The sequence below is a fragment of the Vibrio intestinalis genome, assembly GCF_025195085.2.
Classification (GTDB): Bacteria; Pseudomonadota; Gammaproteobacteria; order Enterobacterales; family Vibrionaceae; genus Vibrio; species Vibrio intestinalis.
In genome coordinates, this window is sequence record NZ_JANAVY020000023.1 from 1 (window position 1) to 54,302 (window position 54,302).

At 45.0% G+C, this 54,302-nt stretch carries 55 protein-coding genes, 1 tRNA gene and 1 riboswitch; of the genes, 19 read left to right on the forward strand and 37 right to left on the reverse strand.

Features of this window, described 5'->3' with window-relative positions; genetic code table 11:
• Positions 1 to 510 precede the first annotated feature (510 nt).
• Positions 511 to 951 carry an RNA recognition motif domain-containing protein gene (locus tag MU515_RS18980; RefSeq protein ID WP_260261973.1) on the forward strand — a complete coding sequence of 147 codons (441 nt, stop codon included), beginning with the start codon at positions 511 to 513 and terminating at the stop codon, positions 949 to 951.
• On the opposite strand, the gene murI is transcribed toward MU515_RS18980, so the two are convergent.
• Genes murI through btuB form a run of 3 tightly spaced genes read right to left on the reverse strand, consistent with a single transcriptional unit; the run spans position 926 to position 4,293 of the window.
• Positions 926 to 1,717 carry a glutamate racemase gene (gene murI, locus MU515_RS18985; RefSeq protein ID WP_260261974.1) on the reverse strand — a complete coding sequence of 264 codons (792 nt, stop codon included), beginning with the start codon at positions 1,715 to 1,717 and terminating at the stop codon, positions 926 to 928. The genes MU515_RS18980 and murI overlap by 26 nt on opposite strands.
• Before the next feature lie 31 nt (positions 1,718 to 1,748).
• Positions 1,749 to 2,438, reverse strand: coding sequence for a Dph6-related ATP pyrophosphatase (locus tag MU515_RS18990; protein WP_285892504.1), 690 nt, complete (start codon positions 2,436 to 2,438; stop codon positions 1,749 to 1,751).
• A 40-nt stretch (positions 2,439 to 2,478) separates the two neighbouring features.
• The gene (gene btuB, locus MU515_RS18995) at positions 2,479 to 4,293 is read right to left on the reverse strand and encodes a TonB-dependent vitamin B12 receptor (RefSeq protein WP_260261975.1); all 1,815 of its coding nucleotides are present in this window, start codon (positions 4,291 to 4,293) and stop codon (positions 2,479 to 2,481) included.
• 51 nt (positions 4,294 to 4,344) lie between these two features.
• A riboswitch (cobalamin riboswitch) is annotated at positions 4,345 to 4,546 on the reverse strand.
• A gap of 275 nt (positions 4,547 to 4,821) precedes the next feature.
• Here btuB and trmA point away from each other — a divergent pair.
• Complete coding sequence (gene trmA / locus MU515_RS19000; protein WP_260261976.1) at positions 4,822 to 5,931, forward strand: tRNA (uridine(54)-C5)-methyltransferase TrmA; 1,110 nt, start codon at positions 4,822 to 4,824, stop codon at positions 5,929 to 5,931.
• Between the two features lie 72 nt (positions 5,932 to 6,003).
• Here trmA and MU515_RS19005 read toward each other — a convergent pair whose 3' ends face one another.
• Together MU515_RS19005 and fabR are read right to left on the reverse strand one after the other, a co-directional pair.
• Positions 6,004 to 6,393, reverse strand: a complete 390-nt coding sequence (locus MU515_RS19005; protein ID WP_260261977.1) for a YijD family membrane protein — start codon at positions 6,391 to 6,393, stop codon at positions 6,004 to 6,006.
• Positions 6,393 to 7,034: an HTH-type transcriptional repressor FabR gene (fabR, locus tag MU515_RS19010; protein ID WP_260261978.1), complete on the reverse strand. Its 642-nt coding sequence runs from the start codon at positions 7,032 to 7,034 to the stop codon at positions 6,393 to 6,395. The genes MU515_RS19005 and fabR overlap by 1 nt, the downstream gene beginning before the upstream one ends.
• A 252-nt stretch (positions 7,035 to 7,286) precedes the next feature.
• On the opposite strand from fabR, the gene sthA reads away from it, so the two are divergent.
• Positions 7,287 to 8,717, forward strand: a complete 1,431-nt coding sequence (gene sthA / locus MU515_RS19015; protein WP_260261979.1) for a Si-specific NAD(P)(+) transhydrogenase — start codon at positions 7,287 to 7,289, stop codon at positions 8,715 to 8,717.
• Positions 8,718 to 8,795: 78 nt separating this feature from the next.
• Here the strand turns inward: sthA and dinF are convergent, their stop codons facing one another.
• The 4 genes from dinF to MU515_RS19035 form a co-directional block, all read right to left on the reverse strand.
• The gene (gene dinF / locus MU515_RS19020; protein ID WP_260262027.1) at positions 8,796 to 10,115 is read right to left on the reverse strand and encodes an MATE family efflux transporter DinF; all 1,320 of its coding nucleotides are present in this window, start codon (positions 10,113 to 10,115) and stop codon (positions 8,796 to 8,798) included.
• A 75-nt stretch (positions 10,116 to 10,190) separates the two neighbouring features.
• Positions 10,191 to 11,018, reverse strand: a complete 828-nt coding sequence (locus MU515_RS19025) for a class I SAM-dependent methyltransferase (RefSeq protein ID WP_260261980.1) — start codon at positions 11,016 to 11,018, stop codon at positions 10,191 to 10,193.
• A gap of 112 nt (positions 11,019 to 11,130) precedes the next feature.
• Positions 11,131 to 11,751, reverse strand: coding sequence for a transcriptional repressor LexA (gene lexA / locus MU515_RS19030; RefSeq protein WP_260261981.1), 621 nt, complete (start codon positions 11,749 to 11,751; stop codon positions 11,131 to 11,133).
• Positions 11,752 to 11,845: 94 nt separating this feature from the next.
• Positions 11,846 to 12,208, reverse strand: a complete 363-nt coding sequence (locus MU515_RS19035) for a diacylglycerol kinase (RefSeq protein ID WP_260261982.1) — start codon at positions 12,206 to 12,208, stop codon at positions 11,846 to 11,848.
• 205 nt (positions 12,209 to 12,413) lie between these two features.
• Between MU515_RS19035 and plsB the strand changes: the two genes are divergently transcribed.
• Positions 12,414 to 14,855 (forward strand): glycerol-3-phosphate 1-O-acyltransferase PlsB, encoded by a 2,442-nt coding sequence (gene plsB, locus MU515_RS19040; RefSeq protein ID WP_260261983.1) that lies wholly within the window; start codon positions 12,414 to 12,416, stop codon positions 14,853 to 14,855.
• 82 nt (positions 14,856 to 14,937) lie between these two features.
• On the opposite strand, the gene ubiA is transcribed toward plsB, so the two are convergent.
• The gene (gene ubiA, locus MU515_RS19045) at positions 14,938 to 15,792 is read right to left on the reverse strand and encodes a 4-hydroxybenzoate octaprenyltransferase (RefSeq protein WP_260261984.1); all 855 of its coding nucleotides are present in this window, start codon (positions 15,790 to 15,792) and stop codon (positions 14,938 to 14,940) included.
• A complete protein-coding gene (locus MU515_RS19050; RefSeq protein ID WP_260261985.1) occupies positions 15,793 to 16,332 on the reverse strand; it encodes a chorismate lyase in 540 nt (179 codons plus the stop codon). It lies immediately after the preceding gene.
• A gap of 163 nt (positions 16,333 to 16,495) precedes the next feature.
• Here MU515_RS19050 and MU515_RS19055 point away from each other — a divergent pair, with 163 nt between their 5' ends.
• The gene (locus MU515_RS19055) at positions 16,496 to 16,903 is read left to right on the forward strand and encodes a flagellar basal body-associated protein FliL (protein WP_260261986.1); all 408 of its coding nucleotides are present in this window, start codon (positions 16,496 to 16,498) and stop codon (positions 16,901 to 16,903) included.
• A 58-nt stretch (positions 16,904 to 16,961) separates the two neighbouring features.
• On the opposite strand, the gene glpG is transcribed toward MU515_RS19055, so the two are convergent.
• The 6 genes from glpG to ftsY form a co-directional block, all read right to left on the reverse strand.
• Complete coding sequence (gene glpG, locus MU515_RS19060; RefSeq protein WP_260261987.1) at positions 16,962 to 17,786, reverse strand: rhomboid family intramembrane serine protease GlpG; 825 nt, start codon at positions 17,784 to 17,786, stop codon at positions 16,962 to 16,964.
• Positions 17,787 to 17,798: 12 nt separating this feature from the next.
• Positions 17,799 to 18,119 (reverse strand): thiosulfate sulfurtransferase GlpE, encoded by a 321-nt coding sequence (glpE, locus tag MU515_RS19065; RefSeq protein ID WP_260261988.1) that lies wholly within the window; start codon positions 18,117 to 18,119, stop codon positions 17,799 to 17,801.
• A gap of 431 nt (positions 18,120 to 18,550) precedes the next feature.
• Positions 18,551 to 19,408 (reverse strand): RNA polymerase sigma factor RpoH, encoded by an 858-nt coding sequence (rpoH, locus tag MU515_RS19070; RefSeq protein WP_260261989.1) that lies wholly within the window; start codon positions 19,406 to 19,408, stop codon positions 18,551 to 18,553.
• Between the two features lie 186 nt (positions 19,409 to 19,594).
• A complete protein-coding gene (gene ftsX / locus MU515_RS19075; RefSeq protein WP_260261990.1) occupies positions 19,595 to 20,563 on the reverse strand; it encodes a permease-like cell division protein FtsX in 969 nt (322 codons plus the stop codon).
• The gene (ftsE, locus tag MU515_RS19080; RefSeq protein ID WP_260261991.1) at positions 20,553 to 21,227 is read right to left on the reverse strand and encodes a cell division ATP-binding protein FtsE; all 675 of its coding nucleotides are present in this window, start codon (positions 21,225 to 21,227) and stop codon (positions 20,553 to 20,555) included. Before ftsE ends, ftsX begins: the two co-directional genes overlap by 11 nt.
• Positions 21,228 to 21,265: 38 nt before the next feature.
• Positions 21,266 to 22,489: a signal recognition particle-docking protein FtsY gene (ftsY, locus tag MU515_RS19085; protein ID WP_260261992.1), complete on the reverse strand. Its 1,224-nt coding sequence runs from the start codon at positions 22,487 to 22,489 to the stop codon at positions 21,266 to 21,268.
• Between the two features lie 211 nt (positions 22,490 to 22,700).
• Here ftsY and rsmD point away from each other — a divergent pair, with 211 nt between their 5' ends.
• Together rsmD and MU515_RS19095 are read left to right on the forward strand one after the other, a co-directional pair.
• Positions 22,701 to 23,300 carry a 16S rRNA (guanine(966)-N(2))-methyltransferase RsmD gene (gene rsmD / locus MU515_RS19090; protein WP_260261993.1) on the forward strand — a complete coding sequence of 200 codons (600 nt, stop codon included), beginning with the start codon at positions 22,701 to 22,703 and terminating at the stop codon, positions 23,298 to 23,300.
• A gap of 9 nt (positions 23,301 to 23,309) precedes the next feature.
• Positions 23,310 to 23,576: a DUF1145 domain-containing protein gene (locus MU515_RS19095; RefSeq protein WP_260261994.1), complete on the forward strand. Its 267-nt coding sequence runs from the start codon at positions 23,310 to 23,312 to the stop codon at positions 23,574 to 23,576.
• A gap of 29 nt (positions 23,577 to 23,605) precedes the next feature.
• Here MU515_RS19095 and MU515_RS19100 read toward each other — a convergent pair whose 3' ends face one another.
• The 4 genes from MU515_RS19100 to MU515_RS19115 form a co-directional block, all read right to left on the reverse strand.
• On the reverse strand, positions 23,606 to 24,190 hold the full coding sequence (locus MU515_RS19100; RefSeq protein WP_260261995.1) for a YhgN family NAAT transporter: 585 nt from the start codon (positions 24,188 to 24,190) through the stop codon (positions 23,606 to 23,608).
• 118 nt (positions 24,191 to 24,308) lie between these two features.
• Positions 24,309 to 24,545: a YecH family metal-binding protein gene (locus MU515_RS19105; protein WP_260261996.1), complete on the reverse strand. Its 237-nt coding sequence runs from the start codon at positions 24,543 to 24,545 to the stop codon at positions 24,309 to 24,311.
• Positions 24,546 to 24,612: 67 nt separating this feature from the next.
• Positions 24,613 to 25,230, reverse strand: coding sequence for a lysoplasmalogenase family protein (locus MU515_RS19110; protein ID WP_260261997.1), 618 nt, complete (start codon positions 25,228 to 25,230; stop codon positions 24,613 to 24,615).
• Between the two features lie 979 nt (positions 25,231 to 26,209).
• Entirely contained in the window at positions 26,210 to 26,575 is a 366-nt protein-coding gene (locus MU515_RS19115) for a DUF4145 domain-containing protein (RefSeq protein WP_260261998.1), read from the reverse strand.
• Positions 26,576 to 26,831: 256 nt separating this feature from the next.
• Between MU515_RS19115 and MU515_RS19120 the strand changes: the two genes are divergently transcribed.
• On the forward strand, positions 26,832 to 27,161 hold the full coding sequence (locus tag MU515_RS19120; RefSeq protein WP_260261999.1) for a DUF2500 domain-containing protein: 330 nt from the start codon (positions 26,832 to 26,834) through the stop codon (positions 27,159 to 27,161).
• Between the two features lie 7 nt (positions 27,162 to 27,168).
• On the opposite strand, the gene MU515_RS19125 is transcribed toward MU515_RS19120, so the two are convergent.
• The 7 genes from MU515_RS19125 to rhtB all read right to left on the reverse strand — a co-directional run bounded on the left by MU515_RS19125 (position 27,169) and on the right by rhtB (position 33,533).
• Positions 27,169 to 28,182 (reverse strand): acyltransferase, encoded by a 1,014-nt coding sequence (locus MU515_RS19125; RefSeq protein WP_260262000.1) that lies wholly within the window; start codon positions 28,180 to 28,182, stop codon positions 27,169 to 27,171.
• A 114-nt stretch (positions 28,183 to 28,296) separates the two neighbouring features.
• Positions 28,297 to 29,517, reverse strand: coding sequence for an organoarsenical effux MFS transporter ArsJ (arsJ, locus tag MU515_RS19130; RefSeq protein WP_260262001.1), 1,221 nt, complete (start codon positions 29,515 to 29,517; stop codon positions 28,297 to 28,299).
• 98 nt (positions 29,518 to 29,615) lie between these two features.
• Positions 29,616 to 30,107 (reverse strand): cyclin-dependent kinase inhibitor 3 family protein, encoded by a 492-nt coding sequence (locus MU515_RS19135; RefSeq protein ID WP_260262002.1) that lies wholly within the window; start codon positions 30,105 to 30,107, stop codon positions 29,616 to 29,618.
• A 9-nt stretch (positions 30,108 to 30,116) separates the two neighbouring features.
• The gene (locus tag MU515_RS19140) at positions 30,117 to 31,118 is read right to left on the reverse strand and encodes an ArsJ-associated glyceraldehyde-3-phosphate dehydrogenase (protein WP_260262003.1); all 1,002 of its coding nucleotides are present in this window, start codon (positions 31,116 to 31,118) and stop codon (positions 30,117 to 30,119) included.
• Between the two features lie 76 nt (positions 31,119 to 31,194).
• Complete coding sequence (locus MU515_RS19145; RefSeq protein WP_260262004.1) at positions 31,195 to 31,536, reverse strand: metalloregulator ArsR/SmtB family transcription factor; 342 nt, start codon at positions 31,534 to 31,536, stop codon at positions 31,195 to 31,197.
• Positions 31,537 to 31,659: 123 nt separating this feature from the next.
• On the reverse strand, positions 31,660 to 32,886 hold the full coding sequence (locus MU515_RS19150) for an EAL and HDOD domain-containing protein (protein WP_260262005.1): 1,227 nt from the start codon (positions 32,884 to 32,886) through the stop codon (positions 31,660 to 31,662).
• Positions 32,887 to 32,915: 29 nt separating this feature from the next.
• Positions 32,916 to 33,533, reverse strand: coding sequence for a homoserine/homoserine lactone efflux protein (rhtB, locus tag MU515_RS19155; protein WP_260262006.1), 618 nt, complete (start codon positions 33,531 to 33,533; stop codon positions 32,916 to 32,918).
• Between the two features lie 85 nt (positions 33,534 to 33,618).
• Between rhtB and MU515_RS19160 the strand changes: the two genes are divergently transcribed.
• Both MU515_RS19160 and MU515_RS19165 read left to right on the forward strand, forming a co-directional pair.
• On the forward strand, positions 33,619 to 34,608 hold the full coding sequence (locus MU515_RS19160; protein ID WP_260262007.1) for an alpha/beta fold hydrolase: 990 nt from the start codon (positions 33,619 to 33,621) through the stop codon (positions 34,606 to 34,608).
• A 130-nt stretch (positions 34,609 to 34,738) separates the two neighbouring features.
• On the forward strand, positions 34,739 to 35,569 hold the full coding sequence (locus MU515_RS19165; RefSeq protein WP_260262008.1) for a Cof-type HAD-IIB family hydrolase: 831 nt from the start codon (positions 34,739 to 34,741) through the stop codon (positions 35,567 to 35,569).
• Between the two features lie 54 nt (positions 35,570 to 35,623).
• Here the strand turns inward: MU515_RS19165 and MU515_RS19170 are convergent, their stop codons facing one another.
• Positions 35,624 to 36,091 (reverse strand): EVE domain-containing protein, encoded by a 468-nt coding sequence (locus MU515_RS19170; protein ID WP_260262009.1) that lies wholly within the window; start codon positions 36,089 to 36,091, stop codon positions 35,624 to 35,626.
• Positions 36,092 to 36,130: 39 nt separating this feature from the next.
• Between MU515_RS19170 and MU515_RS19175 the strand changes: the two genes are divergently transcribed.
• Together MU515_RS19175 and MU515_RS19180 are read left to right on the forward strand one after the other, a co-directional pair.
• Entirely contained in the window at positions 36,131 to 37,687 is a 1,557-nt protein-coding gene (locus MU515_RS19175; RefSeq protein ID WP_260262010.1) for a COG3650 family protein, read from the forward strand.
• Positions 37,687 to 38,283, forward strand: coding sequence for a tRNA-uridine aminocarboxypropyltransferase (locus MU515_RS19180; RefSeq protein ID WP_260262011.1), 597 nt, complete (start codon positions 37,687 to 37,689; stop codon positions 38,281 to 38,283). The genes MU515_RS19175 and MU515_RS19180 overlap by 1 nt, the downstream gene beginning before the upstream one ends.
• 3 nt (positions 38,284 to 38,286) lie before the next feature.
• On the opposite strand, the gene yigB is transcribed toward MU515_RS19180, so the two are convergent.
• From yigB to lptM, 6 genes are read right to left on the reverse strand one after another with little or no spacing between them, the layout of a single operon-like run.
• Positions 38,287 to 39,000: a 5-amino-6-(5-phospho-D-ribitylamino)uracil phosphatase YigB gene (yigB, locus tag MU515_RS19185; protein ID WP_260262012.1), complete on the reverse strand. Its 714-nt coding sequence runs from the start codon at positions 38,998 to 39,000 to the stop codon at positions 38,287 to 38,289.
• 27 nt (positions 39,001 to 39,027) lie between these two features.
• On the reverse strand, positions 39,028 to 39,957 hold the full coding sequence (gene xerC, locus MU515_RS19190; protein WP_260262013.1) for a tyrosine recombinase XerC: 930 nt from the start codon (positions 39,955 to 39,957) through the stop codon (positions 39,028 to 39,030).
• Positions 39,929 to 40,633: a DUF484 family protein gene (locus MU515_RS19195; RefSeq protein ID WP_260262014.1), complete on the reverse strand. Its 705-nt coding sequence runs from the start codon at positions 40,631 to 40,633 to the stop codon at positions 39,929 to 39,931. The genes xerC and MU515_RS19195 overlap by 29 nt, the downstream gene beginning before the upstream one ends.
• A gap of 14 nt (positions 40,634 to 40,647) precedes the next feature.
• Positions 40,648 to 41,478, reverse strand: coding sequence for a diaminopimelate epimerase (gene dapF, locus MU515_RS19200; protein ID WP_260262015.1), 831 nt, complete (start codon positions 41,476 to 41,478; stop codon positions 40,648 to 40,650).
• Between the two features lie 10 nt (positions 41,479 to 41,488).
• Positions 41,489 to 42,742, reverse strand: a complete 1,254-nt coding sequence (gene lysA, locus MU515_RS19205) for a diaminopimelate decarboxylase (RefSeq protein WP_260262016.1) — start codon at positions 42,740 to 42,742, stop codon at positions 41,489 to 41,491.
• A gap of 60 nt (positions 42,743 to 42,802) precedes the next feature.
• Positions 42,803 to 42,919, reverse strand: coding sequence for an LPS translocon maturation chaperone LptM (gene lptM, locus MU515_RS20090; RefSeq protein ID WP_432816162.1), 117 nt, complete (start codon positions 42,917 to 42,919; stop codon positions 42,803 to 42,805).
• Between the two features lie 75 nt (positions 42,920 to 42,994).
• On the opposite strand from lptM, the gene cyaY reads away from it, so the two are divergent.
• On the forward strand, positions 42,995 to 43,309 hold the full coding sequence (gene cyaY, locus MU515_RS19215; RefSeq protein ID WP_260262018.1) for an iron donor protein CyaY: 315 nt from the start codon (positions 42,995 to 42,997) through the stop codon (positions 43,307 to 43,309).
• A gap of 63 nt (positions 43,310 to 43,372) precedes the next feature.
• On the opposite strand, the gene MU515_RS19220 is transcribed toward cyaY, so the two are convergent.
• Positions 43,373 to 45,901: a class I adenylate cyclase gene (locus MU515_RS19220; protein ID WP_260262019.1), complete on the reverse strand. Its 2,529-nt coding sequence runs from the start codon at positions 45,899 to 45,901 to the stop codon at positions 43,373 to 43,375.
• Positions 45,902 to 46,247: 346 nt separating this feature from the next.
• On the opposite strand from MU515_RS19220, the gene hemC reads away from it, so the two are divergent.
• The 6 genes from hemC (at position 46,248) to MU515_RS19250 (ending at position 53,676) form a co-directional block, all read left to right on the forward strand.
• The gene (gene hemC / locus MU515_RS19225; RefSeq protein WP_260262020.1) at positions 46,248 to 47,186 is read left to right on the forward strand and encodes a hydroxymethylbilane synthase; all 939 of its coding nucleotides are present in this window, start codon (positions 46,248 to 46,250) and stop codon (positions 47,184 to 47,186) included.
• A gap of 6 nt (positions 47,187 to 47,192) precedes the next feature.
• On the forward strand, positions 47,193 to 47,948 hold the full coding sequence (locus tag MU515_RS19230; RefSeq protein WP_260262021.1) for a uroporphyrinogen-III synthase: 756 nt from the start codon (positions 47,193 to 47,195) through the stop codon (positions 47,946 to 47,948).
• On the forward strand, positions 47,938 to 49,146 hold the full coding sequence (locus MU515_RS19235; RefSeq protein ID WP_260262022.1) for a uroporphyrinogen-III C-methyltransferase: 1,209 nt from the start codon (positions 47,938 to 47,940) through the stop codon (positions 49,144 to 49,146). Before MU515_RS19230 ends, MU515_RS19235 begins: the two co-directional genes overlap by 11 nt.
• Positions 49,146 to 50,327 carry a heme biosynthesis protein HemY gene (locus MU515_RS19240; RefSeq protein WP_260262023.1) on the forward strand — a complete coding sequence of 394 codons (1,182 nt, stop codon included), beginning with the start codon at positions 49,146 to 49,148 and terminating at the stop codon, positions 50,325 to 50,327. The genes MU515_RS19235 and MU515_RS19240 overlap by 1 nt, the downstream gene beginning before the upstream one ends.
• A gap of 118 nt (positions 50,328 to 50,445) precedes the next feature.
• Entirely contained in the window at positions 50,446 to 50,784 is a 339-nt protein-coding gene (locus MU515_RS19245; protein ID WP_260262024.1) for a c-type cytochrome, read from the forward strand.
• A 222-nt stretch (positions 50,785 to 51,006) separates the two neighbouring features.
• Positions 51,007 to 53,676: a DUF2339 domain-containing protein gene (locus tag MU515_RS19250; protein WP_260262025.1), complete on the forward strand. Its 2,670-nt coding sequence runs from the start codon at positions 51,007 to 51,009 to the stop codon at positions 53,674 to 53,676.
• Between the two features lie 517 nt (positions 53,677 to 54,193).
• Here MU515_RS19250 and MU515_RS19255 read toward each other — a convergent pair.
• Positions 54,194 to 54,270: transfer RNA gene (locus MU515_RS19255), tRNA-Asp, on the reverse strand.
• Positions 54,271 to 54,302 lie beyond the last annotated feature (32 nt).

Here is a 54,302-nt window from a genome sequence, read left to right on the forward strand (position 1 = left end):
TTTGAATTGACTGTGCTGAGTCTTTCGACTCAATGGTCACTTCGTTTCATTGAAACCTAATTTGATAGCTAAGCTATCTAATTGGATTATCATCAACGAGTGCCCACACAGATTGATAGGTCTATATTTTTAAAGAGCTTTTTCTAACTTCCGTTGCGCTCAGCGCCTCGTCGTTAGGGGTGCGTATCTTACGCTTCCCGTTTTGAGAGTCAAGCATTTTTTCAAACTTTCTTTTCTCTCTCAACCGAATCGGTTTGTGACTTTCGTCTCACTCCGTGTCGATGGAGGCGCATTATAGGGAGCCTCAGATTTATGACAAGTGTTTTTTGCAAAATAATTTTTGTTTGGACAAAAAGAAAACAAATCGCCTTAAATAGAATAAAATTTCAACATTTGAGTCATGTCACATCAATGAATTGGAAAAACACCAACCATATACGTAAGATCCGTGTGTCTATTTTGTTAAATGTAGATACCTTTATTTCTCTGACTAAGAAGTAGTATTCCAATATGAGTTCAAATAAATCGACTTTAATGATTGTCGCATTAGCTGTACTGGGTGGAATTGCCTTTTCGCAGATTTCCATTTCACCCGCTGTAAGTTTTGTTATTGGTGTTGTTGTTACCGCTTTTGTTTTTAAATTTTCCGATACGACAACAGTCTCCACACCAATTAATGATCCAGCCACCAAAACATTATATGTGGGTAACTTGCCATATAAGGCGAATGAGTCTCACGTAAAAGAGTTGTTTGCTAAACATGGTGAGGTTTTCGCAGTACGCTTAATGAAAGACAAACGCACTGGTAAAAGAAGAGGCTTTGGTTTTGTGGTCATGGCAGCCGCTGACGCAGCAACTGCTATTGAGGGGTTAAATGAGCAAGATTATATGCAGCGAACACTAAAGGTTCGTATTGCTAATGATCCTAAATCTCAATCTGACAGGGATTGACCGAACTAAAACCAAGTAATTGCAATGTTTGATTCAAGGCTCCTTCTTCCCAAGGGGGAGCACTTGAAAAAATCTCCCTTCCTCCCTTCTCTTGTTCCGTCTCTTTAATCGCTAATAGCTCTTGCACTCTACGAGCAATTGCTTCACCAGAATCCACCAGCAAAACTTGATCACCGAGGACGGCCTGAATTTCTTCTCTTATAAGAGGGAAGTGAGTGCACCCTAATACTGCGACATCAACTTTATTTTGAATTGGCGCTAGCAATGAGGTCAGCTCTTCAATGTTAATCGCTTTACCGCGTAGCTTTTCTTCAGCCATATCGACTAGTCGAGTTGAACCCAACATTTCAACTGGTTTGCTTTGAGAAAAGTCACGGATCAGTTCGTGGGTATATTCGCGCTTGATGGTCGCAGGTGTTGCGATAAGGCCAACGGCTTTGTTGGCCAGATTAGACGCAGGCTTGATAGCAGGTACGACACCAACGACAGGGATGGACAACTCAGCACGAAGAGATGGCAGCACAATGGTGCTTGCGGTATTACAAGCTATAACGACTAAGTCGATTTGGTGCTTTGCAACCATATTAAGCACTAAACGATTTACGCGAGCTAATAGTGTTTGGTGGTCTAACTCACCATAAGGGTACGCGGCATTGTCAAAGATATAGAAGTAATCTAACTGTGGGAGTCTTGCTTCGATCTCTTGATAAACCGATAGTCCACCGACTCCTGAATCAAAGATTAATACTTTGGCTTGCTGCGACACTGAGTTATTCCACTAATTAAGATGGAGCAAATCATACCCTTCGATTTGTATTTGGCAATGCTTTCGCGGTGTATCTTTGGTGCGTGAAGCGTTCTCCAACATCTAGATGGGTCGCTTGCAACTCGATACGGCCATTAAAGCTACGAGTTTGCGTCACTAGAGTATGAAACTCACCATCTTCCCCGCATGGGTCGACGCTACTTGGTAAACTAGATAAGAATTCCGCACTGTACCATTTACCACAGTAGTCGGAGCTTATTTGCTTACCATCGGTTGTCACCACCAAGGTTTTAATACCTCGCTCTAGTATCTCTTTCGCGAGGCTATCACTTGGTTCACCAAGTAAAGGGAAGACGGCTTGCCAGCCTGCTGGTTCTATATAGCTTCTTCGGTACTGCTCAATGCCATTACAAAACATATCGCCAAATGCAACGGCATCAATCTTTAACTGACTGGCTTTCAATGCCTCGACAATACGCGATTGATATATGTGGTTTGCTGGAAACACTTCTGGCAGTTCAATAAGAATAAGAGGTAAACCAAGCAAGTCGGCCTGCATCTGTAATACTGGGATAGGCGTTGCTTGAAACGGCACTTCATCTTTTACATAAGTGGTGTATAAGCCAACCACATTATATGAAGAGTCTTCCATTAAGCGCTCAAGCACTAAAGTCGAGTCTTTACCGCTCGACCAACTGATAATGACGTTTTTCTTTTGCATGATGTTTTGTAGTAAAAAGCCGCCCGAAGGCGGCTTTAAATTAGAATTGATAGCTTACATTCAAGTAGTAAGAGCGTTCAGCGGCTGGATAGCCCCTTGCTGTTTGATATTCTTTATCAAGCAAGTTATCTACTCTCGCACTAATAGTTACTGACTCATTGGCGTAGTAACTTACTGCTGTATCGACCAAAGAGTAAGAATACAACTCTTCACTTCCGTCAGGCCTCTTTCCGACATATTGATAACCAATAGACCAATCAATCGCTTCAAAGCTTACCAGTGCGTTCCACTTATACATTTCTTCAGCTCGGCGACTTAGCTGATTGCCTTCTGAATCTTCTGCGTCTTTAAAGTCAGCGCTTAATTGGTGGTACACAATACCTGTACCAAACTCAGCAACAAGTTCTAAACCTTGAATGTGAGTCTCTCCCTGAAGATTTTCATACCCACTTGGTGACCAATCAATCAAATCATTAATTTTGTAATCATATCCAGTAATTGACCAATTAACTTGTTGAACTTCACCTTCAAAAGTCAGCTCCCATGAATCTGAGCTTTCCGCTTTAAGATCTTTTGTTCCGTAATAAGGGTCGTATTGCTGATACAAGTTTGGCGCTTTAAATGCAGTTCCAAATGAAGCTTTCAAACCAAATTGTGGAATGAACTGATAACCCGCGCCTAGGCTATAGGTAAACTCTTCACCAAATTCTTCGTTGTCATCAAAGCGCAGGCTACCTTCAAATAAAGCATCATCAAATTGAGCTGTCAGTACACCAAACGCGGCCACATTTGAACGGTCAAATGTCTCGTTGGCATTTTTATCTGTATAAGACTCATCTCGCCAATCTAGGCCACCAGCCAGAATAACACTTTCAGTGAAGAGCCAACTATTGGTCCATTGAACATTCTGCTGATCTAACTCTCCTATAGAACCAGAATCTTTGCCTTCTGATTGAACGTAATTCCACTCTTTCTGCTTCTGGGTTGTATAGAGCAGCTCAGATACAAGCTTTTGCGACTGATATTTACCACCCGCCGTCAATGCAAGGTTATCTTTCTGCGCCTCAGAATAACCATGAGTCCCACGACTCGAACTACTCGTGTCATACTGATAAACATTATCGTAAGCTCTGACATTGAGATAAGCAGACCAATGCTGGTCAAATTGATGAACATAACCTAATAAACCATTTACGGTTTCGAAGCCATGACGGTCGCCGTCATTCAAGCCCTCGATTGGTTTTACATTGTAGCCCTCATCAGACTCCCTACCTAATGCGAAATTTAACTGACCACTTTCACTAATTTTGATACCAGATGCTAGGCTTAACTCTTGATAGTCTAAGCTACCAAGACCCGCGCTCATTTTAGTACCTTCATCTTCTGCTCGTGCAATTGTGATGATGTTAATTACACCACCTATAGCCTCCGAACCATACAAAGATGCGCGCGCGCCTCGAACATACTCAACTCGCTGAACATAAGTTAAAGGGATCTGGTTAAAATCGACTGATCCTTTTGCAGCTCGAGCAAATCGGATTCCATCAACAAGTACCAGAACTTGGTCTGAATTGGTGCCACGAACATATAGGGAGGCGAGCTGACCGCGTCCGCCATTTTGAGTAACCTGAACACCTGTTAAACGACGAAGAACATCTGGCAACGTTTTCGCTTGCATTTGGTCAATGTCTTGGCGAGTAACAACCTCTATGTTTGATAGGCTCTTACCTTCTACTTGCTCAAAACGGTTTGCCGTCACGACGACGGTTTCATCGGCTGATGATTGCTGTGCTTGTGTGAAAGGGGCATAAGGAAGCAGCGACGCCACGGCCACCGCTAAAATTGATTTGTTCATTGTCGTATCCTAAGTCGCGTAAATTCCTATGAGCCATCAAATACAGACCACTGCTTTGGCTCATTGCTGGCAGGTATTCGGACTTAAGAGCGTATGGCTTACATACCTACTAACTCGACTTCCCACATAAACTAATGCAGTGTCTCTTGAGCGTTCGTTCTCTCTTACCGCTGCGCGTCAGTTCTGGATTCACACCAGATTCCCTATTGCGTTATTTTTGTGATCTAAATAACACCAGCGAGAGCGAATGCTACAAAGTTGTTAACTGACTGTCTAGCGAATAATCGTCTAAGCTATCGTTTTCTCGGTAAAAAACTGTGTCAGGCTGAAACGCTATGCTGGGTGACATTCAAGTTATTGATAGCTGCTGCGCCACAAAGCTCGGAAGCGAATCAATACCTTCATTTCATCTGTAATTCATATTGTGCGCAGAATCAGACACTATTTATCGTGCAAAACTGGACATACCGTTAGGATTGAATAAAATCTGCGCTCTTAAATTAAACGCACCATACAAAGGTTATTACTATGGCGACTCTTGATGTAAATCCACAACGCTACCAACAGCAACTGGCTGAAAAGGTTGAACGCCTTACTGGCATGTTCACTGAATACAATGTGCCAGAGTTGGAAGTGTTTGAATCTCCAGAGCAGCACTACCGTATGCGTGCAGAGTTTCGCGTATGGCACGAAGGTGACGACATGTACTACATCATGTTCAACCAAGAGACTCGTGAAAAGTACCGCGTAGACCAATTCCCAGCAGCAAGCCGTCTGATCAACGATTTGATGCCACTACTGATGGATGCAATGAAGCAAAACGACACATTGCGTCGCAAATTGTTCCAAGTTGATTTTCTATCAACGCTAAGTGGTGAAATCCTTGTTTCTCTGCTTTACCACCGTCAGTTAGATGAAGCATGGACAACAGAAGCAAAAGCACTTAAGCAGTGCCTAAACGATGAGGGCTTTAACCTCAACCTGATTGGCCGTGCTCGTAAAATGAAGATTGTGCTTGATCGTGACTACGTGGTTGAAAAGCTTGATGTCAACGGCAAGCCATACATCTACCAACAAGTAGAAAACAGCTTTACTCAACCAAACGGTAAGGTTGCGACTAAGATGCTTGAATGGGCTATCGACTGTACTCAAGACAGCACAGGTGACCTACTAGAGCTTTACTGTGGTAACGGTAACTTCTCACTAGCGCTGGCACAAAACTTCAACCGCGTACTGGCTACCGAACTGGCGAAGCCATCGGTTGAATCTGCGCAGTACAACATTGCCGCGAACAAAATCGATAATGTACAAATCCTACGACTGTCTGCTGAAGAGTTCACCCAAGCGATTGAAGGTAAGCGTGAGTTCCGACGCCTGAAAGATGCTGGCGTCGATTTGCAGAGCTACAACTGCAATACCATCTTTGTTGATCCACCACGCTCGGGTATGGATATCGACACCTGTAAGATGGTGCAAGGTTATGAGCGCATTGTTTACATCTCTTGTAACCCAGAGACACTAAAAGAAAACTTGGACGTATTGTGTGAAACACACAACGTGACTCGCTTTGCTTTGTTTGACCAATTCCCATATACCCATCATATGGAAGCAGGCGTCATGCTTGAGCGTAAAGCTTAAGCATCGTCAAATACGACTTTGTAGAAAACAAAAAAACGAGCCATTTGGCTCGTTTTTTTATTCTGATTAAGTTTAGCTTTCGTCTTGGACTTGTTCTGCCTTCGACATATAGCCAAGCTTTTTACCAATCCATAGCATCAGCAGCATGGAAACAAGGATCGCAAAGAAGTTGGAGCCTGAATCTGGATGCGCCGCTTTAATAAATGCTGAGTGACCAAATGCCCCAACAAAGAAGCAGGCTAAGCCTACCAAAGGAATATCTTCCGATACTGGGTTGTTAAGGTACTCTTGGTACAACGCCTGAACAGCGAGTACTAGAGCAATGATAGGGAAAATTGAGAAACCCACTTCACTCATCGTTAGCCACGACAGCAACGCATCACTACACATACCTGCAACTAGCGCGAGTACCAGTGTTTTTTTCTCAGAACCACGATTAACTGGATTATTTTCATTAGACATTAATCAATTCCGCCTCTTAGTCGGTTACGTTCACGTTCTTTGCGATACCAATAAGCCCCTTTGGCTATCATTCGCAATTGCATGATCAATCGTTCAGCGAGAATTTCTCGTTCACGTCGATCGAGATCTAAAACTTCAGCACCTGAGCTAAATACTAAGGTTACCGATGCTTCTGCTTGTGTGAAGGCTTCATCTCGGCTCATTCCGGTACTGATCAAGTACTCGGTCAGTTCTGCGGCAAAATGTTGGATCTCTCTCGCCACAGCAGTACGAAAAGCAAATGAGGTTCCTGAACGTTCGCGAAGCAATAAGCGAAAAACGTTCGGGCTACTTTCGATGAACTCCATAAAGGTTTCTACCGAGGTGCGTATCACGCTTCCCTCTTTGACAATCCGTTGACGAGCCTGACGCATTAGTTGACGCAGTAACAAGCCACCTTCATCCACCATGGTTAATCCTAGCTCATCCATATCTTTAAAGTGTCGATAAAATGAGGTTGGAGCAATTCCCGCTTCTCGAGCGACTTCTCGTAGGCTCAAGTTAGAAAAGCTACGGTCTGCACTTAATTGACTGAATGCAGCGTCAATCAAAGAACGGCGCGTTTTTTCTTTTTGCTGTGCGCGAATTCCCATGGTTTTCATATTCTAATTTCTACTTCTCTTGATTGGTTCAACTGACTTACCAAACCCTAATATACACTCAACAGCCAATAGCTTTCATCCACCAGCGGCAATAAAACGCGCATCAACGGCTTTTTCAATCATTTCAGCTTGAATTAGAGAGCTGAAACCTGACGATAGCGTATTTTTACCCATCTTCACGTGATCAGCTCGACTGTCTGATAGTACCGAGATTTACCAAACAGACAATTTAGTTAAAATAGCGCTAAAGCAATGTTAAAACAATATAACAAGGATAGTGTCATGGCCGAGAGCAATCATTTTGATGTCATCGTGATCGGGAGTGGCCCCGGCGGTGAAGGGGCTGCAATGGGGTTAACCAAAGCAGGATTAGACGTCGCCATCATCGAGAAAGAAAGCAGTGTTGGCGGTGGCTGTACGCACTGGGGCACCATACCATCGAAAGCGCTACGACACGCTGTTAGCCGCATTATAGAATTCAACAACAACCCGCTTTTTTGCCACAACAACTCTAGCCTGCATTCTACCTTTTCCAATATCCTCGGCCATGCTAAGTCAGTGATCGATAAACAAACTCGCTTACGCCAAGGGTTTTATGACCGTAACGAATGCACTTTAATCTTTGGAACAGCTCGCTTTACCGACAAATACACAGTCGCGGTAACCCAATCTGATGGCACAGAAGAGATTTACAGCGCAGATAAATTTGTTATCGCAACAGGCTCTCGCCCCTATCAACCAGACGATGTCGACTTCTTACATGAGCGTATCTACGACAGCGACTCCATCTTGAACCTGAAACATGACCCGCGCCATATCATCATCTACGGTGCTGGCGTGATTGGGTGTGAGTATGCCTCTATCTTCCGTGGCTTAGGGGTTAAGACTGACCTTATCAATACGCGAGATCGCCTACTGTCTTTTCTCGATAATGAAGTCTCTGATGCGCTCTCATACCACTTCTGGAATAGCGGTGCGATTATTCGTAACGATGAGACTTATGAAAAAATCGAAGGCACTGAAGATGGCGTGATCATTCATCTAAAATCCGGCAAAAAAATGCGTGCCGACTGCCTGCTGTATGCCAATGGTCGAACTGGTAATACAGACAAACTGAATCTTTCTGCCGTTGGTTTAGAGGGGGATTCTCGCGGCCAACTCAAAGTAAACAGCAACTATCAAACCGAGACTGATCATGTTTACGCCGTCGGCGATGTGATTGGCTACCCTAGCCTTGCTAGCGCGGCTTATGACCAAGGCCGTTTTGTCGCACAAGCCATAACCAAAGGCCAAGCGGACAATTATCTCATCGAAGATATTCCTACTGGGATTTACACTATTCCTGAAATCAGCTCTGTCGGAAAAACCGAACAAGAGCTCACAGCTGCGAAAGTACCTTATGAGGTGGGGCGTTCTTCATTCAAACATCTGGCTCGCGCACAGATAGCGGGTAAAGACATCGGCAGTTTAAAAATCCTGTTCCACCGTGAAAGCAAAGAAATTTTAGGCATCCACTGTTTTGGCGAACGCGCAGCGGAAATCATTCATATCGGTCAAGCCATCATGGAACAAAAAGGGGAAGCCAATACCATCGAATACTTCGTCAATACCACGTTCAACTATCCGACTATGGCTGAAGCGTATCGTGTTGCAGCGCTTAATGGGCTTAATCGCCTATTTTAACTTACTTGGTCAATGCGAATAACAAATAGGCCACTCAATTGAGTGGCCTATTTCATTGTGAGTTACCTGCCTACTCTATTAGGCGAAGAAACGTTGTCGCTTCCATTGATACATAAATACGACCGCCAACGTGATACCGCGCATCGCCATAAAACTGAGCATGGCCAACCACAATGCATGGTTTTGTTGGCCTTGGCTGAGCAAACCAGCAGCCAAATAGAAAATAGCAAAGAAGCTACTGGTGGCGACAAACATACCATTACGCATCTCACGCCCTTTCGTTGCACCAACAAAAATGCCGTCTAGCAAGAAGCACCACATAGAAACTAGCGGCATCGCCACCAGCCACGGCATATACTCCATTGCTTTCGATTGCACTAATGGAATATCGGTGATCAGACTGATCATCTGCGATCCCGCCAAAGCAAAGACAAAGGTCAGCCCCGCGCAGATAATGAAGCTCCAAAAAAACGTCCCTATTAGAGATTGGTTTAACTGCTGTTTATCCTTCGCACCAATCGCTTTACCGACCATCGCTTCCATAGCGTAAGCAAAGCCATCCATCCCATAGGAGATGATCATTAAGAAACTCATTAACACCGCATTTGCTGCAACAATATCATCGCCAAAGCTCGCACCTTGGAAGGTCATAAAGGTGAACGTCGCTTGCAAACAAAGCGAGCGTAAAAAGATATCGCGGTTGAGTTTTACAAAACGTAGCAGGCCATTCGATGTATCTTTGAGTAGGCTTACAATCGACGGGATATTTTGCTTGATCCAAATTCGACTTGCGCACCATAAGCCAAAGGCACAACCTGAGTAGTCGGCGATCACTGAGGCCAATGCTGCACCTTCAACCTTCCAGCCAAACCCGATCACGAACAACACATCCAGCGCGATATTAGTGACATTGGAGATGATCACCATCCACATTGGCGCTTTCGCATTTTGCGTTCCAAGCAGCCAACCAAGTAAAACAAAATTCGCCAATGCCGCCGGTGCACTCCAAGCGCGAATGGTGAAGTATTGCTGTCCGTAATATTTAACCTGTTCACTGGCATCACTGAAAGAGAAAACCCAATCCGCAATAAACGAATGCAAGGCTAAAAATAGCACGGCAAAAGCCATCGCCATTGCCATACCTTGAGTGAACACAAGGCCAAGTTGATGTGGGTTCTTTGCCCCAAACGATTGAGCGGTTAAGCCAGTGGTAGACATGCGTAAAAAGCCGAGCAGCCAAAACGTCACACTGATCATAGTGCTACCTAAGGCCACGCCACCTAAATACCAAGCGTGCTCCAAATGCCCAATCACAGCAGCATCCACTAAACCAAGTAGAGGCACCGTGATATTGGATAGCACCATTGGAATCGCGAGCAACAACACTTGCTTATGCATTGCTCGATTTGAAAGGGTTTGGAAGATTTGCACGTTGCTACTCTTTAATCAATTTGAGCGCAAAGTGTAACTGGATCACCAGCGAAGCTGAACCACTACCGGAGTGAATCTTTGTTTAACTTTAATAAACTTATTGACCCAACGTTGCCATAACTTCCAACGGCCACAGTGTTTATCAAGCGGAGAGTAAGTTTTCGCCCAGCGCGCCCACGGTAAATAACGTAACACAGAATCACCCGGAGCATTGTAGCCATGAGCGTATTGGCCTGAGCCCATCTTCTGCCCAAGCTTGGTATTGGTTAAGTCGCCTGCAAGTACGATACAAGCACGTGCACTATCAAAATGGCGGCCTAGCGCTTGAATGAATTTAGCCACCCTTGGCTCATCGCAATCTAATAAAGCATGCTCACATACAATCAGGAGCGGCGCTTTCTCAGGAACCGGTAAGTCATCTAACCAAGCAAGATCTTCGACACTGCCGCATTTGTGGTGGTATCGCTCACTTTTGTGGAAAAGCTTTTGCCTCCAAAGCAGGTTCTCTGTGACATCGAGTTCAAGCCAATGACAGCGGCCATTGTCTACCCGATAGAAGCGAGTATCTAAACCTGCACCCACATTGAGAATCCAACCATCAGGGTTACGCGCGATAAATGCACTTACCTGCTCATCGCAGAGTTGGGTTAGTGTGGCGTGAAGAAGCTGCTTTTGGTCGATATCACCAGATAAGCATTCAGGGGCGAGCTGACAGCGCTGACATGCTGTTGCTGCAATAGGATCATAGACGAGGCCATCGTCTACGAGGCTCTCTCGACTGCGCAACCACAAAGGCTGCAAAAGGTTTGCAGGTATTTGGTAGCCATGTTTTAAGTGGCTTTGCTTTGAGGTTTGACGAGAGGAGGCCATTATCATCTTCCTTCCATAGGCAGAAAAAAGATGATAATGAATATCAATTACAAAAACAAGCTAATGAGAATAGATATCATCTCTCATTTATTGTAATGCTGTCGATTTAGGCTTACATCCAATCCGTATTACGAATAATACCGACTGCAATGCCTTCAATCGCAAGGTGTTGGCTAGTCAGGTCAACTTTGATTGGTTCAAACTCTTGGTTTTCAGCGTGCAGTAGTACTGTCGCGCCTTTACGCTCTAAACGCTTCACCGTTACATCTTCGTCCACGCGAGCAACAACCACTTGGCCGTCACGCACATCTTGAGTTTTATGCACCGCCAGTAGGTCACCGTCCATAATACCGATGTCCTTCATTGACTCCCCGTTAACGCGCAGAAGAAAGTCAGCTTGTGGCTTAAACATGCCAGGGTCAACTTGGTAATGAGCTTCAACATGCTCTTGGGCCAAGATAGGTTCACCTGCGGCAACCTGACCAATCAAAGGTAAGCCTTGATCGTCGTTTGCAGCATCTTCAAGCAAGATACGAATACCACGAGATGCACCTGGGATGATCTCAATCGCTTGTTTACGCGCAAGCGCTTTTAAGTGTTCTTCCGCAGCATTAGCTGAACGGAAACCAAGTTCTTTTGCAATTTCAGCACGCGTTGGTGGCATGCCTGTATCTTCAATTTTGCCTTTGATTAAATCAAATACTTGTTGCTGGCGGGGCGTTAACGGCTTCATAAGTCACCTGTCTTTTTATACAGTTAACTGTGAGTATATCCAGTAAGTGAGCAAATGAAAAGCGAATTGATGGTTTTTTAATGGCTTAGCAAAATCAGAACACAATTATCTCTAACCATGTGTATCCGGTAAGTAACATGGTGAGCATCACCGCCGCTGAGCCGATGTCTTTCGCCTTGCCTGCCAGTTCGTGTTGCTCAGTCCCAATGCGGTCGACGACTGCCTCAATCGCGCTGTTGACTAACTCCATGACTAAAACCAACACCACGGTCGCGACTAATAGTATCCGTTCAACTTGAGAAACATCTAGCCAAAAGGCCAATGGCAGCATGATGCTCGCCAGTGCAATTTCCTCACGAAAGGCGGGCTCACTTTTAAACGCGGCTTTCAAACCTTGCCAAGAATAGCGTGTGGCATTAATGATACGTTTTAAACCATGGACTGTTTTTTGTGGCACGTTGTGTTCTCATTTATTTTTGCGGTGATGACTGCGTTGTAGGGAAATTGACGTTTTCATACTCAATTAGCATTAAAAGGTTCGACCAGTTTCTGTTATCCTTGCAGCCGAAAAAAATAACTGCTTGGGCGCATCCCCACTTCTACACTTAAAGAATTGGAAATGTGCTTATGCTTATTACCTATTTTTGAGGCAAAGAACCTTTATGTCTTCTGGACGCTCTCTATCTCGCTCACTATTGAAACTGCCAATGTCAGTCCTAGTGAAGGGAACTGCTATTCCTTCAAACCCAATTGAAGATCATAGCATTGATGTTAACAAGCCCATCATCTATGCACTACCTTATCGCTCTAGTGTTGATCTATTAAGCTTACAAAAACAAGTCATTAAGCTTGGTCTACCTGATCCTTTAGAGCCAATCGAAATTAACGGTAAGAGCTTTAACCGTTACGTCTTTACCTCTTCACGCCAAACTGTAATGGGTGACGATCAAGACGTACCGGCAGAATCTATCGCGCTATTTTCTGATTTGCTGGCGCTGCATAAAGACGACACGGAACTTGATGTACAGGTTATCCCTGCCACTGTCCTTTGGGGCCGTAAGCCGGGTAAAGAAGACAAGCGTACTAACTATCTACAATCACTCAATGGCCCACAAAAAGCCAAAGCTGTATTACTAGCTGGCCGTGATTGTTTGGTGCGTATTAGCCCTGTGGTATCACTGCGTTACATGGCTAACTCGCACGGTACTGACGCTTCTATCGCGCATAAACTGGCGCGTGTGGCTCGCATCCACTTCTCACGCCAAAAGCTGGCCGCATCTGGCCCTAACCTGCCTAGCCGTCAAGCTTTGTTCAACCGCCTAATGAAATCAAAAGCGATTGAAAAAGCGATTGAAGATGAAGCAAAAACTAAAGACATCTCACTAGAGAAAGCACGTAAAGAAGCGCAAGACATCATGGATGAGATTGCCGCAGATTTCTCTTACTCATTAGTCAAAAATGGCGATCGCCTACTTGGTTGGTTGTGGAATCGAATCTACCAAGGCTTAAACATCAACAATGCAGCAACTGTGCGTCGCTTAGCACAAGATGGTCATGAGATTGTTTACGTGCCTTGTCACCGTAGCCACATGGACTATCTACTGCTGTCTTACGTGCTTTACCATGAAGGCATGGTACCGCCGCATATTGCCGCCGGTATTAACTTAAACTTCTTCCCGGCGGGTCCTATCTTCCGTCGTGGCGGTGCGTTCTTTATTCGCCGTAGCTTTAAAGGCAATAAACTCTATTCGACTATTTTCCGTGAGTATCTTGCAGAGCTATTTACTAAAGGTTATTCAGTCGAATACTTCAGCGAAGGTGGTCGTTCTCGTACTGGTCGCTTACTGCAAGCGAAAACCGGCATGCTCGCAATGACCATTCAGGCAATGCTTCGCGGCCTAAACCGTCCAGTGACTTTAGTGCCTGTCTACATCGGTTACGAGCACGTAATGGAAGTCGGCACTTACGCAAAAGAACTGCGTGGTAAACGCAAAGAAAAAGAAAACGCTGGCCTTGTGCTGCGCACCATCCGCAAGCTACGCAACTTTGGCCAAGGCTACGTTAACTTTGGTGAGCCAATCCCGCTGAACCATTACTTAAACGAGCACGCGCCAGAGTGGACTAAAGACATCGACCCTATGGGGGCAACGAAGCCACAATGGTTGTCACCGGTTGTGAATGGTCTTGCGACTAAGATGATGACGCACATTAATGATGCCGCAGCAGCTAACGCACTCACCTTGTGCGCAACGGCGCTACTGGCTTCGCGTCAACGTGCGCTTTCTCGCGACAGCTTAGTGCAGCAGATTGATTGCTACCTATCACTACTGAAAGAAGTACCTTACTCTGGAACGTTCACAGTGCCAGATGAAGATGCAGAGTCTTTAGTGAAACACGCGGAATCACTCGACAAATTTGTCATGGAACGCGACAGCATCGGTGAGATTGTCTCGCTTGATCGTGAACAGTCAATCTTGATGACGTACTACCGCAACAACATCATCCACCTATTTGCGATTCCGTCATTGATTGCGCAAATGCTGGTTCGTCAGCACCGCATGAGTGTGGAGCAAGTTAAACGTAACGTCGCCAAAGTAGTTCCGTTCTTAAAGCAAGAACTGTTCTTGAGTGTGGATGAAGAGCGTTTAGATGAAGTCGTCGAAAGCTACCTACAAGAGCTTGCTCGCCAAGGTCATATCGCTATTGAGAACGATCAGGTAACTATTAATGAGAGCAACACTCAAGTGCTGGTGCTTCTAGGCCGCACGATTAGCGAAACTCTGCAACGTTACTCAATTGCTCTAAACCTATTGGTTAAGAATCCTGAGCTAGGTAAATCTGATCTAGAGAAAAAGAGCCAAGAAATTGCTCAGCGTCTTGGTCGCCTACATGGTATCAATGCACCAGAGTTCTTCGACAAAGGTGTATTTGCGTCGCTGTTTGCAACGCTAAAACAGCAAGCTTACTTAGACAATGATGGTAACTGCGATACGGCTAAAACGCTCGATTTGGCTGAGCTACTATACTCGATGCTTTATCCAGAAGTGCGCTTAACCATTAAAGAGAGCGTCTGCCAAGCAACAGAAGATTGCTCAGAAGACTAACGACAACTCTTTTCGATACAGACTAAAAAGGCACTCATTGAGTGCCTTTTGTTTTACTGCTATTTCCGCTTTAACGGAATACTTACCAATAAGCGATAAGTAAACCCAACGCGATAATCATACCGACGTAGTTATTGTTTAAAAACGCTTGGAAGCATAAGTCACGTTCACGATGACGAATCAAATGCTGCTGGAAAACAAACAAGGCTCCTACAGCCAATACGCTCCAGTAGAAGCTCGCGCCTAAAGATAAGTAGGAGCCTAAACCAATCAACATCGCTACAGTCACAAGCTGCAACACACCAATAATGGTCTTATCAAAGCGGCCAAACAAAATCGCCGTCGACTTAATACCAATTTTCAAATCATCGTCACGATCGACCATGGCATATTGGGTATCGTAGGCAATGGTCCATAAAGCATTCATCGCAAATAGAAACCACACCACAGGCGGCAGTTCATTCGCTTGTGCAGCCCAAGCCATAGGAATCGCCCAGCTAAACGCTAAGCCTAAAAACAGCTGAGGGAGATGGGTATAGCGCTTCATAAATGGGTAGATAAAGGCCAGCACAATACCAATAAATGACAGCTGAATAGTCAGGGCATTCATGCTCAGTACGAGTGCAAAAGAGACTACTGCTAATAGGACAAATAACGCAATTGCTTCTTTAGCCGACACTAATCCTGAAGGCATAGGTCGGTGTTGGGTACGCTTAACATGACCATCCACTTTACGATCTGCAAAGTCATTAATCACACAACCCGCTGAGCGCATTAAAAACACACCCAGCACAAACACCACCAACACGTCCAAGCGTGGCATTCCTTCTGCTGCAATGATCAATGCCCACATTGTCGGCCATAGCAGTAACAGGCTACCAATCGGCCTGTTCATACGCATCAATTGCCAATATGCGATTGCTTTAGCTGTGGTCATTTATACTCTCTCCTTAGAGTAAATAGGCGCGTCAGGCAAAAATAATTCAGCCACCAGCATAGGTTTATCATTCATCCACAAACGTGAGCGACGCGCCAAACACAAGCCATGCTCGGTTTCAGCCCAGCCTACTTGCAAGGCATCACGCTTCACATTGTCTGAACTGAACACGGTTAGCCCAAGTGGTATCTCACCCTGCTGAGATAAGTCGTAAGGTTGATCAATCAAAGAAGAATTTGGGATCAAGGTGCGCCCTAATACCCAAGGCGCATCATCGCCTTTCAACACTACTTTTCGTAATAGACAGCTTTCACTGCCTAACAGCGCTTGTTCCTGTGTATCCAACTCGCTTGCTGGAACAACATGGTTATGAAATAGATCTACGTTCAATTGCTGACAACAAGTTTCCAATAAACGTGACAGCGAGCCCTGTTCTAACAACCATTTTTCCGCAATCTGGGAAGGAAAGCTAAACTTATCAGGCTGTTGCCATTCAACATTGCGTAGCGCCGATAAATAAAGCGTAATCATTTGATTCATATTAGTATTCAATAAGTCGCTTTATCATCGTACAATAAAGCCTCAATCTGTCGTGTTAACTGCTCAATAGCGGATAACAAGAATTCATTACAAATAGATGCTCTATTGTAACAAGACTCAAGCGATTCGAGTATCACGATCCGAACAAAGAAAAGTTAGAAATATGTTTAAACGTTACATAGTCCAAATATTTGCCGCTTTCGCCATCTTGCTTGCTGTGCCATCAGTTGCTCAAGAAGAAGGGGCACCTAAGCTGGCGTACTTTACTCTAGAGCCTGACTTAACGACCAACTTCTACACCAAAGGTAAGCAACTGGGCTATATCCAAGTGCGTATAGACATCATGGTGGCAAACGATACTGACTTGCCTCTTATCGAACTGCACCAACCTTTGATTCGTGATGCAGTCATCGAACTGCTTGGCAAACAAACTGAAGATACGATTAAGTCACTCGCAGGGCGTGAAGACTTACGTAAACATTTGGTCGAACATCTGAACTCTATTTTGCTACCAGAAACCGGTAAAACCATCATTGCTGATTTACTGTTTACCAAATATCTCTATCAGTAAAACAGACCACCTAAACGAAAAAAGCGGCTAAAGCCGCTTTTTTTAGTTCTGCACTAAATTACTTTCTCGAACTGTCGAATAACGCGACCAATAGGCCCGCAATCAAACCGACAAGGTGCGCGGTATTGGCAATCGCCATCACCGGCTGAATATAACCTAGCACTAGCCAAGCAATCATAAAGCCAAACACAGGCTTAGGCATTGATAAGCCAAACTGCGGCGCTCTAACACCCATTAACCATGTGTAACCCACTAAGGCATACACCACACCAGATAAGCCACCAAAGTTTGCCCCTTCAACCCAGTATTGGCCAATACCTGACAATGCTGCGGAGAAGATAAACAATTGCACCAGCTTGCCTGTGCCTAGTCGCTGCTCAATATCACCACCAAGCTGCCACCACCACAGTAAGTTAAAGGCAATATGCATGATAGAGAAATGCAGCAGGCCATGGCTCAGCCAGCGCCAAAGCTGCCACTCTTGCCCTGCAAATGCAGGAAAGTGCAGCGCTCTAAATACCGCTTCACCGTAACCCACTTGCTGCAAAACAAAAATGCCAATACACAACGCCATGCTCAATAGACTAAACGGGCCAGCTTTGGCTTTGATCATCGTCATCATGCTTGGTGAGCTGTATTTGAAATGATTTTGACGAGTTTCCGCCATATCCCATGATGCAGCCTGATACTTAGCGTCATTCGGATTATCGAGAAAATGTTTGAGCTCGGCTTCTGCTTCGATTTGCTGCTCAACGTCTAATAACCACAAGGTAAATTGACCACCACCTTCAGGCATCATCTTCACTTCTATTTGGCGCGATGCCATATAGTCAATAAACGCCTGAGCCACTCTTGGCTGAGTTAAGGTAATCAATCTAATCATGGTTATACTGCTCTATTTGGTTGAGATAGGTAGCCCAGCGCGTTGCCAAGCCTCAAAGCCACCATCAACACTATACACTTCATCAAAGCCTTGGTTAACCAGATACTGAGCAGCGCCTTGGCTACTATTGCCGTGGTAACAAATCACTAGTACTGGTTGGTCAAACTCCACCTCATTCATAAACCCAACGATCGAATCGTTAGTCAGGTGAAACGCACGCTCTGGGTGTGCGGTGGCAAATGATTGAGGATCGCGGATATCGGCCATTCGCGCCTCGCCTCTATCTAACAGCGCCTGCGCTGCTAAGACATCGATATGTTGAAACTGGTCCATTACTTTCTCTTTTTGTTCAGACACTCTCTTTACACACAGGTTCAGCGGTTTGGAGTGAAAGGTTTATTTGCCGTCATTGTAACCTATCCAGTGCCCGACAAGTACACGCCGAGACTAAGGTTATCCACTTGCGATCACTTCTTCACCATTTGTGGATAAGTTTGTGGATTACGTTGATAAAGTGTTTGGTAACAATTCGATCCACAAGATGTAGTGATGATCCTTATTTTTATGTGTGTAAGAATCATAATATCCCCAATTGATAATCACGCTTCACCCCTTTATTCACCCTGCTTTCTGACATCTAACCAAGAAATTTACCACAGAGTTATACACAGGCTTTGTTGCGCAAACGGATCGCAATTTTCGATCGGACATAAAAAAACCGAGATCATTTGATCTCGGTTTTGATGTTCTTTCGAGGCTAGAGTTTAGAATTCGCCTACGGCTACTTTCAGCTTCTTCATCGCATTTTTCTCTAGCTGACGAATACGCTCTGCCGAAACATTGTAGGTTTCTGCTAGCTCTTGCAGTGTCGCTTTGTCGTCTTGTAACCAACGAGAGCGAACAATATGTTGGCTGCGCTCATCAAGGCTCGCTAATGCATGGCCTAGACGGTTATTGGTATGCGCTTCCCAGTTGGCTGCTTCTACGTTCTCTGCGACATCAGACGCTTTATCTTCTAGGTAAAGCATCGGGGCAGAACTTGCTGTGCCGCTATCGTCATCATCTGAGCTTAGTTCGAAGGTAGGATCTTGCGCCGCAAGACGAGACTCCATCTCACGTACTTCTGATGGTTCTACACCTAACTCACGCGCCACGGTTTCTACTTCACCGTTGTTGAACCAACCTAAACGCTTTTTAGACTTACGTAGGTTGAAGAACAATTTACGCTGCGCTTTAGTGGTCGCCACTTTCACGATACGCCAGTTACGTAACACATACTCATGGATTTCAGCTTTGATCCAGTGAACAGCGAAAGAGACCAATCGTACACCCACTTCTGGGTTGAAGCGTTTCACCGCTTTCATTAGACCAATGTTACCTTCTTGGATTAAGTCAGCCATTGGCAGACCGTAACCTGAGTAACCGCGAGCCACATGCACAACAAAGCGAAGGTGCGAAAGGATCAAGCCTTTAGCTGCCTCAATTTCACTGTTGTAATGTAATCGCTCAGCCAAATCTCTCTCTTCGTCAATCGTCAGCATTGGGTAGCTGTTCACTGAACGAATGTAGCTGTCTAAGCTATCTTGGGAGACAACGGCCATTGGATACGCTTGGTTTGTCATTCAATTCCTCATCAATCTCTGATCTGGAGTAGGTGTTTTAGCCCAACAATCTTGAACCTAAAATGAACAGGTTTCAAGCAAGGGAAAGTAATTATGCATAAACAAAACGTCTATACAAGCAAAAAAGTATACGGTAGCGTCTACTTTTTGCAAGTCTCGTTTGTGTCAAAATTCGACAGCTCGAGTTTAGACAGGTTCAATTTCTTTTAGATGACGCTGAGCAGAGACTTTTGCAGCAAGGCAACCAATGAAAGTACCAAGCATCAGAAGCAATAAAGATTCATCCCAACTCAAGCCAATTAACCTGAAGCGGCTATCATACAGAAGTGCTAATTGTTCAACACTGCTATTAAGCAGAATTGTGATTAACGCTGTAAGAATCCAAGCTGTGACGGCGCCTAGCAAGCCAAACCACATTCCTGAGTACAAGTAAGGACGTAAAATAAAGCCATCGGTTGCACCAATCAGCTTCATGGTTTGGATTTCATCTTTATTAGCTAATACGTTAAATCGCAGCGTATTGCCCACAATTAAAAATACCGAGCCGAGCATTAACACCGATAGCGTTGCAACAATGCCAACCACAAGATTTTTAATGGCATCGAGTCGAGTTAGCCAATCTTCGTCCATGCGAACATCAGAAATCTCATCTTCGCTTTCCATTTTGGTAACTAAACTGCGGATAACCGACTTATCATCACTACTTGGTGTAATGATAAGAACGCCAGGTAGCGCGTAATCATCTAATAATGAAATGGCCTGTTCAAAACCTGAGTATTCACTTAAATCAGCAAGTCCTTGTTGCGGAGAAATGTATTCCACCGCTGATACCTGATCTAAACTCTCAAGCTCATCTTTCAACACCATGATGCGTGGCTCTGGTGTTTGCTGCTTAATGTAACCACTGATTTGCGCCGGACTGGTAACATCACTTGAAGCCACCGCTATGTTCTTGCCCAGCAAATACAACGAAGCAGGCAGTGCAAGCGCCATTGAAATCACTGCAAGAGTAAGTAAGTTGCCTAACGGGCGAGAAAGCAGCTCCGATAGGGAAGCGCGCGCCTGCTTGAAATGAATAGCAAAGAAACCGTCTTTCTTTACTCGGTTCGCCCCTTTGCTTTGGGTAGCTTTTCTATTGCGTGTATTAGCGGCCACAGTCTTGCACCTCACTTAAAAAGCCTTGATTCAATTCCAAATGACGATATTGAGGACGGGTATTCACTAAGTTCACATCGTGGGTTGCGAGCAAAATGGTCACGCCCGCACGATTGAACTCTTCAAGCAATTTAAGCACGCGACTGGATAGTTGCGGATCTAAGTTACCTGTCGGCTCATCGGCCAATAGTAAGGTAGGACGATTCACGACTGCACGAGCAATACCAACGCGCTGTTGCTCACCACCAGAAAGCTGGCTTGGCAAACAGCGGGCTTTATCGAGCAAATCGGTTTTATCCAGCGCCGCCGATACACGGCGCTTAATTTCATTTTCAGAAATTGATTCGATACGCATTGGCAGAGCCACGTTATCAAACACGGTTCGATCCATCAGTAAGCGATGGTCTTGAAAAACAATACCGATGTTGCGACGCAGCAGCGGAATGTCTTTCGCAGGAATACGAGTAATATCGTGGCTATTAAAGCTAATTCGCCCATCAGTCGGGCGCTCAATGGCACATATCAACTTAAGCAAGGTACTTTTACCCGCACCGGAGTGGCCGCCTAAGAAGGCCATCTCACCACGACGTAAATGAAAATCGACTTTCTGTAGCGCTTGTCGACCTCCACGGTAAGCCTTACTTACTTGCTGAAACTTTATCACCCGTAATTCCTCTTACTGAGATAGTTTACTGCGCCGAGTTATTCGTCTCGGCTAAATAATGCATCAATAAATTCTTGTGTCTCGAATGGACGCAAATCATCAATTCCTTCACCTACACCAATATATCGGATAGGGATTTGGAACTGATCCGCCAGAGCAAAGATAACACCACCTTTTGCAGTACCATCTAGCTTGGTTAATGTAATACCCGTTAGAGGCGCCACATCGCTGAACAATTTAGCTTGGCTAATCGCATTTTGGCCAGTGCCTGCATCTAGCGTCAGCATGATTTCGTGTGGAGCGGAATCATCCACCTTCTTCATGACACGCACAATCTTACGTAGCTCTTCCATTAGGTTGGCTTTGTTTTGCAAACGACCCGCTGTATCAGCAATGACCACGTCGTAACCACGCGCTTTAGCAGCTTCAATCGCATCGTAGATAACGGATGCACTGTCAGCGCCGGTATGCTGAGCAATCACAGGAACTTCGTTACGTTCACCCCATACTTGCAACTGCTCTACCGCAGCCGCACGGAAGGTATCACCTGCCGCAAGCATGACTTTTTTGCCCTCGGCCTGGAACTGTTTGGCCAGCTTACCGATAGTGGTCGTTTTACCGACACCATTTACGCCAACCATTAAGATAACGTAAGGCGTTTTGCTGCTATCGACTTCAAGAGGCTTCTCGACATTCGATAGGATCTCGGCCATCTCTTCTTTTAGTAAACCATAAAGAGCTTCACCATCTTTGAGATCGCGACGAGATGCTTTCTCAGTCAAGTTATCAATGATCTTTAGCGTTGTATCCATGCCCACATCGGCAATCAACAACTGCTCTTCTAGTTCTTCAAATAACTCGTCATCGATTTGCTTACCTTTAAACAAACCAAAGAAGCCTGCACCAATATTGGTCTTAGTACGAGCTAAGCTACGCTTTAAGCGAGCAAAGAAGCTCTCACTTGGCTTTTCTTGTTCTTGAACTCGCGCTTCTTGCACAACTTCAGGCTCAACCTCTGCTTCTGCTTCTGCTTCTGCTTCTGCTTCTGCTTCTGCTTCTGCTTCTGCTTCTGCTTCTGCTTCTGCTTCTGCTTCTGCTAGTTCAGGTTCAACAGCTAGCTCGGATTCGGCAACGGTTTCTTGCTCTTTTTCCACTTCCTCAGCAGGTGTTTCTACTTGCTGTTCTTCTGCTGGTTGTTTCGCTTGCTCTTCATCACCGAAGCCAAGCCAGGAAAGCAATCCGCGCTTCTTTTTTTCCGTCATCTGGGGCAATCCTAGATTATCTAAATTAACTCTTACTGCTTCCCGGCAGGATAATGTCATACTGGGAAACAACAATGACAACAGAGTGAAAAATTTCCCCGCTTTACGCGTTTAAGGTTACACTTTGTCATCAATCAAATTCGGCCTGTACTCAGGGCGTGCTCTATGAGCGACTGGGTATAGTATCACTTTATTAGCGGTCAAAAAATCTATGGTAAGACGTCGCCAACAAAACACATCACAAAATAAACCATCCAACGGCTTTGTTCGTATTATTAGCGGCTTGTGGCGCGGACGAAAACTGCCCGTGCAAGACGCCGAAGGTTTGCGCCCAACGACCGATAGAGTAAAAGAAACTGTTTTCAATTGGCTTGCACAAGATGTGCCAAGAGCTAAGTGTCTTGACCTATTTGCCGGTTCTGGCGGCCTAGGATTTGAAGCAGCATCACGCCAAGCAGAAAACGTGACTCTGATTGAGATGAATCCATCGGCTTTCAAACAGTTACAACAAAATATTGCGTCGCTAAAAGCCGACAACTTACAAGCCATCAATACCGATGCGCTCAGTTACCTCAAACAACCGGGTACACCTCACCATGTCGTGTTTATCGATCCGCCTTTTCGTAAAGGTTTACTAGATGAAACGATCTCTTTATTGGAAACAAATGGCTGGCTAGCTGAAGACGCCATGATCTATATCGAAACAGAGAAAGAGCTCAAGCTTGAAGGCATCCCTGAGCATTGGCATTTATACCGCGAGAAAAGCGCAGGCCAAGTCAGCTTTAGGCTCTACGAAAGACAATCTGTATAAGGAAGTAACATGAAAGCTTTGATTCTATTAGCGAAAGCCTCGATTGGTTTTGTTTGGTTGGTATTGTTCCTAAACTTCTTCATGCCGTTTCCGGGCAATGCGGCTATCGCACTCTACATTTTGACCGCGTTTTTGTTCTTCATGCACGGCTTACAAATGCTGATTTTCATTGGTGCTTTTGGTGACAAAATTACTATGAGCCGATGGGAGAAGTGGTCTATTTTGATATTCGGTATTTTTGCTCTGCTGGATATTCGACGTAAACATATGATGTAAAAAAAGCCGCTCAGTTGAGCGGCTTTTCTTTAACCTAAATATCCTTTGATACCATCAAGGAACATCTGAGTTGAAACCATAACCAGCAATAAGCCCATTAAGCGTTCAACCGCTTTTAACCCTCTCTCCCCTAAAACGCGATGGAAGAACCCATAGAACATTAGAATGAAGAAGGTCGTACCCCATGCAAGTAATACTGCAGCAGAAAGCTCTAGCAGTTTATCTGGGTGTTGCGTGGACAACAGCAGCAAAGCTGCAATCACAGAAGGCCCTGCAATCATTGGAATCGCCATTGGCACAATGAAAGGCTCTTCACCTGCGGCTAGCCCAGTAATACTACCGCCACTTGGGAAGATCATCTTAATCGCAATAATAAATAAGATGATACCGCCAGAAATACTCAAGGTTTCTGGCTGCACGTGTAAGAAGCCCAAAATGCTCTTACCGGCAAACAGGAACAGCATCAGAATCATGAGTGCGAAGCACAATTCACGAATCAGTACTTTTCGACGACGTTTTGGGTCAAGGTGCTTTAGGATCGATAAAACGATAGGCAAGTTACCAAGCGGATCCATAATCAAAAATAGCATGGTCGCAGCTGAAAGAATGTCCATTGTTTTTCACCTCCAAAATGGGCATGAGACCTAAGTCGGCGAAGTATATACCTTAGCAGGCATTTATGCTCGCTTTTAGCTTATTAAATAGGCAAATTAACTGACGTTGTATTTTAAGCTAGTGACTACACATGCGAGCTGCGTTTAACACCCACTTATCACCTTCTACCTGAACTACCTTTTGACGTTGAATCAAAAAGCTAAGTAGCGTCTCAATATCCATACCTTGTTTTGAGCATGTATGAAACTTGGCATCTTCTCCAAACTCACGCGTTACTGCAGCGCGAATTTCTTGTTCATTCATTGGGTTATCAGCAAGCATATTTAAAACATTGTGAGCATGAATCTCAGACATGATGGTTCTCTCTTATTGGTCGTGTTTTCAATAAGAATAGGTGATCGATATCTAAGATAATTTGATTTTAATTAATGAACGACGCAGTAATCAAACAATGGGCCAGCAGATAGCTGCCCGTAATCAAGTAGCGCCCACACCAGATTGGGTGACGATAGTCATGAATCGCTAACAATGCTGCTGAGAGCGTCAAAGACAAAGTGCCTAGTAGGCCAAGTAAATGGTTCTGTTGTAACAGCCATACTTCGCCAGCCGCCCAGTTAAGCTGAATCAGTGCCATACCCATGATGACGACAGGAAAAATCAAACGATCGATTTTAGGCAGCAACAGAAAGAAGACCACGATACCCATGGCGAGCAACATTGCTGGCAACCACCATACAATTTCACCCGATATCTGAAGCCAAAAAGCGGTGCTATAGCAGATTTGCGCGGCGAGAAAAAAAGCGAAACAGGTGCGCTGCGCTTTTTTACGAATATACAAAGCATCGGCAAGGATAGAGATGATTAAGCCAAGAGAAACCCACCAAGCCCCAAGACCGACCAACGAGTCTTGAGTCCAGAGCATCACCAACAACAAAAATAGAGAGAACGAAGAAAAGAAAATCGCCTGCTTTTTGTGTTTATTCTCACTGGCTGAAATGCTGATGAATCCGGATAGCGCGACTGAAAGCCAGCTCCACATAGTAATACCTCTATAAAACCGAAAGCTCAGTTTAGGCGCAGAGGCAAAGATGTCCAGATTAGCGCCGTAAAACTTGGATCTTGATTGTGCTATTTGACCGTATCCCGACATTCATTCGCCTGCCACACTTACCGTCACAAACCCTGTATAGCAACAAAAACATCAATAATCATGTAGTTTTGACGTCAAATTAACGCCACACAGACCCCAAACCGACAAAAGTGAGTATTTTTGCAAACTCCATATAATCAACCAAACAACACCCTCCCTTTTAAATTATAAAAATCAAACACTTAAGCCAACAAGTTCAGATAAAAATTGTAGCAAATTCTAGCTAAGGAGATCTAACTATCAACTTTTCCTATTTTTTCTTTAGTGACCACTCAATTAGTTGAGAATAGATATCAACTACCCAGAATAAAAACAAATGAAAAGCCAAAAACAACCAGATTTACGATCTCACCTAACGAAAGACCGATAAAACCAACAAACTTAATAGAACAATATACAATCAAAGTTATTGTTGTTTAAAAACAATAACTTAAAGACAGAAACAAGCACCAAACTCACTTTGTGACAGGTTGTGACAGTTTAAAAACAACATAAAACACAATCACAAAAGCCCATAATCGACACTATAAATTTGTTTTTTAGTGGCTTTTTATACAAATTAGTTGATCTAACCATCAAAACACTGCTATTCTGTAAAACATAGGTTAAGACATCAAATTTAAGGAGCAGGATAATGATTACATCTTCACAGAAACAAGGACTTGTAATGATCGCAGTAGTTGTTGGCCTAATGACTCTGCCGATGATGTACTAAGTCAAAATTCAAAAATAAAAAGGGACGCCATTGGCGTCCCTTTTTATTTATATGTCGAATTTTTAGGCTCAAAAAGCGCGGAAAATAGACTTATCTCTGATTTTGATTAACTTGCCACCAAGGTGTGGTTTTAGGTCTTTTAGCTGCAAATTATCAGAAATGCTTAGATAATATATCCCAATGGGCGTAGTAGAACAGCATTGCTGCTAATGTAATCAACGCCATTAAAGAAATAGCGACTCGCCAAATAAAACGACTGCTGCGCGGTGTAAGCTCTTTCTCACACTCATCACATACCGCTAAAAACTCGCTACGGCTTTCAAGCTTGTAATCGTATTCATGCACTAACTTATTACGAATGGTCGCGATATAGCGTAGCTTACCCACCACATCGTGCGGCAAACGCTCTTCGCAACTGGTAATCAACTGATGTAGCCCTTTACCCTGAGCATGATATTGAGTTCTTAGGAGATGTTCGATTTTACGAGTACGTTTAATGACACTATCAATTTCTGACATAATCTCCCTCCTTCCTTGTTGAATTAATCCTACCTTACACCAATCAGTATACTAATACTGCTCTGATCTATCAGTCACTTGCAAGTAAAATGATACCCATTGATTGGTTAGATTAACGGCTTACTCGCCTAAGGCTTGTGATTTGAGTCGAAGATCTATTTCACTGATAGTAATATTTACTTCATCTTTCACAGCATAGCCAACACAGCTCGGAAAAAGTAGCTAGAATGCTAGCTAAGTTCATGGGGAGGAACGAATGCCTATTTCATTATATGTAGCGATTGCATTATTGGGGCTTGCAGCAGGTTGGGTGTTTACCAGCTTTTACCGCAAACACATGCAGGGAGAAAACGCACCAGAGCAAACTGTCGAAATCACAGTACTAGATAAACAAGCTATCGCTGTCGAAGATGCACAACCAGGTGAAGACGACCAAGAATATTGGATTTACGTTCAACGCGGCAAACTTGGCCCTAAGCGTGAGTTTCAAGTAGGTATTCACTACTTCCAAGCATTGAATCCAGGCGATAAAGGAACGCTAACTTATCAAGGCGATAAGTTCTTACACTTCGCAATGAAACGCTAATTTACCCTTACGGCAGTAACCAAGCTGTCGCTTTGTTTCGCGCTAGCAAACCACTTAACGCTAGCGCTCCTATCCCACTTAATACGACCCACAACGGAATAACCCACGCAGGATGCCCTTGGTGCCAGCCAAAAGCTTTCATCGGCCAAAGGAAAATCGGGTGCAAGATATAGATACCTAAACTGTGGCGGCTGATCAGGGCGATGACGCTGTGTGCCCTTTCAGGTAAGTAATTACTCACCGCTCGACACAAAATAAACACCATGCTTGCCGCTAGAATCACATTGAAGGTTTTATATGAGAGCCAGCGTCCAACCGTGTACTCACCATTGGTTAAACTCAGTTGTACGACCATGTACACCGTTGTTGCTAATGCGATGATTCCCAGCGCCGTAAAGACGGCTAGCCAATTTTTGGTTACCGGCACTTTATTAAACAACAGATAACCCAGCGGTAGATAACCACTATAAAGCCACATTTGATGGCTCCAAGGCCCATCGATACGCAGCAAGTAAAGCAAACTGGTCACTAACCAAATCGCGACAAAAGCATAAATTGCCTCATGATTGCCACGTTTCACCAACCATTGAAAGAACGGAATAACAAAATAGAGCGGGATGAAATAATAGAAAAAGCCTAAGTGGTAATATGTGGCTTGATTTGGGCTGTCCGCTAGCACCTCAAAAGCCTGTTGGCCATCAAACCCTAGCGCGCTCCAACCTGACAAATACGCGTAAAACAGCGACCACACTAAAAACGGCACCAATACCTTTCCTAGTCTGCGTTTCACGTAATAACCAAGCTCAAAATCACGCTTATCACTGAGCATCAATGCCCCTGTAATAAGAATGAACACCGGCACCGCCCAACGCGTAACACTATTAACACTCACCGCTGTTAGCCATTGATCAAATGGAATTTGCCCCAGTTCATGGCGATAAGGCGCCAAAACATGAATTGCAATAACCGCAACCGCAGCGACACATCGAAGTAAATCAAAAAAGCGAATACGTTGAGCCATCAATAAGTTAAACCTGAATAAACCTAGTTTGACTATAGCAACAAAAAAGCTGACCAAACCATAACCGCGTTACGTTTCAGTCAGCTTTTAGACAAGATAAAGCGCCCTGAGGGGTTAATTGGCCGCCACTGGCTCAATCTTAGGGAGTTTGAGGGAAATCAGGGTTGTCAGTGCCAAGAACACAAAAGAGACCCACAAACACGCAGAGAGACCTGCGATTTGGAATACCCAACCCGATAGAATCGTACCAATCAAACGCCCCATTGCATTGGCCATGTAGTAGAAACCCACATCCAGCGATACGCCGTCGCCTTTCGCGTAGCTCACAATCAGGTAGGAATGCAGAGATGAGTTAACCGCAAAGATAGCGCCAAACAGCATCAGGCCACCGATAATGACCAGCTCTGGTTGCCAACCAATTTGAACTGCATAAGCAATGCCCGCAGTCACAATCGCTAAGCCACCAGCCCACAATAGCGCAGCATGACCATCAGGCACTTTGCCTTGCGATTTACCCGTAATTTTTGGAGCGATACCTTGGACAAAACCATAAGCGATAGTCCAAGCGGCGAGGAAGCCCCCGACCATCGAATGATCCCAACCAAACACGCTGCCTAAATAAATAGGTAGTGCAATCACAAACCACACATCACGCGCGCCGAATAAGAACATTCGCGCTGCTGAAAGGATGTTGATCGATTCTGACTTCGAAAACAGTTGGCTAAATTTAGGCTTGGTTTTCGCTTTGCCCATATCCGCCTCAAGGCTAAGTACACTGCCAATAAATACCAGCGTTAGTACAGCAGCCATGGCCAATACCGCGTATTTAAAACCAATCAAAGAGAGCAATAGACCACCGACAAAGAAGCCCGCCCCTTTAAGGGCATTTTTCGAACCGGTCAGAATCGCAATCCATTTATACAGCGCACCTTGCTGCTCATCAGGAACCAAAGTCTTGATCGAGCTTTTAGCACTCATTTTATTTAGGTCTTTTGCAATACCTGATAGGGCCTGAGCAGCCATGACCCAAGGAATGGTCAACATCGCGGTAGGTACAGCAAGCATCGATAACGCGATAATCTGCATACCAAGACCTAGATTCATCGTCTTGTTCAGGCCTAGACGCGCCCCTAGCCAACCACCAATCAGGTTAGTTACAACACCAAAGAATTCATAGAAAAGAAACAGTGAAGCGATCTCTAATGAGCTATAGCCTAGACCGTGGAAATGCAGAACCACCAGCATACGCAATGCGCCATCAGTGATGGTGAAGTTCCAATAATTGAATGTCACCAACATATATTGGCGAACGCTTTTGCTTAGGCTTGCGAACATAACCTCACACCCATGAAAAAGAAGAAAAGCGAAATAGAAACAGTTTATAGAGCTTTTGGATCATGATGATCCAAAAGCTCTTTTAGCTACACAGTGAGTTACTGAGCCGCCACAGCTAAGATGTAATCAACTTGCACAGGCTTAGTAAATGCACCCGGGCGAAGCGCTTGTACTTCTTGGATGATCTTATCTAAGTCCCAGCCTTTCTCTAGCAGTAAGTGCGCCGCTAGCAAACCAGTACGGCCTGAACCACCCATGCAGTGCATCGCAACTTTTCCGCCGTTATCAACCACGTTATGCAGCGTCGTCGTTGCCGCTTGCCATTTTGCTGCAAACTCAGCACCTGGCGCACAGTCATCTTCGATTTCAATCTGGAACCATTGCATACCTAGAGCACGCGTTTTCTCGCCTAGCGCTGATACGTCTTTACTTGCTAGCTCTGAATCATCCAGCGCCGTTACGATTGCTTCTACGCCCTGCTCTTTGAGTTGAGCTAGAGATGCGTCTAGGTCAGCCTCTTTTGTGCCTGGGCATGGAGTTAGGATGAGTGCGCCTTTCTCAAGGTCTAGTTGCCATGTTGGATGTGTCATAATTGTTCCTTATGCTAAGCCAACGGTGCGCACAAGCTCTGCTGTACGTGTTGCGTAACCCATTTCGTTATCGTACCAAGCGTAGATCTTCACCATACGCTTACCAACAAGCATGGTTGATAGTGCATCTACGATCGTTGAGCGTTGGTCACCTTTGTAGTCAATAGAAACCAGTGGACGCTCTTCAAAGCCTAGAATGCCTTTGAGTTCATTCTCAGACGCTTCTTTTAGCATTGCGTTTACTTCTTCTGCTGTAGTGTCTTGCTTAACTTCAAAGACGATGTCAGTCAGAGACGCATTCGCAAGCGGTACACGCACTGCGTGGCCATTAATACGATTTTCTAGCTCAGGGAAGATCTCAACAATCGCTTTTGCAGAACCCGTTGTTGTTGGGATTAGGCTCATGCCACATGCACGAGCACGACGTAAATCTTTATGCGGAGCATCTAGAATGGTCTGCGTGTTAGTTAGGTCGTGAATCGTTGTGAATGAAGCGTTCTCGATACCTAGCTTCTCGTTGATTACCTTAACCACTGGTGCGATACAGTTAGTGGTACAAGATGCCGCCGTTACGATTTTGTGTACTGCTGGGTCAAAGATGTTGTCGTTCACACCAACCACGATGTTTGCGATGCCGTCTTCTTTCACTGGCGCAGAAACCACCACGCGCTTCACGCCTTGGTCTAGGTATTTGTTTAGGAAAGAAGTCTTACGGTGCACACCTGTTGCTTCAATCACTACATCACAGCCAGACCAATCAATCGCATCAATATCACGCTCTTGAGTTGTCTTAATACGTTGACCATTGATCACAATCTCATCGCCTTCAGCTTTCACTTCATGGTGCCAACGGCCTTGAACTGAATCAAATTCAAGCAAGTGTGCCAGTGTTGCGGTATCACCCGCTACGTCATTGATTTGCACAAACTCAAGTTCTTGCCAATCAAAAGCCGCGCGAAGTGCTAAACGACCGATACGGCCAAAACCATTAATACCTACTTTGACTGTCATATTCTTTTCTCTCAGTTAACTGCCTTCATATTTGAAGCTGCAACTCCAACTATTTCGGCAATAAGTTGTAATCTAATTAAACGCAGCAAACTGGGCGTGAGTTCATTGACTCTAAACGCTCAATATCTTGCTGATATTCTTTTTTCAAACAATTAGACGCGATTAAGTCATCGATCAATTTTCGCATCCAACCGGGTAAGTCTTGTGACAAGCGGTAAAACACCCACTGCCCTTGTCGCACATCAGTCAAAATCCCGTGAGAGCGCAATTGCGCTAAATGACGAGACACTTTTGGCTGACTTTCTTGCAATGCTTCTGTGAGTTCTGCAACGCACAAGCACTCTTGGCGTACGACCAGCATTAAGCAACGCACTCGCGTTTCATCAGACAATAATTTAAAAAACTGGTGTGGAAGCATAACTACATACTCATATATGGATATGCGTATATATTTATTTAAAATCAGGCCGAGATCAAGCGACAACTCTCAATTGTCATAAAAGATTCACAAAGGGAAAGGAAATCACCAGAGGATTGGTGGTTACTTGATGTTATAGACGGTGCGGCTCCAGCGCTGAGCTTCATTAATTTTCAGCATCACATCGTCGAGTGATAAATCCAACAAATCACACTCTAGTTGCATGCCATGCCAATCAGCACGCTCATAACATTCTTCGATTTTTAGCAAGCTACCGTAAGGCCCTTGCCTTTCCAGTAAAGCCAACTTAATCGCCTGACTAAGTGGCAATTGCTCGACTAGATGTTCTATCGACAGATCAAACATCGCATCAAGAATGGAAAATAAGCCAATTAAAAATGCCTGCTCTTGATGAGATTTAAACAACTCATCATGGGACATCAGCGAGCAAAATTGCGCTCGTTGCAATGAAAGGTTAAACAGCTCTTTGGGCTTTTTGGTCGAGACAAATGAAGCCACCGATAAAGAAACGAACATCTTCAAACGGTCTTGCCCGAGATAAATTAAAGCCTGACGGAAAGAGGAAATCTTCACCTCTAAACGATCGGACAGAGTATTCACAAAGCGCAGCAATTTATAGGAGAGCGTGACATCGCGTGACACTATACCCTCAACCCGATGAAAATCGACTTCAGGCCGACAAACCTCTTTGAATAATTCCATCGCGATGATTTGCTCAGGGCTAATGTAGCGATCACGAATCATCTCGGGCTTACTAAAGAAGTAACCTTGGAAGAAATGAAAACCCGCTTCACGAGCTTGAGTAAACTCGGCTTCAGTCTCAACTCGTTCGGCAAGGTACTTGCGCTTACTGCCGTTGGCAATCCGCTGTTTGACGATATCACACGCTTTATCCAACCCCATCGCCATGATGTCAATCTTAACGATATGAACAAGTGGTAAGAATCGCTCCCAATCCGGCTGATAGGCAAAGTCATCCAAGGCGATCACGTAGCCTTGCTGCTTCAAGTCGCGAATGGCTTGATATAACTCTTCTGTAGGCTGGCAGGTTTCAAGAACCTCAATGACGATCTTTTCTTTAGGCAGAGCGAGGGGAAGACGCCTAACTAGGCTTTGATAAGGGAAGTTTACAAAACAGCGAGAGTGAGCGATGGCAGGGTTAATACCAACGCTCAAAAAGTTCTCGGCAATTAAACGGTAGGTTGCGCGATTGGTTTCAACGTGTGCAGGATAGGCATTCTTTTCCCCATCACGAAACAGCAGCTCATAACCTAGAGTTTGCCGCCTCGAATTTAATATGGGTTGCCTTGCTACATACGTATTTTTCATCTCACAACATTGTTATGTTTATCAGTTATTTATGACTTAGCTGTTGCTAATAATGCACCACAACCCACAAACATGGAACCGAACACCTTGTTAATTTTACCCATCACTTTCTCAGAACGGACAAAGCGTCCCATTTGTGATGCCAAAGTCGTGTAACCGAGCATAACAATTGCGTCAATCACCACAGTTGTGACACCCAAAACCACAAATTGAATCAGTTGTGGCTGTTCTGGATTGATGAATTGCGGAAACAGTGCCACCAAGAAAACAATCGATTTAGGGTTGGTCAGGTTAATCAGCACTGCATTTCGCATCAGCGACCAACCGGATGAGGTTTCTTGGTTTTGCTGAGCGGTTAAGCTAGAACGATCGCGCCATTTTTGAATACCCAGCCACACAAGGTACACCACACCAACCCACTTAATAATGGTGAATGCCATCGCCGATTGCGCGACTAATGCACCAATACCCGCACCAACCAAAATAATATGAAAGGTCAGGCCAATTTGCAGGCCAACAACGGCGCCAAGTGATTTTCGCGTACCGTAACTCAAACCGTTACTGATTGAATTTACTGTGCCAGAACCTGGCGCTAAGCTAAAAACGATCGCAGTTACCACATAGGCGAACCAAACATGCAAATCCATCTTTATTTCCTCTCGACTAAACGCGTTTAGCCACACATAATTTACCCATGTTGTATCACTCTAGAAGAAGTTAGGATCACTAACCATGACTAATCAGAGCGCACACTCTACGCCTCCTTATACTCAAGAGTCAGATTTTGAGCAAGCAATCCAACTCAATATTGCTGAGCTTTGGCAACGTCGAAACGAAGGTTTCATTAAGACCAAAGATAAAAAACAGCTGTTTTGGATCAGTCTAACTTCTTCACAACACACTAAAGCAATTGTAGTCGTTAACGGCCGAATTGAATGTACCCACAAATACCAAGAGCTGTTCTACGACCTATTTCAACAAGGCTATGACATCTATTCTTATGACCATCGTGGCCAAGGCTTATCTGAGCGCTTAATCGAAGACCAGCAAATGGGTTACGTAGATGAGTTTGCAGATTACGTGGATGACTTAGAACTGTTGGTAAAAAGCTTTAAGCTCGACCACTACAAAAAGCGTTATCTGATTGGCCATTCGATGGGTGGCAATATCGTGACTCGCTATGTACAAACACGCCCAGATCACCCGTTTGACGCGCTTGCGCTTACCGCGCCGATGTTTGGAGTAAATATGGCTTGGTATCTGCGCCCAATTGCTTCTTTACTTGGGCAGTTGCTAACCGCTGTCAATTCAAAACCGACCTTCGCGCCCGGCCAAGCCGCTTATTATCCGAAGCCATTCATCGATAATCGATTAAGCCAAAGTTCAGTGCGCTATCACTGGTTTAGAGAGTTGTATCAGCAAATGCCCGAGCTACAAATCGGTGGGGCAAGCACTCGTTGGGTATGGCAGGGGTTAATGGCCTCTAAACAATGTTTATTGCTGACTCGACAAATTAAAGTACCGCTATTATTGCTGCAGGCGGGTGAGGACCAAATTGTCTCGAATACAGACCAAATCCGCTTTATCAAAAAGCTGGCAAAAACTAACCACCAATGCGCACTACAAATCGTGCATGGCGCAAGGCATGAGTTGCTATTTGAGCAAGACCAATATCGTAATCAAACCCTTGATACGACTCTCAACTTCTTCGCTCAACATTAAACTGAGTGGTTTATAAAACCGGAAAAAGAGTGTTCGGTTTTTACCCTCTTTTTTATTCCCTGTTTAAAGTAGACTAGGCGCTACGCAATTGGTCCCTTCCAATGCTGCTGTATCTTACACTGAGGGCACTATGACAACTATTAGCAAAGACACTCCTTTCCGTATCGTCGCATCTGATCTTGACGGTACTCTATTGGCTCCTAACCACCAGCTGAGCGAGTTCTCAACTGAGACACTTAAAAAGCTTCACGATCAGGGCTTTACCTTTATCTTTGCTACAGGCCGTCACCACGTAGACGTGGCCGGTATTCGTAAAATCGTCGGTATCCCAGCGTATATGATTACCTCGAATGGCGCGCGTGTGCATGACCAAGATGATCAACTGATGTACAGCAACAATGTTCCGGTTGAACTTGTCCAGCCGGTGATCGACACGATCCGTCACGATCCTAATGTGATGATTCACATGTACCGTAATGATGATTGGTTGTTGGATCGTGATGATGAAAAAATGCGTACATTCCACGAAGACTCTGGCTTTACGTACCAGCGCTTCGAAGCTGATGATGCGCCGAAAGAAGGCGTAGCGAAAGTTTTCTTCATCCACACAGATCAAGACCACGATTACCTAGTGCAATACGAAGAGATGCTTAACGAAAAGTTTGCCGGTCAATTGAATGTCTCCTTCTCTACGCCTTGGTGTTTAGAAGTGATGGCGGCAGATGTCTCTAAAGGTGATGCGCTAAAAGTGGTCGCAGAATCAATGGGGCTAGAGTTAGAGAACTGCATCGCATTTGGTGACGGCATGAACGACGTTGAAATGCTGCAAGCCGCAGGTAAAGGCCTAGTGATGGGTACATCACACCAACGCGTGAAAGATGCGCTGCCAAATAACGAAGTGATTGGTAGCAATGAGCACGATGCTGTTGCTCACTACTTGCATGATCATCTGATTAGATAATTCGACCTTTAAGGCAGCCTCGGCTGCCTTTTTGTTCTTACTTAGATAAAGACTCTACGACCTCACCAACGATTCTTTGCTCAGAATCGCCTGCCATTCAGATTCAGACACAGGCATCACCGACAACCGATTTCCTCTTTTCACTAACGGTAAATCCGCCAGTTCGGGCATCGCTTTTAGTACCGATAACGGAATAACACGGTCTGTTTTTCTCACAAACTCAATATCGACCATAAACCAGCGCGGATTGGCTGAATCCGATTTCGCATCGTAGTACTCACTTTCCATATCAAAAGCAAAATGATCGGGGTAAGACTCTTTAGTGACCTTCGCGATACCTGCCACTCCCACATGTTTGCACGATGAGTGATAAATCAGCACCAAATCGCCCTCTTTCACCTCATCACGTAACATGTTTCTTGCTTGATAATTGCGCACCCCTTCCCAACAAGAAGTGTTTTGTGTTCGCAGAGTGTCAATTGAGAAAGTGTCTGGTTCAGTTTTAAACAGCCAATATGCCATAATGTCTCACAATGAAAGTTTGGATAAGGAAGATATAGCATGAAGGCGCTAAGAAACCCAGTCGCACTGGCTAGCCTACTCGCTCTGCAAGCATGTTCACTACTAGATTTTGGCGCTGCAGAACCGACAAGTGACACACAATCAATCGCACCAGCGACTCTTGATGTTCCGAGCTCTATCAAGCCACAAACTTTCGTGATGCGCGGCGAAGTGATCCTTGGCCATGAGGTGCAATCTATTCAACCTTGTGGCAGCGGGCAGCAATATTGGTTGCAGTTGGATAACGATAAATTCCAACAAGGGGTAAAACTGGCCCATACGCCTTATCAGCCAATGTATGGTGAAGTAATTGGCCACTTAGAAACTGTCGGCCAAGAAGGCTTTGAAGCCGACTACACCGCCCGTTTTGTGGTAGACAAAGTCAATCTACTTACCGCAGAAAATCCAAACCGCTGCAACCGCGCAACACAATCAACCAATGCTTTTGGTACTGAGCCATTTTGGTCGGCAAACTTTACTGCCGATCACATTGAATTTGCCGAGCTCGGCGATGAAAAAACCAAATTGGACATCGTCTCTTCACGTATTGACGCGCAGCGCCGCCGCTACGACCTCGAGCAAGGGCAATTAGAGTTATTGATGCGCAGTTGTAATGATGGCATGAGTGATAGCCTCTACGGTTGGCAAGCCAAGCTCAACATTAATGACAACAACTACCAAGGTTGTGCCACATTGGCGAATGGGGATGCAACCCAAGATTGGATTGGTATTTATCACGCTGTTTCGACTAAAACGAGCGCGTTTAGTGTCACGTTGAATTTACTGGCTGATCATACTGCAACCACTACCTACAGCTATCAAGATGGCAGTTCTGACTCAGTTGAAAATGGCTACTGGCAGCAATTAAACCCAAATCAAGTTCAAGTGGTGATGACTCACCACCAGCAACAACCATTACTCTCAGAGCGTATTTTCACTCGCGATGGTTTTGAGCTGACTGCAGAAAAAGAGAAAGTCGGTACCATTATCTATCCAATCGCCGATGGTGGCTTAGTGCTATTTAAAGCCAAAGCAGAGGCAGTCTCGGCAGACACATCAGCGACGTTATCAGCGCCACTGACCGAAGCAAAAAAAATCGTATCAAGCGCGACGTTCAACCCTAAAGTCGATCGCGCATTGCGTGATTACTTCGCGATGCACAAAACCGATCCAACAGATACACGTTATCGCTGGCTCACTTACGACTTAAATGGCGATGGCCAAGAAGAACTGCTGACGCAGTTAGATTGGTGTGGTTCAGGCGGATGTACTCTGCTTATTTTTGAAAACCACCAGCAACAATGGCGTTTTAATAGCCGCATCACCTTAGTCAACACACCGCTCAACTTAGGTAGCCAAACACAGCAAGGTTGGCGTGATTTAGTATTATTTGTCAGCGGTGGTGGCGCACAGCCAAATCAACATATTCTGCAATATGATGGTGTTAGCTACCCACTCAACCCAAGCGTGGCACCCATCGCTGAATTTAACCAAATCAGCCCGGTGCAACTCTTTAGCGACGGGTTAACACCACATCAAGAAGGTCTTTCTCTTTAATGCTATCTGACGCTCCCTGCGCAGGCTGTGGCCTGCGCTTTCAATGTGTGTGTGATTCATTGCCACACGTCAACATTGAGGCGCACCTCGCCTTACTGATGCATGAAAATGAATTGCGCCGAGAGACTAATACCGGCCAATGGCTATTAAAAAGCATCCCTTCAACCAGCAAACACATCTGGCAGCGAACCCAACCTTGTGAAGCGCTGCTCGCTATGATGGCTAATGAGCAATACCAACCCTATTTGCTGTTCCCAAACGAGCATAGCCTTCCGCTGCCGCAAGTAACACAAGCCGCGACTCAGTTAGGTAAACAACCTTTGTTTATCGTGTTGGATGGTACATGGCAAGAAGCAAAAAAGATGCTCAACAAGAGCCCATGGTTACAAGCATTGCAGTGTGTTCACTTAGCGCCAAGCGAAGAGTCACAATACCAATTGCGCCGTAATCAGCAGCAAGGCCATTTGTGCACATTCGAAGTAGGCAGTACGATTGTTGAAGAGCTAGGCCATGTCGAACAAGCTAAGCAGCTCAATCAGTTCTTTACGCACTATATGGCAGCTTTTAAAGCCGATAAGAGTGGCCATGCTCTCTAGAGATTAGAGTAATAACAGGGAATCGAGTTGGTGGATTTCAATATCTGGTAGCGTTCGAGCATGGCGATCTTTTAATAAATCAGCACCTTGGTCGTTAAACCAACATGCTTGAAAGCCATTTAACTTCGCCCCTGCAACATCTGTGGTGAGATGGTCACCGACATGCAAGATCTGCTGCGAAGGTAAAGAGAGGTGATTTGCCGCCTTAGCAAACATATCTTCAGCAGGCTTTGCCCAGCCATCTCGACCCGCTTTCAGCACCAAACAGAAATAGTCTTCAATGCCAATACGTTTCAAATCAACGTTGCCGTTAGTAATTGCAACCAACGGCATCCGCTCAGCCAATTGCGCCATCACATCATGCGTTTGCTTGGGCACTGCAAAATCACTGCGCAGCTGCAAAACCACTTCCATCAGCTCTTTCGCGGCACATTCGGCTTGCTCTATTGAGTAACCTAATCGCACTAACCCTTCTTGAGTGGTGCGTTGACGCCATTGAGCCAAATCACTTAATAACCAGCGGTCTTGTTGCGCGAGCTGTTTTTTTATCTCAAGCCACCATGACTCAGGGCGAGTAGCAGAAACAGGATGATGTAGATGAAACCACTCAGTCACTTCGCGCGTGAGACGGCGAATAACCGGACGGTTGTCGTATAAAGTGTCATCCAAATCAAAACTCATCGCTTTAATCGGTTGTAGACCACGATAAAACTTCATCCTTTCTCCTTACTCTGACGCTAAGCGTTACTCACTCGATTTCTTCTTCGCCCTTGGGTGCGCTTGGTCATACACTTGCGCTAAATGCTGGAAATCCAGATGAGTATAGATTTGTGTGGTTGAGATATTCTCATGACCAAGTAGCTCTTGCACCGCCCTTAGATTGTTACTCGACTCTAGCATGTGAGTCGCAAACGAGTGACGCAATTTATGCGGGCTAATATGACTGGCGACCGCTTGTTTTTGTCCCCACTCGGCCATGCGTTTTTGCACGTTTCGATGGGAAATGCGCACACCTAATTTGGATACAAATAGACCCTTTTCTTCTGGCTTGGCAATGGCACTGCGCACTTTCATCCATTTACCAACCCACTCTTTGGCCATACCTGCAAACGGCACTTTGCGTTCTTTATCACCTTTACCAACCACGCGGATTTCGCCGCTGAACAGGCTGACATCTTTTACGTTGATACTGACCAATTCGGCCAAACGTAATCCTGCACCGTACATAAGCTCCATCATAGCGCGATCACGAATGGCTAATGGGTCATCTTCATTGACTTCAAGCAGTTGGCCTACTTCATCAACATCAAGGTTTTTCGGCAATGGGCGTTTTTTACGCGGTGCAGAGACCCCTTTGGCTGGGTTAGCGGACATCTCGCCACGAAGAATAAGAAAATCGAAGAAACTGCGTAATGATGAGAGACGAGTTGCTAAGCTGCTAGGCTTCATACCATCTCGCATGCCTTTGCTCGCTAACTGACGCACCCAAGCGGAATCCACTTGCGACCATTCACGCAGCCCCATATTCAAAAGGTGCTGCGCCATGGTTTCTAACTGCTGCTTGTAGTTTCGCTGAGTATGAAGGCTTAAGCCTTTCTCACTGCGGAGGTATTCGTAGAATCGTTCTAGTGGCTTTTGCAAGCCACTAGGCAGAGGTTGAACTGATTCGGTCATTGGACTCTGTATGCCATGGAAGTGCCGCGATAAGGTGCGACAGTACTAACGCCAAATGTCGTAAGAACAAGGTATCCATATGTGGCTGGAAGTGACCACCATCGTCACTTGAAAACGCAATCAAACCTTGTGCCTTGCCTTTCATTAAAGGTAGCACAACGTAAGAGCCTAACTCTGGAGAGCGATTAAGCTCACCAAACAGCAATTCACGATCGGCTTTACGCATACGGCCTAAGTAGGCAGGTTTGCCATTGAGGTGATTGGTGGCAAAACGCTGGTAACTTTCGTAGCTCAGTTGATAGTAGCTAGAGTCAGCGTCAAACAAACGAATGTAGGCGCGTAGACCAAGATGCTTAGCTTTCGCTTCAATCGCTTTTATTGCATCAATTAAAGAGTCACACGTCAGGATTTGCTCTTGCAGATCCATGAACTCGTGGAAGGTTTTATCATTGTTTGCCGCCAGCGACATCAGAGTCGTGATCTCTTCTTCTAACTCTTCAATGCGCTGACGTTGACGATTCAACTGAACATGCACTAAAGAAACCGCACCTTGCTCTTGGTTAGTAAGAGCAAGTCGGTCAACCAGTTCACGACGCTGGCTAAAAAAATCTGGGTTATCGCGCAGATACTCTGCTACAACTTCTGCAGTTAATGCATCTGCTTCAATGTGAGACACAGGTGTTCCTTTTTCTAACAAGTAATTTGACCGTCAAAGACGTGAGTAGCGGGGCCAGTCATGTATAGCGGTTTACCTTCGCCTTTCCAGCGAATGTGTAACGTACCACCTGGAAGATGTACAGCGACATCCTCATCCAATAACCCTTGCACAATACCGACAGCAACTGCGCCACAAGCACCGCTACCACAAGCTTGAGTTTCACCCGCGCCGCGTTCATACACTCGTAGGTTAACTTCGTTACGACTCAATACCTGCATAAAGCCAGCATTGACACGCTCGGGGAATCGCTCATGCGACTCAAGCAGCGGGCCTAAAGTGTCTACATCTGCTGTCGCGACGTCGTCGACCACGGTCACAACATGAGGATTGCCCATGCTAACTGCACCACAGAACAGAGTTTTATCTTCTGTACGCAGGATGTAAGTCTTCTCGGTTTGCTTGGCTTTAAAAGGGATTTTACTTGGCTCGAACTCAGGCACGCCCATGTTAACGGTCACTTGATCGTCTTCTTCAATGCTGAGTACCATCTTACCTTTCTTGGTACTCACATTGACGCTGTACTTGTTAGTCAGCCCTTTCATTCGCACGAAACGAGCAAAACAACGCGCACCATTGCCACACTGCTCTACTTCACTGCCATCAGCATTGAAAATGCGGTAGTGAAAATCCGTTTCCGGATCATAAGGCGCTTCAACCACCAGCAGTTGGTCAAAGCCGACCCCTGTGTGTCGATCCGCCAAACGGCGGATCAACTCAGGCGAGAAAAAAATGTTCTGGGTAATGCAATCCACGACCATGAAGTCATTGCCCAAACCATGCATTTTAGAAAAATGGAAATGCATATATTGCCTATTACTCCGGTAGTACGCTCTCTAGCTCCCAAAGGCTAGACAGTGTTTCGCGTTGTCGAACAAGATGCGCTTGATTGCCATCGACAATCACTTCAGCAGCACGAGTACGCGTATTGTAGTTAGATGCCATCACAAAACCATACGCTCCCGCAGAACGCACCGCGAGCAGGTCATTGGCTTCAAGTACCAATGAACGGTCTTTACCCAAGAAGTCACTGGTTTCGCAAATCGCGCCTACCACATCGTAAGTTTTCGCTTCACCTTGGCGCGGGACGACAGGAACGATGTCTTGCCATGCTTGGTATAACGCAGGGCGCATTAAATCATTCATTGCCGCATCAATAATGGCGAAATTTTTGTGTTCTGTGTGCTTGAGAAATTCCACTTTAGTAAGCAGAACGCCTGCATTGGCAGAGATAGAACGACCCGGCTCAAACACCAATTCAAGATCGCGATGATTATCCAAACGGCCAAGTAGTGCTTTCGCGTATTCTGAAGGCTGTGGCGGTAATTCATCACGATAAACCACACCTAAGCCACCACCAACATCAAGGTGACGGATATGAATATCTTGCGCTTTCAAATCGTCAATCAAAGCCAATAGGCGGTCTGTTGCATCAATGAAAGGATCAATTTCAGTAAGCTGAGAGCCAATATGGCAATCAATGCCATGAATCTCTAAATGTTCTAACTCACTAGCAAACTTGTAAACTGCTGGGGCACGGTCAAAAGCGATACCAAATTTGTTATCACGCAAACCGGTAGAAATATAAGGGTGAGTATGGGCATCGACATCTGGATTAATGCGCAGTGAAATCGGTGCTTTAACACCTAGTTCACCAGCCACTTTGTTCAAACGCTCTAGTTCAGGCTCTGATTCAACGTTGAAACACTTAATACCTAGCTCTAATGCACGTTTCATTTCAGCTTCGGTTTTTCCTAAGCCAGAAAAGACGACTTTGCTTGGCTCACCACCAGCGGCGATGACACGCTCAAGCTCACCACCCGACACAATGTCAAAGCCCGAACCTAGGCGAGCTAAGGTGTTAAGCACACCAATGTTTGAGTTAGCTTTAACTGCAAAACAAACCAAGTGAGGATGATCGCCGACTGATTTATCAAACGCATGCCAGTGGCGCTCAAGTGTCGCGCGCGAGTAGACGTAAAGCGGAGTTCCGTATTGCTCTGCTAAGTCAGAAAGAGCAACATCTTCGGCCCAAAGTTGGCCATCATCCTGATAATTGAAGTAATCCAAAGTGCTTTCCCTTAATTTTTTAGTTATTTACTAATCCAGTATCCGTGACCAGATTTAAGTTTACTGAGTTTGCTCGTTTTGCTGACCATCTTCAGGCATGTAAAGAGGACCTGTTTGACCGCAACCAGCCAAACCTAAAACCGAGAGTAGAAACAGAGCTATGATTGATTTTTTCATTGGTCTTATCGTGATTATTCTTTCAATGCCCCCTATAATCGCACCACACTCAAGAAAAGCAATAGGATAGATAAGATGAACGATACAGAATTTCATCAACTTGCGGATGAGCAAATGCAAATCATCGAAGAAGCAATTGATGATTCAGGCGCAGATATCGACTACGAGACCACAGGTAACGTGATGACTCTTGAGTTTGATGACCGTAGTCAGATTATTATTAACCGACAGGAGCCAATGAAAGAAATTTGGCTAGCGTCTCGTTCAGGCGGTTTCCACTTTGCTTTTGTCGACCAACAATGGATTTGCTCTAAGACAGGCATGGAGCTGTTCGCCATGGTTAAGCAAGAATGTGAAAAACACGCTGGCGAGAGCATCGATTGGCAATAATACCGTCAACGTCCAGACAATAAAAAAGAGCATGCCATGGCATGCTCTTTTTTGATTCTGTAATTACGCGTTAACCGCGCGATTAGGCTTTACGTAAGAAGCGCCATCATTGCGATACGGCACAATGTAAGGGTCTTCATCCTCGTTGTGTACGATTTGATAGTACTGAGGCAAGTTGAAGTTAATGAACTTCGAGGCAACATTGTTTTCATCTTTTGCTGACGTGTAGAAGCTATTTACGCTAGCGATCATCTCATCTTTCTCGCCATTAAACTGATGGTAAACCTCAACGCGGTTTGACTCATCCAAAACGTAAATATTGAAACCTTGCTCAGTATCTTCAAAGAAGAACTGCACTAAACCTTCACTTGCGAAGCTATCGACGATTTCTGGCAGCTGATAATCCTGCTCTTTATCGAGCATTAACAGTGGCGAGCCTTTCAGCTTATTGGTTGAAATACTGCGGTAGAAATCGACCGAGTTTTCCAACATCTGTACCGAAACCCCACGACGCTCAAAGAACAAACCATACATTTGCTGTGCTATACGCAGTGCTTTGAATCGGCGACGCTTTTCTTGCTCAATAGGTTTCAAGCGTAAATCGATACATTCCGCCAGCAACTGATAAACCATATTACGCATCACGCCACGTAAATTTTTGCTGTAACAGAATACGTCTACGGATTCTGGCGGCAAAGCATCTTGGTGCATCTTACCGAGCACGGTTTTCAGTGCATCCAGCATCGCCGTTTCACCTTGGAAATGCAGTGTACGCACTTCATGCCAAGAGTTGCGGTAAACCAGATCAACACTGCCGACCAAACATTTCTGCTCAGGGCCGTAGCTGAAGATATCGATGTTCTTCAAATCGACTTTAAGAGATTTGGCGGCCAACTCAGAAGTTGGGTCATTCTCAAAGTTAATGAACATCGCTAGCTGGCTTATCTCACATGGGCTAGCCAGTGCTTGCATCGTTGGGCGACGTTTACGTAGCGAGAAGGTGTTACGTAAGTCACTCACCATTTGGTAGAACTTATCGATATCGATATGCGCGTCACGCACTACAGAATGCAAACGGGTTGATTCCGTAATCAAGCCATTAAAAAAAGCCCAAGCCACCAGCTTACTGAGGTATTCATTGTGCTCTAAATGCGGCTGACCAAGAATACGCTGCGGTTGTAGCGGCTGCTTGTACAAGTACCAACCCGGTAGATTAGTCCGTCCCGGGCGCACTTCAATAAAGGTAAGATCCGGTTCGTGTAAATCTGGCGAAATCTGCGGATTAAGCAAAGTGACTTTACTAGGCAGCACCTCAAAGGCCGCGTATAGCTTACGCGCCAATACACTGATGTCTTGCGGACTAATAGCAGAAGTAATGTCGTTACGACGCGCAAACTGAATTAAGTTGCGGTAGCTCAGCATCAGAGCATCAAGCAACGAATGGTGCACGACCTTAACTTGCTCAACTTTCCAGTTGCGACGGTCATCCAACTCCACCAGAACAGATTCGTCCCAGTTCCACTTCTGAACCATGTCGGTTAAAGCTTCACGACGCCATGCTTGCGAATTAACGCCCGGCTCACGAGACAGTTTTTCGTGCGTTTTTAGGTAGAAACAACGACGTACTAAATCTAAGCGAGTTTCATCACCGATACGCTCAAGGTAACGGGTCACTTTCTCTAGCATTAGATAGTAAGTATCCATACCGTAGAGATCAGGCTCATCGGCAAAGAAGCGACGTTTAGTATCTAAACTCAGTAATTGTGTATGAGGGTATTCCCACGAATACGCTTCGAGCAAAATCGCTTTCAGCACCGACTTATAAGGCGAGTCGATACTCTTATACAGTTGCCACAAATTCGAGCCAAAGTATTCCTCGGCTGGAATTCGATGTAACTGACCAAAATCGATCCATTGGCTGCAATCAATAATGCCTTTGCCACATAAATCGCGAACGTATTCGTCGTAACACTCTTCCATTTCTGGAGGCACAACCTGCCACAACAGTCTCTGACCTGCTAAACGCACTGCGCTACGGTAAAACTCATCAAGCAACAATAGGTGCTGTGAAGAACCACAGTTATCACCGGTCATCTCTTCTGAACGATTACTCTTGAAGCGATCCGCATCCATAATAAAGAAATTCGCTTCGACACCTTGGCTTTGCGCCCAATCAGTGATCAGCAAACATTTATTGTTTAGCGCTTCTCGATCCTCTCCCGACATCAATGGAGACACACACACCCAAATATCCAAATCACTGGAAGTGCTTTGACCGATTGAGGAGGTGCTACCCATAGTGTAAAGCGCCAGAATAGCCGGCGATTCATTGGTAGAAAGAGATTGACCAATCGTCAGTTCAGTATCTTCAACAAACTGCTTCTGCAGCTCATTTAACTCGAAACCATGAATACCATAAGGTACTTGTGAGTCATAAAAGCCAGGAATAACAGGATGATTGAAGTGAAGAAGAGTCGGAATAAGGTGGAAGACTCGCTGAGCTTGCAAATCCATAAGCGCCAGCGCGCGATCGATACGCTGCTGGTTTAAGTTATCTAGTCTTTGGATTAACTTCTCAGTGTAAGCCTGCAAGGTGAGTCCTTGGTTGAGTCCTATTAGGTGTTGTGACTATATTTTGTTCTAAAGAGCCAACAAAACGTGATCAATCTATCATTTTTATTTGAATTGGTAAAGAATTGTACGATCGATTCTACATTGTTCCGTTGTTCATATTCCGCCATTTACCCGTAACATAGTTTGGTATGTATCTGCTTTTTCTAATAATGACCTAGTTTATAAACGAGAGTTTCATCACACTATTTTGCGGATAATGTACTACGCCCAACGGGAATTTTATCCAACTTCATCTAGCAGTAAATTTTTTCGCCGTTGAGTGTTAGGATTAGTAAAAATCAAACTCTTTAAATTGCAGGCAAATATGACTCAATCATCACCAATTCGCATTGCTACTCGTAAAAGCCCTCTTGCTCTTTGGCAAGCTTACTTTGTTAAAGATGCCTTGCAAGCCGCTCACCCCGGTTTAGAAGTTGAGCTTGTAACCATGGTAACCAAAGGTGACATCATTTTGGATACCCCTTTAGCCAAAGTGGGTGGTAAAGGACTATTTGTAAAAGAACTGGAAGTTGCAATGCTTGAAGGTCGTGCCGATCTTGCAGTGCATTCGATGAAAGATGTACCAGTCGATTTTCCTGAAGGTCTTGGCCTCGTCACCATTTGTGAACGTGAAGACCCGCGTGATGCTTTTGTGTCGAATACTTATGCCGAAATTGACGAGCTACCACAAGGCGCGGTCGTTGGTACTTGTAGCTTGCGTCGCCAATGCCAACTAAAAGAATACCGCCCAGACCTCATCATCAAAGAGCTACGTGGTAATGTGGGTACACGTTTAGGCAAATTGGATGCAGGCGACTACGATGCCATTATCTTGGCAGCGGCAGGGTTAAAGCGTTTAGAGCTAGAAGACCGAATTCGCAGTTTCATTGAGCCAGAACAATCACTACCAGCCGTTGGCCAAGGCGCAGTAGGCATTGAATGTCGTTTAGATGACGAACGCCTACATAAGCTATTAGCCCCACTCAACCATACAGATACTGCAGACCGAGTGAAGTGTGAGCGTGCAATGAACCTAACGCTTGAAGGCGGCTGCCAAGTACCTATCGGCAGTTACTCGTTATTAGATGGTGACAACATTTGGCTGCGCGCGCTGGTTGGTGAGCCTGACGGTTCTAAAATCGTTCGTGGTGAAATCCGGGGCCCTCGCGCTGAGGCAGAAGCACTAGGCATTAAACTCGCCAATCAACTGCTTGATGATGGCGCACGTGAAATCCTAACTAAACTATACGCAGATCAAGAGTAATCTAGCATGGCGGTGTTGGTAACAAGACCGGGACAACAGGGGCAGGCACTTTGCCAACTATTAAACGACAAAGGTGTACCTGCCCTGCACCATCCTCTGATCTCAATTGAAGCTGGAGAACAACTCTCCAGCCTCAGTTCTATTCTTCATCAGTTCGACATCATCATAGCGGTCAGCCAACATGCCGTCGATTTTGCTCACACTCAGCTAAGCAATCACAAGCTAACTTGGCCAACTTCAGCCACTTACCTTGCCGTTGGTCAAAAAACAGCGCACAATTTAAGCAACTCATGCCATCAGACAGTACACTATCCACAGCTCAGCGATAGCGAGCATTTACTCGAAATGTCGCAACTTCAGCATGTAATTGGAAAGAAGATTCTGATTTTGCGCGGCAATGGTGGTCGAGAACTCATTTATGACACACTGATTGAACGAGGTGCCGAGGTAGAATATTGCGCAGTGTACGAACGGAAAAACCTCGCATTCCGCTCAGATTTGATGGTACCACTCTGGCAAGATAAGCACGTTACTCAATTAATTATTACCAGCTCGGGTCAACTTGAGCACTTTTGGCAACAAATCGACTCAAAATACCAAGGCTGGCTTTTACAATTAACGCTTTACGTTCCGAGTGAGCGTATTGCTATTGAAGCGCGACGTTTTGGCTTCTGTAATGTCATTAGTACAGGAAGTGCTTCAAACCGAGACTTATTGGCTACTCTCTGGCCAAATAAACAGGACGAAAACAATGACCAATAAAAATAGCAACGACAACGTTGAATCAGAGAAAGAAAAGGCTGTGGTAAAGGATACGCCTAAAGCGGAGACGCAACAGGCTAAAACCGAACAAGAGAAACCAAAACAAGAGCAAAAGGCAAAGCCTGATGCAAAACCTGCGCAACCCGAGCCAGTCAAATTTGAAGAAAAACAAGGCAAGCGCGGCGTTAAACTCGGAGCGGTCGCTATCGTATTATCGATCATCTTTGGTGGCGGTTTAACTTACCTTATCCAACAAAAAGATGCGTCTTACCAAGCTCAAATTGATGAGTTAAAAGCTCAACTCAAGCAGTCGCAAACTCAGTTACGCCAAGATGTTTCTGCCTCATCTCAATCTGCGGTCGCGAAAGCCAATCAAGTGGCAAGTGATACCGAAGTCGCTCTTGCTCAACAAAAAGCCGATATCAAAGGGCTACAAGTTGCGATTGCAGACGTAAAAGGTCGACGTCCAAATGACTGGCTACTGGCTGAGTCTGATTACTTAGTAAAGATGGCAGGGCGTAAACTGTTCCTAGAGCACGACGCAGTCAGCGCGACGCAATTGATGGAAAGCGCAGACCAACGTATCGCAGCCCTAAATGATCCAAGCCTGACACCTCTACGCCAAGCACTTGCAAACGACATTACTAAACTACGCAGCATTCCAATTATTGACCGTGATGGTCTAGTGCTACGCCTAACCGCTTTGCAGCAACAGGTTGATGCACTGCCACTGGCTAATGCCATTCTTCCGGAAGCAAAAGTAGAAGAACCAGAAGTTGTAAGCCAAGATATCAATGACTGGCAAAGTAACTTAAAAACATCGCTAAAAGATTTCTCAGAGAACTTTATTACGTTCCGCACCCGCGATGGCAACGTCATCCCATTATTGTCACCAGAACAGCACTTCTATTTGCGTGAAAACATCAAAGCGCAGCTAAGTACAGCGATCAAAGCCGTATACGGTGAGAAACAAGAGCTTTATGGCCTTGCTCTTACTACTGCTGACAAGTGGTCGAAGTCGTTCTTCAATCAAGATGACAATAACGTAATTGAATTCAATAACACGTTGGCGTTACTCAACAAGCAAGACATCCAAGTTGAATACCCGGTTAAGTTCGAAACACAGCAGATCCTATCTAACGTAATTTCTGAACGTTTACGCCGAGAGGTAACCACCCTTATCACGGAGGAAAAATAATGTTTCGAATCATTTTCCTATTCGTGATACTCGGTGCGGGCTTATATGTCGGCAGCGAATATTCCGGTCAGCAAGGGTATGTGCTGATTTCAATCGCCAACAAGACGATTGAAATGAGTGTTACTACGTTAGTGATCTTCGTTATCGCTACTCTAGCGGCACTGTTTGCGCTTGAATACCTAATTAAGAAAGTGTTTTACGCCAGTTCGGCAACTTGGAACTACTTCAGTATCCGCAAGATGCGCCGCTCTCGTCGCTACACCAATGAAGGGATCATTAAGTTATTAGAAGGTGATTTTAAAGGTGCAGAGAAGAAGGTCACTCGCTGGTCAAATCACCACGACATGCCACTGCTTTGCTACCTAGTGGCCTCTGAGGCCGCGCAAGGACAGGGCAACAAAGAACAGCGAGATCGTTATTTAGAGATGGCCTCTGCTCAAGAAAACTCGCGACTTGCCGTCGAACTGACAAGAGCAAAACAGCAATTACGTGAATCTCAATTTGAAGCGGCTTTCGCGACACTGTCTGATCTCAAAGGTCACTATCCAAACAATCCCGTTCTTCTAAACCTATTAAAAACCGTTTATTTAGAACTGAACCTTTGGGAATTACTGCTTAATCTATTGCCTAATTTAACCAAGGCGAAAATCATCACTAAAGAAGAGCAACAGCAACTGACCTTGCGCGCGCAATGTGGTTTGATGGCAGACATCGCAGAACAGAAAGGCAGCGAAGGCCTTATACTGCATTGGGATAGCTTGAATCGTAAGCTCAAAGCCGAGCAGCATTTGGTAGAGTGCTTCGCCAAGCAATTAATAGCCCGTAAAGCGGATGATCAAGCCTTTACTGTGATTAAAGAGAATCTCAAGAAGCATCCAAACTCTAACCTCTACAAACTCTTACCAGAAATGAACCTATCGGATAGCCATCCAGCAGAAGTGTTCTTAGAAGGCGTATTGCGAAAAGATGGCCAAAATGCAGAAGCTCATAGTGCTTTGGCGCAATTCCATCTTCGTGGTCAAAAATGGCAAGAGGCGCAGCAACACTTTGAGAAAGCGCTCGCGCTGCGTTCGAGTGTCTCAGACTATGCTTACCTAGCAGATTCGTTAGAAAAGCAGAACCTCACTAAGGCGGCACATGAGGTGTCGAAAAAAGCCCTTACCTTAGTAAGCCAAGCCTAATCACTGATAGAAAGACTAGCCGGCCTTTGCGCCGGCTTTTTTGAACTTAATATTCACCTTTCATTCATAGTGCATGACATACCATTACTTCATTCCAAGACGATTTGAGAGTGAAGCCATGCATAAACTATTATTTTCGATTGCCCTAAGCTTTGGGTTAACTCATCAAGCCATTGCTGAGCCTCTCGATGTCACAAGGGGCGAACAAAACTACAAAATGATGTGTACTTCTTGCCATGGGTCATTGGGCCACGGAGATGGCATTGCTAGTGAAGCGCTACCAGAAGCGCCATCCAACATTTACGATGGTCTAAATTCTTGGTTCGAATCTGAGGGTGAGCTTATCGATACCGTATTAAACGGTAATGAAGGAATGCCAGCTTGGGGAAGCGTTCTTGGTGAACATGACGTCAAAGAAATTTTCGCTTATATCCAGACCATTAATCAAACTAAATAATTAACCCCAACTCTGTGATTTCTCTGCAAATAAAGCCAATGTCACTTCATAAAATGAGATTGGCTTTATACTCTATGCACTCTGTTGTACCTTTAATAATACTAACCTAAATAGTTAGCTGCGTAATTGCTCGCCTTTTTTCGATCCTGTTTAAAAACTCTAGCACTACTGACGTTTTGACTGAGGCCTCCATTTCGTACGCTAAGATGCATGGATTGAGAAATGGAATTAATCTTTGTAGGCGCTCTGGCCATCATAGCGCTTGCCATTGTCACACCTATCATTGCTTTTAAAGCGAATGAAAAAGCCAACCGACTAGAACAACAACTTCGTCAACTTTATCGCGAAGTAGACCAGCTGAAATCACAAATTAAAGTACCGAAGCAAGAGGTGGTTCAGGAGACTGTTCCAGAAAGCATCGTTGCGAATGAACCTCAGCCAGAACCCCAACCTGCATTCAATTCTACTCCTGAAGAGAATCAGCCAAGTGTCGTAACTACTAAGGTAGAAATCGCTCCAGCTCAACCAAAACATGAGCCTAATGCCATTCATCAGTGGTTTGATAAATGCTTTGATCACATGCGTGACAACTGGTTAGTTTGGGTTGGTGGCTTAGCTATGGTCATCGGTGCGGGCTATTTGGTACAGGTCGTCGGTAGTAACTTTACCTTCCCGCCACTTGCTCGCGTGATGGCTGCAGCGGCAATCTCATTGTGTCTTGTCGCGATTGGCGAGTGGACACATCGTAAGATCAGCGCTATCTCAACCTCGTTTATCAATGACAAAGCTGACGCCTATATCCCTGCAGCTTTATATGCCTCAGGTATGAGTGGCTTCTATGCGACTGTCATTTTCTCTACCGTGGTATATCAGTTTTTTAGTCCGACAATTGCATTGATAGCAATGGCCTCATTGGCACTATTGTGTTTGGCACTCACTGCTCGCCTCGGCCCTTTGATGACAGCTTTAGGTCTATTTGGCGGATACACAGCACCATTTTGGATTGGCGGTAGCGAGCCCAATTATCTGTTGCTCTCTAGCTATATCTTAACCATTACACTCGCTGGGCTACTGACTAAATTCCGCAATAGAATTGAATGGCTTGCGTCTGCCATTTCAGTCGCTCATGGATTATGGCTATTCCTTATTGCCACCAGTATTCCCTCTGAGCAGATTATCTCTTGGTTCTTACTATTTATTCCGATTAGTAGCTACTTGCTGATTTTCACTCCAGTCATGGGTTGGAAATTGGATCTTCGCTTCAAGCCACATGCACGTTGGCCGTTATTCCATCCACTGATTCCATCAGTATTGCTAGCTGGCATCACTGCGCTAGTCATTGAACGTTCGCTCACTCTCAGCAGCGGTTATCTGATGACGTTTGTTTTCCCAGCACTTTTATTGCTCATACCCGCGTTCAAACGTCGCTTAACCCAAAGAGTTTTCTATGGAGTGACTTTAGTTGCGATCGTACAAATGATTGCTGCGGCAGTCGTCATCGCCAATGAGACATTGACCGGAGAAGTTTGGCTGGTATTCGCGTTCTTAATACTCATCGCCAGTGGCCGAGTCTATAGTCAGCATTTACTTGGTGACAAAAGCAAAATCGCCTATTGGATGGCGACGCTCACATTGCCAACCTTATTGACCACGACACTGATCTATCTGAATTTTGAGTTTATCCCTTACCTAGACAGCTGGGCTATTTTTAGTTTCACGGTTTTGGCACTTACGCTATTTGCGGCAAATAAACTTCAATACCTAGTTAAAGAAAGTGCTATTGCCGTTCATGTATTAGTCCTGGTTCTTAGTTACTGTTACCTAAACGTCGAACTGCTGCCATTGGCAATCGCGCTTCAGACCTTAGTGGCTTGTTGGCAGCAGAAAACCCAACTTTGCTCAATAGGGACCACCGCCATTAAAGCGATCATGACATTACTGATTGTTAAGATGTCGCTGATTCCATTCATACCACAGCTACAAATTACATTACTGCCTGATTGGCTTTGGGCCTTGACCAGTTTTGTTCCAGCCATCATCATTTTAGTCATCGCACGACAGCTGATTAATTCAATAGATCGTACTTTCGAAGAATGGTTTGATGCAGCCATTTTGCACCTAGCGGTACTTGTTACCTTTACCCAAACCAATTACTGGTTATTGGATAGTTATAACTTCCTCGCCGAAATAAGCTTCTACAGCGTTGCATTGTTTAGTTGCCAAGCGCTTACTCTATATGGTGTTTATCAAGCCAAACTGCGCATTACAACCAAGCTAAAGAGTTTTTATCATTACTATTCAATGGCGCTACTAGGTTTGGCAAGTGTCTTAATATTGGTGCAGAATACCGTTTATCAGCCACTAATTAATACGTACGTCACAGGGCAAGATTGGCCTCTGATTAACTGGTTGGCCATTGGGTGGGTCATCCCCGCTACAATTCTGATTGCGTTAACGCACAAAGGGTTATTTTCATCCCCAGTCAAAGCTTTACATCTTTACTCAGTAGCGGCTGGAATTCTCGGAGTCTGGGTTATCTGCTCTATTCGACAATTCTGGCAAGAGGGTGACATCACACTCAATCAGCCAACTGGAATGGCCGAGATGTTCAGCTATTCCATTGCGATCATAGTGGCGGGCGCAGGCACAACTTACATGGGCGTAAAACTACACAAAGCAATCATACAAAAAGTTGGATTAGTGATGCTTGGTGTTGCGGTCTGTAAAGTGTTCTTACTTGATACTGCGGCATTAGAAGGCATCTGGCGTGCAATCAGCTTCCTTGGCCTTGGTGGTTCACTCATTGCCCTAGGTTGGCTATTCCAACGCTTACATTACCGTTCGCAACGTAAAAAAGCAGAGAGTAATGAGACTGTAAACTCTGTCGAGTAATACAGTGAGTTATTGCAGTTCTAAGCCCGCTATTGAGCGGGCTTTTTATTTGTCTTCGTATAAAGAACTGGTCACATAGTGTTGGAAGGTCGATTCGAAGAGGTTGGCTAAATGAGCCTATTTGTCACCTTAAGCACGACGGTAAGATAAAGGCCTTCCAAGTCTATTAGAATCAATTACGCACCGCGAAATCCCGTTAAATAGTTCGATTCAAGGCTTCTAAGGCCGCAAGTCTTGCCTTGCGAGTGGTACTAGTTGATGACGCACATCGTTTGTATAGTGATCTAGAGTCTAAGGCTGATTCTGGATAACTATATGAATAGTCGTTATTTAAAACAGACAAAAGCTGTTACTGAAAGGGGTACTTGATGCGCTGTAAAACGACAAAAACCAGTCCGAAGACTGGGTTTCTAAATGCATGCGAGATAGGTAAATGTCTAATTATAGATTCATTCCGTACATACCACGCAAACGAAAAAGCCCTAGCATTTCTGCTAGGGCTTTGTCTTGAAATAAGTGGCGGAGCGGACGGGACTCGAACCCGCGACCCCCGGCGTGACAGGCCGGTATTCTAACCAACTGAACTACCGCTCCGCACTGGTTAGACTCTTGAGTCTAAATTTAAA

Bases quoted from the DNA above. Each gene is read 5' to 3' on its own strand.
- MU515_RS19230 (WP_260262021.1), top strand. From the start codon at position 47,193: ATGGCGGTGTTGGTAACAAGACCGGGACAACAGGGGCAGGCACTTTGC.
- MU515_RS19055 (WP_260261986.1), top strand. From the start codon at position 16,496: ATGTTTAAACGTTACATAGTCCAAATATTTGCCGCTTTCGCCATCTTG.
- MU515_RS19110 (WP_260261997.1), bottom strand. From the start codon at position 25,230: ATGTGGAGCTGGCTTTCAGTCGCGCTATCCGGATTCATCAGCATTTCA.
- rpoH (WP_260261989.1), bottom strand. From the start codon at position 19,408: ATGACAAACCAAGCGTATCCAATGGCCGTTGTCTCCCAAGATAGCTTA.
- MU515_RS19250 (WP_260262025.1), top strand. From the start codon at position 51,007: ATGGAATTAATCTTTGTAGGCGCTCTGGCCATCATAGCGCTTGCCATT.
- MU515_RS19180 (WP_260262011.1), top strand. From the start codon at position 37,687: ATGCTATCTGACGCTCCCTGCGCAGGCTGTGGCCTGCGCTTTCAATGT.
- MU515_RS19150 (WP_260262005.1), bottom strand. From the start codon at position 32,886: ATGAAAAATACGTATGTAGCAAGGCAACCCATATTAAATTCGAGGCGG.
- MU515_RS19120 (WP_260261999.1), top strand. From the start codon at position 26,832: ATGCCTATTTCATTATATGTAGCGATTGCATTATTGGGGCTTGCAGCA.
- ubiA (WP_260261984.1), bottom strand. From the start codon at position 15,792: ATGACCACAGCTAAAGCAATCGCATATTGGCAATTGATGCGTATGAAC.
- MU515_RS19245 (WP_260262024.1), top strand. From the start codon at position 50,446: ATGCATAAACTATTATTTTCGATTGCCCTAAGCTTTGGGTTAACTCAT.
- MU515_RS18980 (WP_260261973.1), top strand. From the start codon at position 511: ATGAGTTCAAATAAATCGACTTTAATGATTGTCGCATTAGCTGTACTG.
- MU515_RS19145 (WP_260262004.1), bottom strand. From the start codon at position 31,536: ATGCTTCCACACCAGTTTTTTAAATTATTGTCTGATGAAACGCGAGTG.
- MU515_RS19240 (WP_260262023.1), top strand. From the start codon at position 49,146: ATGTTTCGAATCATTTTCCTATTCGTGATACTCGGTGCGGGCTTATAT.
- dapF (WP_260262015.1), bottom strand. From the start codon at position 41,478: ATGCATTTCCATTTTTCTAAAATGCATGGTTTGGGCAATGACTTCATG.
- MU515_RS18990 (WP_285892504.1), bottom strand. From the start codon at position 2,438: ATGCAAAAGAAAAACGTCATTATCAGTTGGTCGAGCGGTAAAGACTCG.
- MU515_RS19175 (WP_260262010.1), top strand. From the start codon at position 36,131: ATGAAGGCGCTAAGAAACCCAGTCGCACTGGCTAGCCTACTCGCTCTG.
- hemC (WP_260262020.1), top strand. From the start codon at position 46,248: ATGACTCAATCATCACCAATTCGCATTGCTACTCGTAAAAGCCCTCTT.
- trmA (WP_260261976.1), top strand. From the start codon at position 4,822: ATGGCGACTCTTGATGTAAATCCACAACGCTACCAACAGCAACTGGCT.
- yigB (WP_260262012.1), bottom strand. From the start codon at position 39,000: ATGAAGTTTTATCGTGGTCTACAACCGATTAAAGCGATGAGTTTTGAT.
- glpG (WP_260261987.1), bottom strand. From the start codon at position 17,786: ATGATTAGATTGATTACCTTAACTCAGCCAAGAGTGGCTCAGGCGTTT.
- MU515_RS19165 (WP_260262008.1), top strand. From the start codon at position 34,739: ATGACAACTATTAGCAAAGACACTCCTTTCCGTATCGTCGCATCTGAT.
- MU515_RS19100 (WP_260261995.1), bottom strand. From the start codon at position 24,190: ATGGACATTCTTTCAGCTGCGACCATGCTATTTTTGATTATGGATCCG.
- MU515_RS19140 (WP_260262003.1), bottom strand. From the start codon at position 31,118: ATGACAGTCAAAGTAGGTATTAATGGTTTTGGCCGTATCGGTCGTTTA.
- MU515_RS19135 (WP_260262002.1), bottom strand. From the start codon at position 30,107: ATGACACATCCAACATGGCAACTAGACCTTGAGAAAGGCGCACTCATC.
- dinF (WP_260262027.1), bottom strand. From the start codon at position 10,115: ATGCATAAGCAAGTGTTGTTGCTCGCGATTCCAATGGTGCTATCCAAT.
- rsmD (WP_260261993.1), top strand. From the start codon at position 22,701: ATGGTAAGACGTCGCCAACAAAACACATCACAAAATAAACCATCCAAC.
- fabR (WP_260261978.1), bottom strand. From the start codon at position 7,034: ATGAAAACCATGGGAATTCGCGCACAGCAAAAAGAAAAAACGCGCCGT.
- glpE (WP_260261988.1), bottom strand. From the start codon at position 18,119: ATGGACCAGTTTCAACATATCGATGTCTTAGCAGCGCAGGCGCTGTTA.
- plsB (WP_260261983.1), top strand. From the start codon at position 12,414: ATGTCTTCTGGACGCTCTCTATCTCGCTCACTATTGAAACTGCCAATG.
- MU515_RS19005 (WP_260261977.1), bottom strand. From the start codon at position 6,393: ATGTCTAATGAAAATAATCCAGTTAATCGTGGTTCTGAGAAAAAAACA.
- cyaY (WP_260262018.1), top strand. From the start codon at position 42,995: ATGAACGATACAGAATTTCATCAACTTGCGGATGAGCAAATGCAAATC.
- MU515_RS19125 (WP_260262000.1), bottom strand. From the start codon at position 28,182: ATGGCTCAACGTATTCGCTTTTTTGATTTACTTCGATGTGTCGCTGCG.
- xerC (WP_260262013.1), bottom strand. From the start codon at position 39,957: ATGACCGAATCAGTTCAACCTCTGCCTAGTGGCTTGCAAAAGCCACTA.
- MU515_RS19025 (WP_260261980.1), bottom strand. From the start codon at position 11,018: ATGGCCTCCTCTCGTCAAACCTCAAAGCAAAGCCACTTAAAACATGGC.
- MU515_RS19050 (WP_260261985.1), bottom strand. From the start codon at position 16,332: ATGAATCAAATGATTACGCTTTATTTATCGGCGCTACGCAATGTTGAA.
- MU515_RS19170 (WP_260262009.1), bottom strand. From the start codon at position 36,091: ATGGCATATTGGCTGTTTAAAACTGAACCAGACACTTTCTCAATTGAC.
- MU515_RS19105 (WP_260261996.1), bottom strand. From the start codon at position 24,545: ATGTCTGAGATTCATGCTCACAATGTTTTAAATATGCTTGCTGATAAC.
- btuB (WP_260261975.1), bottom strand. From the start codon at position 4,293: ATGAACAAATCAATTTTAGCGGTGGCCGTGGCGTCGCTGCTTCCTTAT.
- lexA (WP_260261981.1), bottom strand. From the start codon at position 11,751: ATGAAGCCGTTAACGCCCCGCCAGCAACAAGTATTTGATTTAATCAAA.
- lptM (WP_432816162.1), bottom strand. From the start codon at position 42,919: ATGAAAAAATCAATCATAGCTCTGTTTCTACTCTCGGTTTTAGGTTTG.
- arsJ (WP_260262001.1), bottom strand. From the start codon at position 29,517: ATGTTCGCAAGCCTAAGCAAAAGCGTTCGCCAATATATGTTGGTGACA.
- ftsY (WP_260261992.1), bottom strand. From the start codon at position 22,489: ATGACGGAAAAAAAGAAGCGCGGATTGCTTTCCTGGCTTGGCTTCGGT.
- MU515_RS19235 (WP_260262022.1), top strand. From the start codon at position 47,938: ATGACCAATAAAAATAGCAACGACAACGTTGAATCAGAGAAAGAAAAG.
- MU515_RS19160 (WP_260262007.1), top strand. From the start codon at position 33,619: ATGACTAATCAGAGCGCACACTCTACGCCTCCTTATACTCAAGAGTCA.
- rhtB (WP_260262006.1), bottom strand. From the start codon at position 33,533: ATGGATTTGCATGTTTGGTTCGCCTATGTGGTAACTGCGATCGTTTTT.
- sthA (WP_260261979.1), top strand. From the start codon at position 7,287: ATGTTAAAACAATATAACAAGGATAGTGTCATGGCCGAGAGCAATCAT.
- MU515_RS19115 (WP_260261998.1), bottom strand. From the start codon at position 26,575: ATGTCAGAAATTGATAGTGTCATTAAACGTACTCGTAAAATCGAACAT.
- MU515_RS19095 (WP_260261994.1), top strand. From the start codon at position 23,310: ATGAAAGCTTTGATTCTATTAGCGAAAGCCTCGATTGGTTTTGTTTGG.